The organism is Mesorhizobium sp. WSM4808 (genome assembly GCF_055811675.1).
Window position 1 is genome coordinate 91,696 of sequence record NZ_JBVVQX010000006.1, and the last position, 47,500, is coordinate 139,195.

General features: G+C 63.2%; 42 protein-coding genes and 1 tRNA gene. 25 read left to right on the forward strand and 18 right to left on the reverse strand.

Translation table 11 applies throughout. The features are described from left to right. Positions 1 to 69: 69 nt before the first annotated feature. Both AC0L2U_RS12840 and gluQRS read right to left on the reverse strand, forming a co-directional pair. Positions 70 to 966 (reverse strand): DMT family transporter, encoded by an 897-nt coding sequence (locus tag AC0L2U_RS12840; RefSeq protein WP_473601995.1) that lies wholly within the window; start codon positions 964 to 966, stop codon positions 70 to 72. 148 nt (positions 967 to 1,114) lie between these two features. Then, positions 1,115 to 1,990: a tRNA glutamyl-Q(34) synthetase GluQRS gene (gene gluQRS, locus AC0L2U_RS12845; RefSeq protein WP_473601997.1), complete on the reverse strand. Its 876-nt coding sequence runs from the start codon at positions 1,988 to 1,990 to the stop codon at positions 1,115 to 1,117. A gap of 73 nt (positions 1,991 to 2,063) precedes the next feature. Between gluQRS and AC0L2U_RS12850 the strand changes: the two genes are divergently transcribed. Together AC0L2U_RS12850 and AC0L2U_RS12855 are read left to right on the forward strand one after the other, a co-directional pair. Continuing rightward, entirely contained in the window at positions 2,064 to 2,705 is a 642-nt protein-coding gene (locus tag AC0L2U_RS12850) for a DNA-3-methyladenine glycosylase family protein (RefSeq protein ID WP_127268792.1), read from the forward strand. 128 nt (positions 2,706 to 2,833) lie between these two features. After that, entirely contained in the window at positions 2,834 to 3,391 is a 558-nt protein-coding gene (locus tag AC0L2U_RS12855) for an HNH endonuclease (RefSeq protein ID WP_006328497.1), read from the forward strand. A gap of 388 nt (positions 3,392 to 3,779) precedes the next feature. Here AC0L2U_RS12855 and AC0L2U_RS12860 read toward each other — a convergent pair whose 3' ends face one another. Then, positions 3,780 to 4,298 (reverse strand): disulfide bond formation protein B, encoded by a 519-nt coding sequence (locus tag AC0L2U_RS12860; RefSeq protein ID WP_127320840.1) that lies wholly within the window; start codon positions 4,296 to 4,298, stop codon positions 3,780 to 3,782. A 34-nt stretch (positions 4,299 to 4,332) separates the two neighbouring features. Next, positions 4,333 to 4,920, reverse strand: coding sequence for a YqaA family protein (locus AC0L2U_RS12865; protein WP_023811139.1), 588 nt, complete (start codon positions 4,918 to 4,920; stop codon positions 4,333 to 4,335). A gap of 275 nt (positions 4,921 to 5,195) precedes the next feature. On the opposite strand from AC0L2U_RS12865, the gene AC0L2U_RS12870 reads away from it, so the two are divergent. Further along, positions 5,196 to 5,280 (forward strand) — tRNA-Leu (locus tag AC0L2U_RS12870). A 169-nt stretch (positions 5,281 to 5,449) separates the two neighbouring features. On the opposite strand, the gene AC0L2U_RS12875 is transcribed toward AC0L2U_RS12870, so the two are convergent. From AC0L2U_RS12875 to secA, 7 genes are all read right to left on the reverse strand, one after another. Then, a complete protein-coding gene (locus AC0L2U_RS12875) occupies positions 5,450 to 6,655 on the reverse strand; it encodes a glycosyltransferase family 9 protein (RefSeq protein WP_128289059.1) in 1,206 nt (401 codons plus the stop codon). Positions 6,656 to 6,925: 270 nt separating this feature from the next. Then, a complete protein-coding gene (locus AC0L2U_RS12880; RefSeq protein ID WP_128289060.1) occupies positions 6,926 to 8,233 on the reverse strand; it encodes a coiled-coil domain-containing protein in 1,308 nt (435 codons plus the stop codon). Positions 8,234 to 8,462: 229 nt separating this feature from the next. Beyond that, on the reverse strand, positions 8,463 to 9,743 hold the full coding sequence (locus tag AC0L2U_RS12885) for a GNAT family N-acetyltransferase (RefSeq protein WP_128289061.1): 1,281 nt from the start codon (positions 9,741 to 9,743) through the stop codon (positions 8,463 to 8,465). Then, positions 9,743 to 11,143, reverse strand: coding sequence for a lipopolysaccharide biosynthesis protein (locus AC0L2U_RS12890; RefSeq protein ID WP_128289062.1), 1,401 nt, complete (start codon positions 11,141 to 11,143; stop codon positions 9,743 to 9,745). The genes AC0L2U_RS12885 and AC0L2U_RS12890 overlap by 1 nt, the downstream gene beginning before the upstream one ends. A 306-nt stretch (positions 11,144 to 11,449) precedes the next feature. Next, positions 11,450 to 11,818, reverse strand: coding sequence for a DUF5615 family PIN-like protein (locus AC0L2U_RS12895; RefSeq protein WP_128289063.1), 369 nt, complete (start codon positions 11,816 to 11,818; stop codon positions 11,450 to 11,452). Continuing rightward, positions 11,815 to 12,456 carry a DUF433 domain-containing protein gene (locus tag AC0L2U_RS12900; RefSeq protein ID WP_128289064.1) on the reverse strand — a complete coding sequence of 214 codons (642 nt, stop codon included), beginning with the start codon at positions 12,454 to 12,456 and terminating at the stop codon, positions 11,815 to 11,817. Before AC0L2U_RS12900 ends, AC0L2U_RS12895 begins: the two co-directional genes overlap by 4 nt. A gap of 411 nt (positions 12,457 to 12,867) precedes the next feature. Further along, positions 12,868 to 15,600: a preprotein translocase subunit SecA gene (secA, locus tag AC0L2U_RS12905; protein WP_128289065.1), complete on the reverse strand. Its 2,733-nt coding sequence runs from the start codon at positions 15,598 to 15,600 to the stop codon at positions 12,868 to 12,870. Between the two features lie 269 nt (positions 15,601 to 15,869). Here secA and AC0L2U_RS12910 point away from each other — a divergent pair, with 269 nt between their 5' ends. Continuing rightward, positions 15,870 to 16,787 carry a peptidylprolyl isomerase gene (locus AC0L2U_RS12910; RefSeq protein ID WP_127809224.1) on the forward strand — a complete coding sequence of 306 codons (918 nt, stop codon included), beginning with the start codon at positions 15,870 to 15,872 and terminating at the stop codon, positions 16,785 to 16,787. A gap of 67 nt (positions 16,788 to 16,854) precedes the next feature. Here AC0L2U_RS12910 and AC0L2U_RS12915 read toward each other — a convergent pair whose 3' ends face one another. Both AC0L2U_RS12915 and AC0L2U_RS12920 read right to left on the reverse strand, forming a co-directional pair. After that, entirely contained in the window at positions 16,855 to 17,454 is a 600-nt protein-coding gene (locus AC0L2U_RS12915; RefSeq protein ID WP_127809225.1) for a TetR/AcrR family transcriptional regulator, read from the reverse strand. Positions 17,455 to 17,754: 300 nt separating this feature from the next. Then, positions 17,755 to 18,984: a caspase family protein gene (locus AC0L2U_RS12920; RefSeq protein ID WP_127809226.1), complete on the reverse strand. Its 1,230-nt coding sequence runs from the start codon at positions 18,982 to 18,984 to the stop codon at positions 17,755 to 17,757. Positions 18,985 to 19,154: 170 nt separating this feature from the next. Between AC0L2U_RS12920 and argJ the strand changes: the two genes are divergently transcribed. The 5 genes from argJ to AC0L2U_RS12945 all read left to right on the forward strand — a co-directional run bounded on the left by argJ (position 19,155) and on the right by AC0L2U_RS12945 (position 22,330). Beyond that, on the forward strand, positions 19,155 to 20,396 hold the full coding sequence (gene argJ / locus AC0L2U_RS12925) for a bifunctional glutamate N-acetyltransferase/amino-acid acetyltransferase ArgJ (protein WP_292695169.1): 1,242 nt from the start codon (positions 19,155 to 19,157) through the stop codon (positions 20,394 to 20,396). A 29-nt stretch (positions 20,397 to 20,425) separates the two neighbouring features. After that, a complete protein-coding gene (locus AC0L2U_RS12930; protein WP_127269617.1) occupies positions 20,426 to 21,178 on the forward strand; it encodes a GNAT family N-acetyltransferase in 753 nt (250 codons plus the stop codon). After that, complete coding sequence (gene mutT / locus AC0L2U_RS12935) at positions 21,171 to 21,593, forward strand: 8-oxo-dGTP diphosphatase MutT (protein WP_127322229.1); 423 nt, start codon at positions 21,171 to 21,173, stop codon at positions 21,591 to 21,593. The genes AC0L2U_RS12930 and mutT overlap by 8 nt, the downstream gene beginning before the upstream one ends. 127 nt (positions 21,594 to 21,720) lie before the next feature. Next, the gene (locus AC0L2U_RS12940; protein WP_013529445.1) at positions 21,721 to 22,035 is read left to right on the forward strand and encodes a hypothetical protein; all 315 of its coding nucleotides are present in this window, start codon (positions 21,721 to 21,723) and stop codon (positions 22,033 to 22,035) included. Positions 22,036 to 22,144: 109 nt separating this feature from the next. Beyond that, the gene (locus AC0L2U_RS12945) at positions 22,145 to 22,330 is read left to right on the forward strand and encodes a Flp family type IVb pilin (protein WP_013529446.1); all 186 of its coding nucleotides are present in this window, start codon (positions 22,145 to 22,147) and stop codon (positions 22,328 to 22,330) included. 27 nt (positions 22,331 to 22,357) lie between these two features. Here the strand turns inward: AC0L2U_RS12945 and AC0L2U_RS12950 are convergent, their stop codons facing one another. Further along, positions 22,358 to 23,233, reverse strand: coding sequence for a class I SAM-dependent methyltransferase (locus AC0L2U_RS12950; RefSeq protein WP_127809228.1), 876 nt, complete (start codon positions 23,231 to 23,233; stop codon positions 22,358 to 22,360). 65 nt (positions 23,234 to 23,298) lie between these two features. Here AC0L2U_RS12950 and AC0L2U_RS12955 point away from each other — a divergent pair, with 65 nt between their 5' ends. The 5 genes from AC0L2U_RS12955 to AC0L2U_RS12975 are packed head-to-tail and all read left to right on the forward strand — an operon-like array spanning position 23,299 to position 26,372. After that, positions 23,299 to 24,099 (forward strand): ComF family protein, encoded by an 801-nt coding sequence (locus AC0L2U_RS12955; RefSeq protein ID WP_127809229.1) that lies wholly within the window; start codon positions 23,299 to 23,301, stop codon positions 24,097 to 24,099. Between the two features lie 27 nt (positions 24,100 to 24,126). Next, on the forward strand, positions 24,127 to 24,396 hold the full coding sequence (gene grxC, locus AC0L2U_RS12960) for a glutaredoxin 3 (RefSeq protein ID WP_127397866.1): 270 nt from the start codon (positions 24,127 to 24,129) through the stop codon (positions 24,394 to 24,396). A gap of 10 nt (positions 24,397 to 24,406) precedes the next feature. Beyond that, positions 24,407 to 25,273 (forward strand): carbon-nitrogen hydrolase family protein, encoded by an 867-nt coding sequence (locus AC0L2U_RS12965; RefSeq protein WP_127397868.1) that lies wholly within the window; start codon positions 24,407 to 24,409, stop codon positions 25,271 to 25,273. Further along, a complete protein-coding gene (locus AC0L2U_RS12970) occupies positions 25,270 to 25,695 on the forward strand; it encodes a DUF1178 family protein (protein ID WP_023811158.1) in 426 nt (141 codons plus the stop codon). Before AC0L2U_RS12965 ends, AC0L2U_RS12970 begins: the two co-directional genes overlap by 4 nt. Positions 25,696 to 25,709: 14 nt before the next feature. Then, positions 25,710 to 26,372, forward strand: a complete 663-nt coding sequence (locus AC0L2U_RS12975; RefSeq protein ID WP_127322210.1) for a hypothetical protein — start codon at positions 25,710 to 25,712, stop codon at positions 26,370 to 26,372. Between the two features lie 96 nt (positions 26,373 to 26,468). On the opposite strand, the gene AC0L2U_RS12980 is transcribed toward AC0L2U_RS12975, so the two are convergent. Next, positions 26,469 to 26,954 (reverse strand): MarR family winged helix-turn-helix transcriptional regulator, encoded by a 486-nt coding sequence (locus AC0L2U_RS12980; protein ID WP_127397870.1) that lies wholly within the window; start codon positions 26,952 to 26,954, stop codon positions 26,469 to 26,471. 96 nt (positions 26,955 to 27,050) lie between these two features. Here AC0L2U_RS12980 and AC0L2U_RS12985 point away from each other — a divergent pair, with 96 nt between their 5' ends. Together AC0L2U_RS12985 and AC0L2U_RS12990 are read left to right on the forward strand one after the other, a co-directional pair. After that, complete coding sequence (locus AC0L2U_RS12985; protein WP_127809231.1) at positions 27,051 to 27,941, forward strand: DMT family transporter; 891 nt, start codon at positions 27,051 to 27,053, stop codon at positions 27,939 to 27,941. 142 nt (positions 27,942 to 28,083) lie between these two features. After that, positions 28,084 to 28,602: a flavin reductase family protein gene (locus tag AC0L2U_RS12990; protein WP_127399347.1), complete on the forward strand. Its 519-nt coding sequence runs from the start codon at positions 28,084 to 28,086 to the stop codon at positions 28,600 to 28,602. 20 nt (positions 28,603 to 28,622) lie between these two features. On the opposite strand, the gene ubiG is transcribed toward AC0L2U_RS12990, so the two are convergent. Then, positions 28,623 to 29,372: a bifunctional 2-polyprenyl-6-hydroxyphenol methylase/3-demethylubiquinol 3-O-methyltransferase UbiG gene (gene ubiG / locus AC0L2U_RS12995; protein WP_127809232.1), complete on the reverse strand. Its 750-nt coding sequence runs from the start codon at positions 29,370 to 29,372 to the stop codon at positions 28,623 to 28,625. Positions 29,373 to 29,570: 198 nt separating this feature from the next. Then, positions 29,571 to 31,412, reverse strand: a complete 1,842-nt coding sequence (locus AC0L2U_RS13000; RefSeq protein ID WP_127809233.1) for a CHASE3 domain-containing protein — start codon at positions 31,410 to 31,412, stop codon at positions 29,571 to 29,573. Between the two features lie 258 nt (positions 31,413 to 31,670). On the opposite strand from AC0L2U_RS13000, the gene AC0L2U_RS13005 reads away from it, so the two are divergent. The 9 genes from AC0L2U_RS13005 to AC0L2U_RS13045 all read left to right on the forward strand — a co-directional run bounded on the left by AC0L2U_RS13005 (position 31,671) and on the right by AC0L2U_RS13045 (position 45,233). Next, on the forward strand, positions 31,671 to 32,924 hold the full coding sequence (locus AC0L2U_RS13005; protein ID WP_013529459.1) for an aspartate kinase: 1,254 nt from the start codon (positions 31,671 to 31,673) through the stop codon (positions 32,922 to 32,924). Positions 32,925 to 33,007: 83 nt separating this feature from the next. Continuing rightward, positions 33,008 to 35,278 carry a phosphoenolpyruvate--protein phosphotransferase gene (gene ptsP / locus AC0L2U_RS13010; protein WP_027038177.1) on the forward strand — a complete coding sequence of 757 codons (2,271 nt, stop codon included), beginning with the start codon at positions 33,008 to 33,010 and terminating at the stop codon, positions 35,276 to 35,278. A gap of 10 nt (positions 35,279 to 35,288) precedes the next feature. Then, complete coding sequence (gene prfA, locus AC0L2U_RS13015) at positions 35,289 to 36,368, forward strand: peptide chain release factor 1 (protein ID WP_127266723.1); 1,080 nt, start codon at positions 35,289 to 35,291, stop codon at positions 36,366 to 36,368. Beyond that, positions 36,361 to 37,233: a peptide chain release factor N(5)-glutamine methyltransferase gene (gene prmC / locus AC0L2U_RS13020; RefSeq protein WP_292699817.1), complete on the forward strand. Its 873-nt coding sequence runs from the start codon at positions 36,361 to 36,363 to the stop codon at positions 37,231 to 37,233. Before prfA ends, prmC begins: the two co-directional genes overlap by 8 nt. Positions 37,234 to 37,536: 303 nt before the next feature. Then, a complete protein-coding gene (locus tag AC0L2U_RS13025) occupies positions 37,537 to 38,490 on the forward strand; it encodes a DUF4167 domain-containing protein (RefSeq protein WP_473601998.1) in 954 nt (317 codons plus the stop codon). Between the two features lie 219 nt (positions 38,491 to 38,709). Then, a complete protein-coding gene (gene clpB, locus AC0L2U_RS13030; protein ID WP_128307976.1) occupies positions 38,710 to 41,316 on the forward strand; it encodes an ATP-dependent chaperone ClpB in 2,607 nt (868 codons plus the stop codon). A 116-nt stretch (positions 41,317 to 41,432) separates the two neighbouring features. Continuing rightward, the gene (locus AC0L2U_RS13035; protein ID WP_127322773.1) at positions 41,433 to 41,798 is read left to right on the forward strand and encodes an MmcQ/YjbR family DNA-binding protein; all 366 of its coding nucleotides are present in this window, start codon (positions 41,433 to 41,435) and stop codon (positions 41,796 to 41,798) included. Between the two features lie 148 nt (positions 41,799 to 41,946). After that, positions 41,947 to 43,452, forward strand: coding sequence for a L,D-transpeptidase family protein (locus AC0L2U_RS13040; RefSeq protein WP_473602068.1), 1,506 nt, complete (start codon positions 41,947 to 41,949; stop codon positions 43,450 to 43,452). Between the two features lie 221 nt (positions 43,453 to 43,673). Continuing rightward, positions 43,674 to 45,233: an MFS transporter gene (locus AC0L2U_RS13045; protein ID WP_473601999.1), complete on the forward strand. Its 1,560-nt coding sequence runs from the start codon at positions 43,674 to 43,676 to the stop codon at positions 45,231 to 45,233. 6 nt (positions 45,234 to 45,239) lie between these two features. Here the strand turns inward: AC0L2U_RS13045 and AC0L2U_RS13050 are convergent, their stop codons facing one another. Continuing rightward, on the reverse strand, positions 45,240 to 47,207 hold the full coding sequence (locus AC0L2U_RS13050) for a M23 family metallopeptidase (RefSeq protein WP_473602000.1): 1,968 nt from the start codon (positions 47,205 to 47,207) through the stop codon (positions 45,240 to 45,242). Positions 47,208 to 47,500: the final 293 nt, after the last annotated feature.

Sequence of the window (47,500 nt, forward strand, 5' to 3'; positions counted from 1 at the left end):
ATTCCTCAATTCCTCAATTCCTCAATTCCTCAATTCCTCAATTCCTCAATTCCTCAATTCCTCAATTCCTCAATTCCTCAATTCCACAGTTCTTCCCTTCGTCTGCCGCGCCGTTGCCAGGCCAACGCCGAATGTGGTGATCGCCATGCCCACGATCTGCAGGGCGTTGAGCTGCTCGTCGAACAGGGCCCATGCGATGACCGCCGTCACCGCCGGTACCAGGTAGAACAGCGAGGCCACTTTCGACATCTCGCCGTCGCGGATCATGACCATCAGCAGGAAGATGGCGCCGAGCGACAGCACCAGCACCAGCCAGGCCATGGCGAAGATCAGTTCGCCATTGATGATGACCGTGTGGGTTTCGAAGGCGAGCGAGGCGAGGAGCATCAGCGAACCACCGCCGACATATTGCCACATGGTCGCCGCGACGAGGTCGCCGCCGGAGGCGAAGCGCTTCTGCCAGATGGTGCCGGCGCTCATGCCGAGCACCGAGACCAGCGAGGCGGTCAATGTCGCTGCCGTCACGCCGCCGCCGAGCGCGCCGAGCTTCGGCCACAGCACGATGACGATGCCGATGAGGCCGATGCCGAGGCCAAGCCAGTGGCGCGGCAGGATCGCCTCGCCGAGAAACTTACCGGCAAGCACCGCTGTGATCAGTGGCTGCAGGCCGACGATCAGGGCCGAAAATCCGGCCGGCATGCCCCTGTGGATGGCCCAGAAGACGGCACCGAGATAGACGCCATGCATCAGGATGCCGGCGCCGGTGGCATGCAGCGCCTCCTGGCGGGTGGCTCTTTTCGAGCCAAGCACAAGCATCAGGACGGCCAGCAGGATGGCAGCGAGGACGAAACGCGCGGCGAGGAAGGTGAACGGTTCCACCCACGGCATGGCGTAGCGCGCACCGATGAAGCCGGTGGCCCACAGGACGACGAAGGTGGCGGGAATGAACCGCTTGATGCTGTGCATGTTCCGCAGACGCCGCACTGGAGGGAGTTGACCGTGGCGCTGCTCTACTGCGCTTCAACCCGGCGTGCAAAACGAAACCATTGATCCATGCATCACCGGAATTCAACGGGCGTCAAGTTCGACATGCGTTACCTTGGCCGCGCCGCGCTCAAAGCCCGACCATCCCCCTGATATCGCCAGGCGACGCGCCGGCATTGCACAAGGCGGCAAGGCCGGTATCGCCCAGGCTCTTCGACAGCTTTCGTCCGTCGGGCCCGAGGATGAGACGATGATGGAAATAGGCCGGTTGCGGCAGCCCCAGGAGTTGCTGCAGCAGGCGCTGCACGCCGGTGGCGGAAAACAGGTCCTGGCCGCGCACGACGTGGCTGACGCCTTGCAGCGCATCGTCCATGACGACGGCGAGGTGGTAGCTGGTCGGGATGTCGCGGCGCGCCAAGATCACGTCGCCCCAGTCCTGCGGGCGGGCTTCGACGGAGCGCGTCGCGGAAAGCGTTTCGTCGGAATACTCTGTCCAAGACAGGTCCTTGCCGACACGCGCCATGGCGGCCTCGACATCCAGCCGCCAGGCGAAGGGCGCATTCTCGACTATCCGCCGCTGGCGTTCCTTCAGCGGCAGCGCCTTGTCCACGGCGGGGTAGAGCGGCACGCCATCGGGATCGCGCGGCCAGTCGCGCCCACGCTTTTCGCTGTCGGTGATGAAGGCGCGGATCTCGCCACGGCTCATGAAGGCGGGGTAGACGAGTTCCTCCGCGATCAACCGCTCGAGCACCGCCTGGTATTCGGCGAAATGCTCGGACTGGCGGCGCACCGGCTCTTCCCAGCCAAGCCCCAGCCATTTCAGGTCGGCAAGCACGCCGGCCTCGAATTGCGGCGTGCAGCGCGTCGTGTCGATATCCTCGATGCGCAGCAGCAGGCGGCCGTGCGCCCGTGCCGCCAGCTTCTGGTTGAGCAGCGCCGAATAGGCGTGGCCGAGATGCAGGTCGCCGTTGGGGCTGGGCGCGAAGCGGAATGTCAGGAGTGTCATCTCTCAGGCGGCAATCATGTTTTGCGGCGCTTCGCCAATTGCTACCCTGTCGACGGTCGAGGAACAAGAAAGCATGCGCCGTATCGTGACATCAGACGACATTGCCCGGGGGCTCGATGCGCTTTGCGTGATCGACCCGCGCCTGGAAAAGGTGCGCGGCATGGCCGGCGAGGTGCCGCTGCGGCTGTCCGAGCCGGGGTTTCGAAGCCTGGCGTCGATCGTCGTCTCGCAGCAAGTGTCCCGCGCCAGTGCCGATGCCATCTTCGGCCGGCTGACCAAGCTCGTCGATCCGCTGACGCCGCAGGCGATCCTGGCCGCCGGCGAGGACATGTTTCGCGAAGCCGGCCTGTCGCGGCCCAAACAGCGCGGCCTGATCGCTGTTGCCCAGGCCGTGGTCGACGGCCTCGACCTTCATCACCTCTGTTCGCTCGATGCCGAGGAGGCGATCACGACGATGACGGCGGTGTCCGGCATCGGTCCGTGGACGGCGGAAGTGTATCTCTTATTCGCCGCCGGGCATCCCGACATCTTCCCCGCGCGCGACGTCGCGCTGCAGAGCGCGGTCGGCCACGCGCTCGGCATCGAGCCGCGTCCGCCGGAGAAAACCCTGATCGCATTGGCCGAATCATGGAGCCCGTGGCGAGGTGTCGCATCACGGCTTTTCTGGTCCTATTATCGCGAAACCAGAGGGCGGGACGCCGCGCCGCCGGCCTGAATCCGCAAAAAATCATAAAAATCATGCATTTTTGGCGCTTAGGCGACGCGACAATCCGCTTCACATCCCTGTCATGTCGGGCTTACAGTATCCGCGCCGTTCGGGTCTAGAACCAAGGAGGTGAACACGTGACGGTTGCCGTATCTCCGGATGGGCTTCCAGCACTGGTGCTGAATGCGGATTACCGTCCGCTCAGCTATTACCCCTTGTCGCTCTGGTCGTGGCAGGATGCTATCAAGGCGGTGTTCCTCGACCGGGTGAACATCGTCGCCGAATACGAGCACGCCGTCTCCTCGCCGACCTTCTCGATGAAGCTGCCGAGCGTGGTCAGCCTGAAGGCCTATGTGAAGCCCTCCAGGCACCCGGCCTTCACCCGCTTCAACGTCTTCCTGCGCGATCGCTTCCAGTGCCAGTATTGCGGCACGCCGGAGGATCTGACCTTCGATCACGTCATCCCCCGCCATCGCGGCGGCGCGACGACATGGGAGAATGTCGTTGCCGCCTGTTCGCCCTGCAACCTCAGGAAGGGCGGCATGATGCCGGCGCATGCCAAGATGTGGCCGCTGCAGAAGCCTTTCCAGCCGACGGTGCACGATCTGCACAACAATGGCCGCCTGTTCCCGCCCAACCATCTGCATGAGAGCTGGATGGATTATCTGTACTGGGATGTCGAACTCGAACCCTGAGATCGTTCGAGAATTCGGGAGGCTGGCCGTCTGGAGCGATTGTCTGCGCTTCCGCCTACCAGACCATGATATCCGACACTCCCCGGTATCGGACCAGTTTGGTCGTGCTCACTTATCAGCGGCTTCGCGCTTAAGGACCGGCTTCCCCCACTCCGTCGCTGCTTCGCAGCGCCACCTCTCCCCCCTCCGGAGGGAGAGGAAGGGAGCCTCTCTCGGAGGAGCGCTGGCTACAACAGGCTCGCGCCCTTCCTCTACCCCGTCGATCGGGGGAGAGGTGGCTCGGCGAAGCCGAGACGGAGTGGGGGTCGACCTGGCTCGGACGTCGAAAGCCGCGCCATCCGACTCAGCCCGGCGAATTTTTGCTCGAACTCTGCGTCGCGCTGCTCAATCAGTCGCGGGTGAGGGCGCCGCGGAAGGCGACGGCGGCAAGGATCAGGCTGGCGATGGCGTTCCAGCCGGCCAGGGACAGGCCAAGGATGCGCAAGGCGGCTTTGTCGCAGGACGGCGGCACGAATTTGTCGAGCGCGTCGAGCACGCCCTTGCCGCCGGTGTCGACCGGCCCGGCGCCTGCGGTACAATCGGTCGGGCCGGCCCACCACTGCCATTCGACGCCGGAGTGGTAGACGCCGAGATAGAGGCCGTAGAGCATCAGGATGCCGCCGACGGCCAGCAGGCCGCGCGTCAGCCAGCTGGGTGCGTGCAGCATCGATGCAATCACCGCCAGCACCATCAGCGGCACGCCGATATAATAGGGCGTGCGCTGTTCGAGGCAGAGGTGGCAGGGGATGTAGCCGCCGAGATACTGGAAGGCGAGCGCCGAGCCGACGGTGGCGGCCATGGCGACGGCGAGGAACAAGGCGGTCAGCGTGCGCTGGCGTCCGGTGTCGGCATTCATGGTCGCTGTCATTTCAATCGGTCCGTCCGGCTCGCGATGGTTCTGTTCAGAACGCGTATTTGACCAGGATATAGAGCAAAATCAGGGCAGCCGCGCCGGCGCCGGCGATGAGGCCGAGGCGCTTTTCGATGAATTCGCGGATCGGTTCGCCATAATGGCGCAGCAGCCAGGCGAGCAGCAGGAAACGGCCACCGCGGGCCACGATCGCCAGCACCACGAACAACAGCAAATTGACGCCGATGACGCCGGACAGGATCGTCACCACCTTGATCGGCGGCAGGTGGGCAGCGCCCGACGTGATCAGCATCAGGACGATGAAGCCGACGCCTGCCCCTGCGCGCAGCGCTTCGAACTCGTCGTACTTGCCGTAGAATTCGAGGATCGGCCTCGCCACCGCGTCATAGGCGTAGTGGCCGATGAACCAGCCGGCGATGCCGCCCAGCACCGAGGCGACGGTGGCGATCAGCGCATAGCGGTAGGCGCGATCCGGCCGCGACAGCGCCATCGGCAGATAGAGCACGTCGGCCGGCACCAGGAACACCGAGCTTTCGACGAAGGCGATGAAGGCCAGCCACCATTCGGCGGATTTGCGGGCCGCCAGCGACAAGGTCCAGTCGTAAAGTCCGCGAAGCATCGGCACTCCTAATGCGTGTCGTTCCATTGCGCAGGCAGGTTGGGGTTAACGGCATGCACAGAACAAAGACCCAGAGCACGCCATCCGTCCCCGCAGACGTGCCGCGCTTTGATGCGCCGCCTGTCTAGAAAGATTTTCCGCGCTGCACAATGGCAGCCCCCTCACGAAATCGAAAGGCGCAGTTTGGTCGCATCTTGAGGGCGCCGGAGAATTGGCCAGTTGACGAACAGCCCTCCAACCGTATAGTCCCGCGCCATCCAGGCCGCCCGGCCTGAGCCCCTATGGCGGAATTGGTAGACGCGCTCGACTCAAAATCGAGTTCCGCAAGGAGTGCTGGTTCGATTCCGGCTAGGGGCACCATCCTACACTCTTCGAGCTTCGGGTGGGACAATTTAGCCTGTGTTTGTTTTGGGATCCGCTTGTGCGCGGCAGCGCCGGCGTTGCGTTCCCGGTTGGCCTTTTGGTGTATCGTGGTCTGCTGTTTCCCATGCTAACGCTTGCCGGCCCTTGTTCGCCTGCAAGTGCCCCTTCAGGCTGATCGGCGCTTTTCGCTCAACAAAACTCGCAGATGCGGTAACGCCGCATGCGCCACCGCCTTGGGTGGTTGCGTGAACATGCAAGGCGGTTCCGCAGCGCCTAGAAGGCAGGTCTTTTGCCAATCCAATGTAAGGGACCAACAACCGCCGCAGACACGCGGGGCAATATTGATATTGTTCGGGTAGGCGTAATAGCCGATCGGCGTTGGACCGAAAACGACACAACACGGCGTCCCTACACAGCTTGCGATATGAACAAGCCCTCCCTCCATGTCGAAATGCATGGACGAGTTCGCAAGAACGGAGGTGATTTGCGGCTGTGTTGTCTTGGAAGAAAGGTTGTAGTCGGCCGAACTGAGGGTGCCTCCTACCACGCCGACTTGGACAACAGGAAGATCCGGCAACTGCGCCTTCACCTCTTTCACGACATCATCCAAGAACGGATAATCTCGCGTAGCTCGAGGGCGACCCGACTCCTCGCTGAAGGAATTATGGACAGTAATGTAGGGTTTATGGTCCAGTCCCAAGCTTTGAACCAAGGACGCATCCTCAGGTAACGGATACTGATGGCCGCCAAAGGGCACACCGCTGACATGGTTCAGAAAGGTGTCTCGCCTCACGTTCTGAAATTGGGCTACAAGTGCTGGATGGAAGTCCAAATGAGGATGCGCATCGATCGCATGCGAAAACATCTTCCGATACGGTGCGATGCTTTGCAGCATTGCCGAAAGCGCCGGCCACCGTTCGGCAGCGGCAGAACTCATGTGCACAAGATCTACGGTGTGTGTGAGCTGCAGGACAAGAAGATATCGATGCGTGACCCACGTAAATACGCGTTTCGGAGCTTCAATGAAAGTTACATCCGGGAGAGGCTCGTAAAGCCACCCCATTCCGCCCGTTACGGAATAGACGTCGATCTTTGCGCGGCCAAAGTGGCTCAGCAGATCGCGAATAAACCGGACGGCCACGATATGGTCGCCCATGCCGCCTGTTACACGAATGGCAATGCTGTCTCGTCGTTCTACGTTGATCGCTAGATGAAGTGCTAACGCCGCATTCTTGAAGCCGTTGCGCGTCCTGCGTGAGAAGCGCGTAAGGCCTCGATCTTGCCTGCTCATGGCGATTCCTAAGCTTTGACGTTGAACATTCTTCCAAACGGTATCTACGCCGCCGCCGCTCCAGATGCTATCCAAGGGCATGGAGCGCTCGGCGATGCAATGATCGAGCCGGGACTGATGGCGAGGAGACCTGCGGCAGCCATTTCATTTTTCATGGCTCGGAATCCTCGCTCTGGCAGGGATCAAGACGCTTGCTGAGGGCATCCACAGACACGGAAACCGTTGGAATGCACTCGACGTTTCGACGGCCTCGAGTTCGGTGTGCCAGAAGGGCGGCGACGTCATGCCGATCACCAACACGTCCGTCGGCTCGACGTGGCCACCTGCGTACCGATATGCCTCAGCAGGCGGTCAAGACGCTTTGCGCGTCCCGCCGGTGGGGCCGCCGTCATTGGCCGCGCCGATCTCGCCAGCCGCCAGCAATTCGTCGAACGTCCGTTCGAGATCGGCATTGTCATCGGCTGCCGGTCCGCTGGGGGGATCCTGGCGTGTCAGCGTTTCCAGCCTTTGGTGAAGCTGGCGGTTCTCATCGCGGCAACGGGCATGCGCGAGTTCGTCGGTCTTGCCGCGCAAGCGGAGATCGGCGAGTTGAACCTTCACCGCGCCATAGTCTCGGCGCGCCGCGTCGCGCTCCTGGCGCAACGTCGCAATCTCGGTTTCCGAGGTTTGGCGCCGATGCTCGGCCACGTCCTCGGCGCGCTGCCCGACGCCCGGCGTTGCGCGGACCACGCTTTGATCGGCGGCGCTGCGCTGGAGCGAGCGCAACCTCTTTTCAAGTTCGACGGCCCGCTCCTGCGCGGCGGCGGCGCAATCACCGAGAACGCCGCGCTGATGCTCGAGCGTGGACAGCCGCACCTGCAGGTCCTGCTGCACCAGCATCTGCGCCGAAAGTTTGCCGGTCAGTCTTTCGTTGTGGATCTGGTCATCCGCGACCTTGGAACGAAGCAGCATGGTGGCCTGTTGCAAGCTTGCGAGCCGCCATGCAACGTCCTCACGCGCCTGCTCGGCGGCTTGCCTGGCGATGATCTCGTCGCGAAGTTGCCCCGACACGCGCGCCAGGTTACGGCCCAGACGCTCGACCTCTACATTCGCTTCGAGGAACCGCGTTGCGCGCTGGCCGGCATGCCTGTCCGCTTGCGCAATGGTCTGCCGTGCCCTGTCGAGTTGGACCTCCAGGTCGGCGATGGTCTTGCTCGCGATCGATAGCTCGCGCGATTTTCGCCCAAGCTCTTTCGAGGTGCGATCCTGCAAGCGTTGCAGCTTCGCCACCTCTTCCTGCAATTCCCATTTGTCGGTATCGGGAGCGTCGGCATCGTGCGTTTGCGCATCAAGCCTGCCCACATCGTGGTCAACCAACGACCACGCCAAGTCGTCAACGGCACGTGGATCCAGCCTGTCGTTGGACAAGGGCGAGGAGCCGCGCATGGCGCGGGCCTGGCTCGAGCCCGTCCGGGCCGAAGTCGAGCCGAGGGAGGCGGCCAGCGTGTCTGACTGGGCCAATCCGGTCACGGGCTCCTCTTCGAAGAGAGGCAAAGCTTGATACGTTGCGGCTCGAATGCTTCGAATCAGTTCGTCGAAGTCTTCGTCGGCCCTTCGGACAACGGCGCTATCCTCCGCACTGATGTGCCGGGCGCCGTTGGCCTCATGATTCAGCGACATTTCTCTCTCATCGCTACCGAATCACTAGATTATCGTGAATTAAGAACAAGAATGCGAGTAGGTTTTATCGGCTTTCACTGGAAATTTCTGCGAGAAATCTCGTTTTTTTATAAGCAGAGATCTATATTCGCGTTTGCCTGCTGGCAACCGAAGTAAATTCCCGGTCACCCACCCGTCAAATATTTGCAGCGAAGATATGCCATTCTCCAGAACCGCACCCTGCCTTTTCTCAGCGCCGCCCCAACAGGCTCTTCATGCGGTTGCGCAGCAGGCGGGCCATGTTGCGGGTCTCGCGGTAGAGGTGCAGTTGCGAGGCGGCCTGGCGGGTGAGGCGGTCGGCGTCCGGCGCCAGGCCGATCACCAGCGTGCCCATCGGCTTGCGCTCCGCCCACAGCCGGCTCATCACCGGATGGTCGGGCACCGCGCAGGAATCGGTCATCATGATGTTGGGATCGTCGAGATGCTGCCTGGTCACCTCGATCATCAGCAGCGTGCCGGGCGAATAGCTGGCCAGCGTCTCGTCATAGGCGGTCTTCCAGGTGTAGGCGATGCCGGCTTCGACGAAGACGATCAGGCAGGCGATGGTGCGGCCGTCGAGCGTCAGCGAATGGATGCGGCACATGTCCTGTTCGGCCAGCCGGTGCACGGCTTCGCGGGCGAAGGCGGCGCGGAAGCGGTCGATCGCCATGGCGGTGCGTTCGCGGCCTTTCCAGCCGGCCGCTTCCAGCGACAGGAAGCCTTCGATGGCATGACGGATGTCTTCGGGGCCGCGCGCCACGACATGCTCAAGCTTGCCAAGGTCGCCAAGGCGCCGCTTCAGGCGGCGGAACTCGCGATAATGGTGCGCGCGCAGCGAGGCCTTCAGATAATCATCTCCATCGAGCTCGCTCTCCAGCGCCGGGCGCTGGATCTGGCCGGTGGTGACCAGCGTCAGGCCGCGCGCCTCGGCCACGGTGGCAAGCAGGCTCGCCACTGGGCCATCGAGCCGGACATCGGCCAGGACGAAGACTTTCGGCAGCTTGAGGTGCGGGCGCGACAGCATCGAGAAGAAGTCCTCGACGACGCCGACCGGATCGTCGCGGTCGACCAGCGGCGTGCCGAGCGGACCGAACGGGCTCGACCATGTGCGCATGACCGGCACGCCGAGCGGCACCACCGGCCGCTCAACCGAGAACGGCACCAGAAGGCGCAGCCGGTTGCGGTATTCGTCGCCGTCGCGGATGACCGCCAGCCGTACCTCGCGATCCTCCAGCCGCGGCATGGCGGGTGCAAGGAAACGCGGGTTGAAGAACACGTTGGGCTCGACCGTGCGGGCGCTGAGATAATCCAGTTCCTCGACCAGGTCGAAGCCTGCCGATGCCGGATAGATGGCGAGCTTGCGCTCGGGCCGGTTGTTGGCGAGGATCTCGATATGGGCGGGGTCGGCGTCGCGGGTCAGCCCGGCAAGGCCCGACACCATGGCGCCGGCGGTGCCGCCGCTGGTTTCCTCAAGCAACGGGATGGCAGCCATCACGCGGCTCCTTTCGGGGCTAAGAAGATGAGCATGGCGATGCCGAGCTTGCGCCACACCGTGAAGGAGAGCGCGCCGGCTTCGAAGATCATGGCAAAGGCGGTGGCCATTGCCGCGCCCCAGAGACCGAACATGGGGATCAGCACCACATTGAGGGCGATGTTGAAGGCCAGCGTCATGGCATAGACGGCAGCACAGATGTTCTGGTTGCCGCTCATCGTCAGCAGGCTTTCGCAGGGGCCGACGGCGGCCCGCGCCACGACGCCGAAGACAAGCAGGAACAGCAACGGATAGCCGCTGCTGAATTCAGGCCCGAACAGCATTAGCATCGGCTCGCCGAGCACCAGCACCAGCAACGCCATCAAGAGCGATGGCCAGAACGTCCACGACACCGTCTCGCGGGCAAAGGCGGCGAGCCTTTGCGGGTCGCCATGGGTGAACTGGGCGTAGCGCTGGGCAACGCCGGCCTTGACGGCGAAGTAGACGAAATGCACCAGCGCCAGCGTCTTCACGGTGGCGAAATAAACGGCGACGTCGTTGGGATCCATATAGGCGCCAACCATCAGCACATCGGCATTGGTCAGCAGGAAGAAGAAGCTCTCGACCAGGAAGATCGGCAGCGAGACGATGAACCATTGCGCGAAATGCACCTTCATCGGCCCTGCCGGGATCTGCCGTTCCATGCGCTGGGTGACGCCGACGAGTTGTCCCAGCGTGGTGATGTAGGTGGCGGCGATCGAGGCGAAGATGGCGGTCCTGGCATCGGGTGCGTAGCCCACGAACAGCATCAGCGCCATGAACAGCAGGATCAGCACGGGCCGCACCAGATAGGTCGGCGACAGGGCAAACAGCGCCCAGCTGTTGGCGCGTGCCAGGCCCGACAGAAGGTCGGACATGGCAATCATCGGCAGGCAGATGACGCCGAGGATGAACGGGATCACATAGTAGTTCTCGATCCAGGGTGCCGCCAGCCAGACGCCGAGCGCGCCGAGCCCGGCAATCAGCGTGGAGGCGATCAGCACGAACAGACGGCTGGCCAGTACGATGCCGCGCAGCTCATCCATCAAGCCGCGCTCGCGATATTCGGGAATGTAGCGGATGACGGAGGTGTGGAAGCCCAGGCAGGCGAGGTTGCCGACGATGACCATCGTCACCCAGACGAGGACGAAGATGCCGTACTCGAACGAGCCCATCCAGCGTGCCATCAGCACCTGGCTGACGAAGGCGATCACGGCGCTGACGATGCGAACCGAGAAGGCGATGACCGACATGCGGCCGGCCTCGCCGCGCTCGTCGGCGGTGAACAGCACGGCATCGATGCGGCCAAGCAACGGCCCCATGCGCAGCGCCCAACGCTGCGGCAAGAACCGCCCGGCAGTCGTGGCCGCGGAAAAGCGCACCCCGATTTCTCTCCGTTTTCCGCTTCTTTTCAGGGTTCTGTGTAGCGGAGACACATTAAGAAAACGTGGGTGGGGGAGCGACGCGGCACGCGCTTTCGTCATGTCGATTGCATGACGAAAGGCGACCGGACGCCGGAGTGGCCGGAGGCAACGGGCACGCGGCCGGCGAAAGGAGGCTTGCAATATCCAATATTGTAGCTCAGTCGGATAGAGCGCCGATTGCCAATCGAGATCGCGGGTTCAAGTCCCGTCCATCCCTTAGAAGCAGTCAGCGGTTGGTCTGAATGGCGTGGGGAAAGATATCTATCACATGCGACGTGCGGTTTTGACAGTCGCGTAGTCCCATTCCATTTCGATCAGCGGTAGCGCTTGCTCTAATCGCTTTGCGGCCAGAACCTCATTGCAGCACAAGCGAATGATGCTCAACTTGTCGAATTTGTCGCCTTTCGGGGTAATGCCATATCGTTTTGCAAGCTGCTTCATGTCGCCGTCTATCGCGATAAGAATTGCGTCGTTTTCCATGGCGGTTATGCATACCACATCGTCCGGCGTACGCTCCGGCAAGGCGTTCCTATGATAGATTACTGCGTGCCCGAATTCTTCGAGTTTTCTGCCAACAGAATCAGGAACACCGGCGTCCAGAAAGGTTCGAAGCGTGGGCTTCTTCTTGCTCAAGCAGCGGCATCGTATTTTATGGCCGCCGCGATATCCGCCTCCGTGAGAGTTGGATATTCGCGCTTAATATCCTCGACGGAATAGCCGGCATCATGGAATGCCTTTACGCTCCGGACGGGAATGCGAGTTCCGGCAATGACAATCTGGTTGTTAGCCACGCCGCGATGGCGGTCAAACTTACCAATGTCATCGCTGTCTCGCTTGTTCATCGCTTGGACCTGCTCACGCAGAGTGCCGACGACAATCCTTAGAGGAATTTGCAGAACGGCCTGACCGGATCCCGCTTCCTGAAGCGTGTCGTCGTCCCTTCTAATGACGACTCGCTTGCCTAGGACATACAGCGTGCTCTTAACCCACATATCATCGCCAAGGTGTGCGAGATCGCCCTTAACCTCTTTCAGATGCGAGAGCGTTATCCGCGTCTCATTCCGAAGCTGATTGAGAACCTTGAGCGAAAGCAGGTCGCGAAAGGAATACAGGCGGGAATAGGTCCGATGATCACCGCCATAGACGATGCTCGGAACAAAGAACTGATCACGATCCCATGTGCCAAGTTGGCGCTTGCTCACACCGGTCAGACGAGCGGTCTGATCGATAGTGAAAGCAGCAATGACCGTGTTTGAGTCTGGCGTGGCCATAATGCATCCTACGCGCGCTTTGAGGCCATAAAAAGAGGCGATTTGCCCACGAATGAAGCCCGCTTGTCACTTTCGGAAGCTTTAAGATCCGGGCGGCTGGAGGAATTATTGTTGAATAGGAAGCCGCTGGAATTGGTGCTCTCGGTGAGGTCGCCTTTCTAGAAGCGGTCCCAAAGTGATCAAACACGAGCGACAACCAGATCAAACACAGCGTTCTACATCATCACCCGATAGTTGGATCGGAAAGTGAATTCCGCAAGGTAGCAAGCGCGGCGCCCCCCTCTGGCCTGCCGGCCATCTCCCCCTCAGGTGGGGAGATTGGCCAATCGCGGAACCCAGCGCCGCCCCTCATCCGCCCTTCGGGCACCTTCTCCCCGTGAACGGGGAGAAGGGAAAAAAAGCGCCGCGCCCTTACGCGAACGCGCCGTGGCAGTGCTTATATTTCTTCCCCGAACCACACGGGCAGGCTTCGTTGCGGCCGACTTTGCCCCAGGTGGCCTGGTTGTTGGGGTCGCGGTCTTCGGGAGCGACGATGGCGGTTGTCTCCGGGCGGACCAGGAGGGCGGTTTCGCCGCCTTCGAAGTCGTTCTCGCCGGTGGTGCCGTCGATGTGGGTGCCGAACATGTCGGGGGCTTCCGGCGGCGGCGCTTCGGCGGCCTGGCGGACCAGTTCGACGCGCATCAGCTGCGCGGTGACGGCCTGGCGCAGATTGCCCAGCATGGCCTGGAACAGCTCGAACGCTTCGCCCTTGTACTCCTGCAGCGGATCGCGCTGGGCGTAGCCGCGGAAGCCGACGACCGAACGCAGATGGTCGAGATTGACGATGTGCTCGCGCCACAGATGATCGAGCGTCTGCAGCACAACCGAGCGCTCGACATAGTTCATCACCTCGGGGCCAAAACGCTCGGCGCGCTCCTTGGCGGCGGCTTCGGCGGCCTGCCCGATGCGCTCGCGGATGTCGTCTTCGGCAATGCCCTCTTCCTTGGCCCAGTCCTCGACCGGCAGGTCGAGGTTCAGGAACTCGGCGATCTCGGCCTTCAGCCCGGCAACGTTCCACTGCTCGGCATAGGCGTTTTCGGGAATGGCCTTGGCGACGATCTCGTCGATGACGCCTTCGCGCATCTCGGCGATCGTTTCGGACAGGCCTTCGCCGTCCATCAGTTCGATGCGCTGCTCGAAAACCACCTTGCGTTGGTCGTTGGAGACGTCGTCATATTTCAAAAGGTTCTTGCGGATGTCGAAGTTGCGCGCCTCGACCTTCTTCTGCGCCTTTTCCAGCGCCTTGTTGATCCACGGATGGATGATCGCCTCGTCTTCCTTGAGGCCGAGCTTCTGCAGCATGCCGTCCATGCGCTCGGAGCCGAAGATGCGCATCAGGTCGTCCTGCAGCGACAGGAAGAATTTCGAGCGGCCAGGGTCGCCCTGACGCCCGGAACGGCCGCGCAACTGGTTGTCGATGCGGCGCGATTCGTGGCGTTCGGTGGCCAGCACATAGAGGCCGCCGGCGGCCAGCGCCTTTTCCTTCAGCCGCTCGATGTCGGCAATGATTTCCTTTTCCCGCGCCTCGCGCTCGGGTCCGGCCGGCATGTCGCCGAGCTCTTCCTCGATGCGCATCTCGGCATTGCCGCCGAGCTTTATGTCGGTGCCGCGGCCGGCCATGTTGGTGGCGATGGTGATGGCGCCGGGCTTGCCGGCCTGGGCGACGATCGCCGCCTCGCGCTCGTGATGGCGGGCGTTCAGCACTTCGAAATCGGTAAAACCTTCCTTGCGCAGGCGCTCGGCCAGCTGCTCGGACTTTTCGATGGAAGTGGTGCCGACCAGCGTCGGCTGGCCCTTGGCGCTGGCTTCGCGGATCTCCCTGACGATCGCCTTGTATTTCTCCTCGACCGTCCGGTAGACCTCGTCGTCCTCGTCGATGCGCACGACCGGCAGATTGGTCGGGATCTCGGTGACTTCGAGACCGTAGATGTTGCCGAATTCCTCGGCCTCGGTCAGCGCCGTGCCGGTCATGCCGGAGAGCTTCTTGTAGAGGCGGAAATAATTCTGGAAGGTGACGGAGGCCAGCGTCTGGTTCTCCGGCTGGATCGCCACATGCTCCTTGGCTTCGAGCGCCTGGTGCAGGCCTTCCGAATAGCGGCGGCCCGGCATCATGCGGCCGGTGAACTCGTCGATGATGACGATCTCGCCGTTGCGGACGATGTAGTCCTTGTCCTTCTGGAACAGCCGGTGCGCCTTCAGCGCGTTGTTGACGTGATGGACGATGGCGACGTTCTCGACGTCGTAGAGCGACTCGCCCTTGAGCAGGCCGGCATCGCGCAAAAGGTTCTCGAGCTTCTCGGTGCCTTCCTCGGTGAAGATCGAGGTCTTCTGCTTCTCGTCGATCTCATAATCCTGCGGCTGCAGCTGGATGATGAAGGTGTCGATGGTGTTGTACATTTCCGAACGGTCCTCGAGCGGACCGGAAATGATCAGCGGCGTGCGCGCCTCGTCGACCAGGATGGAATCGACTTCGTCGACGATCGCGTAATTGTGACCGCGCTGCACCATCTGGGCGCGCTCGTATTTCATGTTGTCGCGCAGATAGTCGAAGCCAAGCTCGTTGTTGGTGGCGTAGGTGACATCGGCGGCGTAGGCGGCGCTGCGCTCCTCGTCGGACAGGCCGTGGACGATGACGCCGACCGAGAGGCCGAGGAACTTGTAGACGCGGCCCATCCATTCGGAGTCGCGGGTGGCCAGGTAATCGTTGACGGTGACGACGTGGACGCCCTTGCCGGCGAGCGCATTGAGGTAGACCGGCAGCGTCGCGACCAGGGTCTTGCCCTCGCCGGTGCGCATCTCGGCAATACCGCCATTGTGCAGCACCATGCCGCCGATCAGCTGGACATCGAAGGGGCGCATGCCGAGCACGCGGCGCGCTGCCTCGCGGGCGGTAGCGAAGGCCGGGATCAACAGGTCGTCGAGCGTGGCGCCATTGGCGATGTCCTGGCGGAATTTCGCGGTGCGGCCGACCAACTCCTCGTCGGAGAGCGCCCGCATCTCGTTTTCCATGGCGTTGATCGCCTCGACACGGGGCCGGGTCGATTTGACCCGACGGTCGTTGGAGGAACCGAAAACCTTACGGGCGAGACCGCCGAGACTGACCATCCAATGGTCCTTTCGATAGAATTCTCAATCTTGAGATGAGCGCCGGCCGGCCCCATCAATTCCACGTGAACACTGGCAAACACATTAGTGAACACTGGCAAACACAAAAAGCGCCCGGAAAACGGTTCTGGACGCAAAGTCGTTGGACAGATAAGAGGGGGCTCAACTGATGTCAACGCCGCGCTGGCCCTGCTGGCTGCGCCAAATTCCGCCACAATCTGGCCGATCTGGAAGCACCCCTCTTAACAATCCCCACCGGAGTCCACCCTATGTCCCTGTTGTTCTGCCGCGCGTCGCTCGCCAGCCTTGGCTTGGCCGTCGGCCTGTCGGCCCTTTCGCTCTCGCCGCTGATGGCGCAGCAAACCGCTCCCGCCCCGGCGGATGCAGCAGCGCCAGCCGCGGCACCGGTCGATCCGAATAAGGTTATCGCCACGGTCAACGGCCAGCCCCTGACCGAAGCCGATCTGGTGCTTGCCGAAGGGGAATTGTCGCAGCAGTTCGCGCAATTGCCGCCCGAGCAGCGCCGTGCCGCAGCGCTCTCGGCTGCCATCGAGATCCGTGTCATGGCCGCCCAGGCGGTCACGTCAGGGCTCGACAAGGATCCCGACTTCCAGCGCCGCATGGCTTTCCTGCAGCAGCGCGCGCTGCATGGCGAGATGGTCGAGAAGGGCGTCGTCGACAAGGTCACCGACGCCGAGGTCCGCGCCCGCTACGACCAGGAAATCGCCAACACGCCGCCCACCAACGAGTTGCATGCCCGTCACATCCTCGTGAAGACCAAGGAAGAGGCCGAGGCCATCATCAAGCAGCTCGACGGCGGCGCCGACTTCCAGAAGCTCGCCACCGAGCACACCAGCGATCCCTCGGGCAAGACCAGCGGCGGCGATCTCGGCTGGTTCGGACCTGGCCAGATGGTGCCGGAGTTCGACAAGGCGGCCTCCGCGCTCGAGGTCGGCAAGTACACCGAGCAGCCGGTGCAAACGCAGTTCGGCTGGCATGTCATCAAGCTCGAGGACAAGCGCACCAAGCAGCCGCCGGCCTTCGACGACGTCAAGGACCAGGCCAAGCAGGCGGTCATCCGCGACAAATATTTCGCGCTGGTCAAGTCGCTGCGCGCCGGCGCCAAGATCGAGATCCCCGACGCGAACCTGAAGAAGACGGTCGATACGCTGGAAAGCGCCAAGTAAGACCGACAGGTCTTCGAAAAGGGCGCGGCAGCCAGGGGTTGCCGCGCCCTTTTTCATTGCCGTATTTTTAGGGGGCGGGCGCCGCTATGCCTCGCATCACGTAGTTGACCGCCTTGCCGATGGTGGCTTCGTTCTCGTCGAGCCGGTTGGTCAACAGATGTCTCCAGGCGAAGGAGGCGATCAGGTCTGCGACAACGGCTGAATCGATTTCGGCCGGGATTTCGCCCCTTGCCTTGGCGCGTTCGATGATCTGGCCGGTATGGGAGCGTCGGCCCAGCGAGTAGTCGGCAAGGGCCGCGGCAGCGGTCTCGTCCGACTGCGCCTCGGCGATCAGCGACCGGAACACGCTTCCCGACGATGTCTCGCGCCAGTGGGTGAACAGGTTTTTCAGGAAGCCGACGAGATCCTCCTCCAGCCGCCCGGTATCGGGAACCTCGACGCGCTTCTGGCGCTGATAGACCTCAAGCAGCAATGCCGCCTTGCTCGGCCACCAGCGATAGATGGTGGGTTTGCCGGCGCGGGCCCGCCGCGCCACCGCCTCGATCGAGAAACCGGCATAACCGGCTTCGACCAGTACGGCCTCGGCGGCTTCGAGAATGGCATCGGCGCTGTCGGGGTTGCGCCGCGCACCGATCGATCTGCGCGCCGGATCGGCGTCCTCGGCCATCTCTGTCTCCTCGCCAACACTATCGCCGGCAATATAGGCGACCCGACGCTCAAACGAAACGGCGCGTTTTCAAGCTTCGGGAACGGATGGTAGCGGCAGGGGTTAAGTTTATTCTCTGGAGTCTACGGCGTGTCGGTTGGCGAAGCTCCAAACGCAAAAACCCGCCGGGCGGCGGGTCACTGGCGCAAATCAGCACCATGGGCAAAAATGTAGCATAGCTGCCCTCACCGAGTCAAGAAAAAATTCCTATCGCCATGAGCACTGCCAGCTTGAATTGCCCGGCTGGCCGTGGGATCACGCCTACTGCATCGCCTGCGATGTCTCGGATTCGATACGCCAGCCGCCGCCGGCCTTGACCACCCCAAGCGTGACGCGCGCCTTGCCGGTCAGGCGTGCCGCCGACCTGTCCTTTGGAAGATAGTCGTAGCGCATCGCAAAGACTGCCTCGGCGCGATCTTCGCCCTGTGGAGTGACCTCCAGGCTGCCGGCCTCCATGCTTAGCGACCAGGAGGCCCACTGCGCGAACCAGTCGGCCTTGATCTTGACGATGGCGTCGGCGTCGTAGCGGGTTCCGAAGATGAAGGCGGATGGGCCGTAGAGCCGCTTGACGGTCTCGCTTATCGCCCTGGTGTCCGGCGTCAGATAGTCCTGGCGCAGGAATTTCTCGATCGATCCCTTGTCGTCGCCGACAGAGCGTTCAAGTGCGGCGACTTCCGTTGAAGGCGCCGGCGCCGCGGGCGGCCTTTGTGGCTCTGCGGGTTGTCCGTCCGAGACGAATTCGAAGCGTTCGAGCAGCGATCCCTGCTCCCAGGGGCGCTGGGTCTCGCGAGTTTGCGAAACCACGTCGCGGCGCACCGCGATCATCATGTCGTTGATGCTCTGGCCGGGCTCGGCGATGTGGCGCAGCAGGGCGGCGGCGAAAGGCGAGTTGCGTCCGCTGCCGTCCATGGCGACAGCGCCAGGTGCCGTCGAGAAGGCGATGAACGAGCCGCGCGTCGAATCGAATCGCGCCAGCCCGGCCAGCGCCTTCGCCGAGCGTGTGGTGGCGGTGCGGCTGAGACTGCGGGCAAACGGATTGTTGCGGCAGGCATCGAGAAACACCAGGCTGACCTTGGTCTGCTGTTCCATGATGTCGAGGACTTCGTCGATCGGCACGGCCTCGAGCTGCAACTTGACCGGCACGTCCAGCCTGGCGTCGACCGGCACGATGTAGTTGCGCCCCTCGACCTGCAGGCCGTGGCCGGCATAGTAGAAAAGCCCGACGCCGGCGCCCTGGAGCGCATCGGAAAACGCGCCGATGCTGCGTTCGAGTTCACGCTTGCCGAGATCGTTGCCCTCAATGACCTCGAAGCCGATGGAGCGCAGCTTGTCGGCGATGTCGAGGGCGTCGTTGACCGGGTTGGCCAGCGTGCCGGCTTCGGCGTAAGTGCCGTTGCCGATGACAAGCGCCACGCGCCGTTGCGGCTGCGCATCCGCGCTCAGCAGCAAAAGTCCCAGAAATGCCCATGCAAGGATCGCAAGCCTGCCCATGGGGCAGATCATAACGCCATCGGCCCCGGTGACGCCACCGGATTTGAAATGCAGGCCTAACCACGAGCGGGTTCGAGCTCCCGGGCAAGAGCGACGAAAACGCCCTTGCGCCCGCGCGGTCTATCGGGCAAACCGGCCTTCCCCTGCGATTTTTCCCGCCCGAGGCCTCCATGTCCACGACGATTTCGCCGCTCGCGCCGAAGAAATACCCCAAAATGCCGGAGATCGAAGGGGTGCGCATCGCCACCGCCGAGGCAGGGATAAAGTACAAGAGCCGCACCGATCTTTTGACCATGGTCTTCGATGAAGGCACCGCGGTCGCCGGCGTGTTCACGAAATCGAAATGCCCTTCGGCGCCGGTCGATTTCTGCCGGCAGAATCTCGGTGCAGGCAAGGCCCGGGTGCTGGTCGTCAATTCCGGGAACGCCAACGCCTTCACCGGCAGGAAAGGCCGCGAGTCGACCGCGCTGACCGGCGAGGCGGCGGCGAAGGCGGCCGGCTGCACGGCAGCGGAGGTTTTCCTGGCCTCGACGGGCGTCATCGGCGAGCCGCTCGACACCAGCAAATTCAGCCACCTGCTGGCCGGGCTGGTCAGCAACGGCAAGCCCGGGCTGTGGACCGAGGCGGCAAAGGCGATCATGACCACGGATACCTATCCGAAACTGGCGACTGCGACCGTCAAGCTCGGCGATACCGAAGTCACCATCAACGGCATTTCCAAGGGCGCCGGCATGATTGCGCCCGACATGGCGACGATGCTCTCCTTCATCGCCACCGATGCGCCGATCGCCGCCCCCGTCCTGCAGGATCTGTTGTCGCGCGGCACGGCCAAGACCTTCAACGCGGTCACCGTCGACAGCGACACGTCGACCAGCGACACGCTGCTGATCTTCGCCACCGGCAAGGCCGCCAAGCGCGGCGCGCCTGACATAACCGATCCCAAGGATGCCCGTCTCGGCGCGTTCCGCCGGGCGCTCGGCAAGGTGCTGAAATCGCTGGCGCTGCAAGTGGTGCGCGACGGCGAGGGCGCCCGCAAGCAGGTCGAAGTCACCGTCACCGGCGCCAAATCGGCGCGCTCGGCCAAGCGCATCGCGCTGTCCATCGCCAATTCGCCGCTGGTCAAGACGGCGGTCGCCGGCGAGGACGCCAATTGGGGCCGCGTCGTCATGGCCGTCGGCAAGGCCGGCGAACCCGCCGATCGCGACCGGCTGTCGATCTGGTTCGGCGACAACAGGCTGGCGCATGAAGGCGAGCGCGACCCCGGCTACTCCGAGGCCGCGACGTCGGCCTACATGAAGCGCGACGACATCCGCATCCGTGCCGATATCGGCATCGGCCGCGGCAAGGCGACGGTGTGGACCTGCGATCTCACCAAGGAATATGTCGCCATCAATGGCGATTATCGGAGCTGACGGTTTTGAGCTCCAGGCATCCGGCAAGCATGCTCGCGATCGTACGCCGCTACGAGGCGGCCGGCTTTCGCGCCTGGCCGGCAGCCGCCGTCCACTATGACGGCACCTGGGTGGTGCGGCTGACCGCCGGCCATCCGGCCAAGCGGCTGAACTCGGTCAATCCGCTCGATCCCGGCGATATCATGCACATGGCCGACCGTATCGGACGGGCCAGCCGCCGTTTCGATGCCTATGGAAGGCCGCTGACGTTCCGCATGTCGCCGCTGTCGGGTCCCGATCTCGCCAGCCATCTCGACCGCGAGGGCTGGAGCCGGTTCGACGAGTCGCTGGTCATGCGGCTGCCGCTGGCCGGCGCGCAGCTCGACGCCGCCATGGACCAGATTCCGCTCAAGGACATCAGCCGCTTCATCGGCGCGTTGCTCAAGGTCAGCGGTTCGGATGTTTCGCTGCGCCCCGGCCTGTCAGAGATCATCGGCGCCATCCAGCCCGAAGCCGGGCTGTTCGCGCTCGAAGATGGAGCCGAGGCACTGGCAACGCTTATCTGCGTGCATGACGGCGATCTCGCCGGCCTGTTCGAGGTCGCCACCGACAGATCGGCGCGCAACAAGGGCCATGGCCGCAACCTGATCCTGTCGGCGCTCAAATGGGCGCGGCTGCGGGGCGCGCGGGAAGCCTGGCTGCAGGTCGAGGCCAACAACGTGCCGGCGCTGGCGCTCTACCATTCGCTCGGCTTCGAGGAAGTCTATCGCTACCACTACCGCCGGCCGCCGGGTCATGAATGATGTCGTGACCGCCGGCAAACGCCTGCTCCTGGTCGCCGCCTGCGCGCTGGTCGATGCCGACGGCCGGGTGCTTCTGGCGCAGCGGCCTCAGGGCAAGCAACTTGCCGGATTGTGGGAATTTCCCGGCGGCAAGGTCGAGCCCGGCGAGACGCCGGAACAATGCATCATTCGCGAACTGCATGAGGAAATCGGCATCGAAACCGACATCCCATGCCTGGCGCCGCTTACTTTCGCCAGTCATTCCTACGACGATTTCCACCTGCTGATGCCGCTGTTCATTTGCCGCCGCTTTCGCGGCATAGCCCAGCCCAGGGAAGGGCAGACGCTGAAATGGGTGCGGCCGAAGCAGATGCGCGACTATCCGATGCCGCCGGCCGATGCGCCGCTGATCCCGTTCCTCATCGATCTGCTCTGAGGTTCGCGTCCGGTCGCTTCCTGCCGAGGCGTGTATCAGCCAGCGTTAATGGAAGATTTATCTCGTCGTGAAAAATTGAAGCATGGCCGTTCGCGGCCGAGCCGTCGATTTGCCGGGGAGCGATAGCATGAGCCTAGACAGGGATTGGGACTCGATCCGGCCCGAGCGCGGTTTTCGCGCCGCCGATGCGGGCATGGGCATATTGCGCATCACGCTGCTGTTCGGTTCGGCCGCGGTGGCGCTGGCGCTGATTGCAACCCCTTTCCTCGACAGCCAGACACGCTCGCTGTCGGCCCGTGATGGTTTCGGCGGGCTTGACATGGCGGCGACAGGCTCGATCGGCCATCGCGAAACCTACACGCTGCGCCGCAGCGTGCTGCAGCCGCAACCGAGCTCGGTCTGCATCATCAGGTCCAATGGCAGGAGCAGCGGCGACTGCTGACATGGTTAAGAGATTTCGGAAAGGCGGCGGTTTCATCGCCTGTTAAGCCTTTGCCGTTAACCTTTCTTAACAGGTCGGCGGTAAGGTCCCGGACAGAGGGGTTGAGGCCATGAAAGCAGTGCTGCTGGGTTTTCTGAACGACGAGACCGGCGCCACGGCCGTCGAATATGGCGTCATCATCGCCGTGCTGTCGCTGGCCATCGTCGGCGGTATCGGTGAGGTCCGCGACGGGATCATCTGGCTGTTCAGCGACAACAACAGCAAGCTTGCGAACGCTTTCGCACCCACGCCCTGATCCGGCTTTCCGCGCCTGCGGGCAGGATCATTGCCCGCCGGGCGCCTCCAGGATTGTTCTCAGCGAGACCTTGGCCGACCCTGGCTTAAGCGGTTTTTGCTGCGATGCGTCGGGCGCCCAGCCGGACATCCAGACAATCGAGAAACTTGCCCTCACGCGGCCGTCGGGGTCGGAAAACCGCTCGGCGTAGATTTCCGCCGCGCGGGCAAACAGCTTGCGCGAGCCCGGCCGCCGGCTGCGATCGGTGAGCGCAGAGGTTTCGCCCATGGCCCGCAGATCCGCCATCAGGTTGAACAGGCTGGCATAGCGCACCGTCACCGTCTCTACGTCGGCGACCGGCAGAGCGAGACCGGCGCGCTGCAGCAGCGCACCGGCATCGCGCACGTCGGTAAACGGGGCGACACGCGGACTGGCGCCGCCGTAAAGCTCGGTCTCGGCCGAAAGCAGGCTTTCGCGCAACTCGAAAAGCGTACCGGCGCCGGCAAAGGCGCCGAGGAAAAGCCCATCCGGCCGCAACGCACGGCGGATCTGGATCAGCATGCCGGGGATGTCGTTCATGGCCTGCAGCGACAGAAGCGACACCGCCAGATCGAGGCTTTCCGCTTCGAACGGCACGGTTTCGAGCGGTGCGATCAAGCCGGCGCCGCCACCGCTCAGGAAGGCCGTGTCCGCCTCGACGCGGACGATGTCGGCGACCTTGCCGCTTTCGGCGAGCGTTTCGGCTGCTGCCGGCGTCTGGCAAAACAGCACAGCCGCCTTGCCGAACCTGCGCTCGACGGCACCCAGCCGGTCGGCAAGGTCCTCGGCCGTGCGGCGCATGAGGAAGTCCGCACCGTCGACCGGATGAGCAAGGGCGCGCCGCTTGTGCGCCAGCCACAGAGAGGTATCCATTATCGGCTGCAACGGGCAGATCCTTTGTTTGTCCACGCTCCGGGATCGTTGATATAGTGGCGCGCAGGAGCAACCACGTGGCCGATCCGATGCCCAAGATCAAGTCCATCGCGATCACGAACCTGGCGCGGTCGGTTGTCGGCTGGCCGGCGCGTATGCTGTTTCCGCCGGTCTGCGCCGGTTGCCGCCGGCATGTCTCGCAGCCAGGCGTGCTGTGCGGCGCCTGCTGGCCGAAGCTCAGGCTGCTGGAGCGGCCATGGTGCCCGGTCATGGGCACGCCGTTCACCCATCATATGGGCGAAGGCTTTCTGTCGGCCGAGGCGATTGCCGATCCGCCGCCTTTCGAGCGGGCGCGGGCGGCGGTCGCCTATTCCGGCGTTGCCCGCCAGATGGTGCAAGGGTTGAAATACCAGGATCGCACGGATCTGGCACCATGGATGGCGCGCTGGATGGTGCGTGCGGGTGCCGATCTCATCGCCGAGGCGGATGTGGTGGTGCCGGTGCCGCTGCACTGGCGGCGCTTTTTCAGGCGGCGCTTCAACCAATCGGCGGAACTGGCGCGGGCGGTCTCGGTGCTCAGCGAACTGCCCTTCGCCCCCTCGGCGGTGCGGCGCGTGAAACTCACCCGCCAGCAGGTCGGGCTGGAGCGCAGCGAGCGCGAGGAGAATGTGCGGGCGGCCTTTCGGGTACCCGCCGAGGCGGAAATCGAGATCGCCGGCCGCAGGGTGCTTTTGATCGACGATGTCTACACCACCGGCGCCACGGTGCGTTCCGCCACCAAGGCGCTGAAAAGGGGAGGTGCGGCCGCCGTCGACGTGCTGACCTTTGCCCGTGTGTTGCCGGGGGACTTTCGGGCGGACGAGTCCGCGACTATATAAGTCGGCAACGAACAGCGGAAATTCGTCATGGCCGATGTCACGATCTACACCCGTATGATGTGCGGCTATTGCACGGCAGCCAAGCGGCTGCTCGAGCGCAAGGGCGTCGTCTTTACCGAGCACGATGCCTCCTTCTCGCCGGAACTGCGCCAGGAGATGATCTCACGGGCGCATGGCCGCACGACCTTTCCGCAGATTTTCATCGGCGATACGCATATCGGCGGCTGTGACGACCTCCACGAGCTGGAGGCCGAAGGCCGGCTGGACAAACTGCTCGCCAACGGCGCGACGAATTAAGGGAATGACGATGGGTGTTTTCAAAGCCGCTGCGATCCAGATGCGTTCAGGCGAGAGTCCCGAGCGCAACGCGGTCGATCTCGAACGGCTGGTGCGTGAAGCGGCAAGCCAGGGCGCGACCTACATCCAGACGCCGGAAATGACCGGTGCGCTGATCCGCGACAAGGAAGCTCGCGCCGCCTCGTTTACGTCCGAAGACAAGGACATCGTCGTTTCGACCGCGCGCAGATTGGCCAAGGAACTCGGCGTCTTCCTGCATATCGGCTCGACCGCCATCCTGCGGGCCGACGGCAAGCTCGCCAACCGGGCGCTGCTGTTTGGCCCGGATGGTGCTGCGCTCGCCACCTACGACAAGATCCACATGTTCGATGTCGACCTCGACAATGGTGAGAGCTGGCGTGAATCCGCTGCCTACGAACCGGGCACCGAGGCCGTCGTCACCGAGATCGAGGGTGCAAAGCTCGGCTTTGCCGTTTGCTACGATTTGCGCTTTCCGCAATTGTTCCGCGCCGAGGCACTGGCCGGCGCCGATCTGCTTTCCGTACCTGCCGCCTTCACCCGTCAGACCGGCGAGGCGCACTGGCACGTGCTGCTCAGGGCCCGCGCCATCGAGAATGGCGCCTATGTCATCGCCGCCGCGCAGGGCGGCCTGCATGAGGATGGCCGCGAGACCTACGGTCATTCGCTGATCGTCGATCCGTGGGGCCGTATCATCGCGGAAGCCGCGCATGACGAGCCTGATGTGATCGTCGCCGAGATCGACCCGGCGCAGTCGCTTGCCGCGCGCAAGAAGATCCCCAATCTCAGGAATGCGCGGGATTTCGCCGTCAATGCCGGCTTGGGCGAGGCGCCGCGGCTCAGGGGTGCAGCCTCTTGATCCGCTTTGCCCTGATCTGCGAGCACGAGCACGAATTCGAAGGCTGGTTCCGCAGCAACGACGATTTCGACACCCAGAAGAAGCGCGGCTTTGTCGATTGCCCCACCTGCGGCTCGCACAAGGTGCAGAAGGCGCTGATGGCGCCGGCTGTCTCCACGGCGCGCAAGCAGGAAACCATAGCGCTCGCCATGGGCGAGGCGCAGAAGCAGGCTTTGGCACAGCTCAAGGCGATGGCCGAGAAGGTGCGCGAGAATGCCGACTATGTCGGCGACAAGTTCGCCGAGGAAGCGCGAAAGATCCATTTCGGCGAGAGCGACCCGCGCGGCATCTATGGCGAGGCGACGCTGGATGAAGCCAAGAGCCTGGCCGAGGACGGCGTCGAGTTCATGCCCATCCCGGTGTTCCCGGACGATCGCAACTGAATTCCGAGGGAGCTTTGCGCGACCCAGAAGCGATTGAGCCGGAACGCAGCATAAGAGCCGTCGTTGGCCGGTTGGCCCGCTGGGCCGCCGTGAAGCTTAGCGGTACCCGAACGGTCGACGGATTGCTCATCATCAGCGACAAGGGCACCGACAAGATCGTCGAGGCGCTTCAGCTTATTCGTGATTTTGATCCAGTGCGCTACAGACGGCTGCTTGGTGACGTAAGACAGGTATTCGTCACAACCCTTCCTGCTTCAGTCGCGCAATGGGCGAACTCCTCCAAGGCGTGCGAATTGGACGAGCGCCATATCATCAGCGAAGAGACGACGCCGGAATTGGTCGCTTCGATTATCGTCCATGAGGCCACCCACGCGCGGCTTATGCGATGCGGTATCGGCTACGAAGAGGCGTTGCGGGATCGCGTCGAGCAGGTCTGTCTGCGTCGAGAAATAGCCTTTGCGGCCAGATTGCCGACAGGAAAGGGCCGGGGCCAGCAAGCTGAAGCGACACTTGAGGCCATGCCGGACTTTTCCGACAAGGCGATGAGTGAGCGAAATCTCAGTGGTTTGCGAGATGCTCTGCTCTACCTCAACATGCCGACCCGGCTTGTCCACCTCACCGTATCATACCAGCGCTGGAAACACCGGCGCCGGTTCTCGCGGCAGCCTATGAACTGACCGGCTAGAGCATTTCACCGTTTCGCGGAAACGGCGAGCTGCTCTAACTATTTGTTTTGAAGCAATTCTAGGCGGAAAACTTTTCCTAGAATTGCTCTAGCCCATACTCCCGATCAATTTCTCAAGCAGCCGAGAGAGCGTCTCCTGTTCCGCCGGCGTCAAGCCCGAGAGAACCTCGTGTTCGTTGGCCACGTGGGCGGTAACGGCTTCATCGATCAAGGCCAGGCCCTTGTCGGTCAGCCGCACGACAATGCCGCGCCTATCGTTGGGATGCGGCCCGCGCAGGATCAATCCGGACGTTTCGAGCCGGTCTAGCCTGTTGGTCATGGCGCCGGACGTCACCATCGTCGCCTCGTAGAGAGCGGTCGGCGTCAGCGCGTAGGGAGAGCCTGAACGGCGCAGCGTTGCCAGCACGTCAAATTCCCCGGACTGCAATCCATAACGGGCAAACAACGGCGCCAGGCGCTCGCGGGCGATCAGCGAGGAGGCCTCGTTCAGCCGCCCGAGCACACCCATTGGCGAGACATCCAGATCGGGCCGCTCCCGCTTCCATTGCTCGATCGCTCTTGCTGCCCTGTCCAATTGTCTCACCATCATATATCTTGACGTTAAGAATCTTTCCATTATCTTATCATAACATGCAATGCCGGCCAAGGGCCGCGCTACAGGATTCGGTCAATGAAACTTCTCTGGGATTCGGCGCTCGGCCTGCTGGTCGTCACCGGCGGCCTGCTCGGCCTGACGCTGCCGTTCGGCAAGCTCGCCACGGCTGCCGACGTGCCGGCCATGGTCTGGGCCTTCGTCATCTCGCTCGGCGCCGGCGGGGTCTTGCTGTGCGTGCTCCTGGCTCGCGGCAAGCGGGTCCGGCTCACCGCGCACAAATTGCGCTATTTCTTCGTGACTGCCGCGGTGTCCTATGCTGTCCCCAACCTCCTGATGTTCTCGGCCATCCCGCATCTGGGCGCCGGCTACACCGGCATCATGTTCACCCTGTCGCCTGTCATCACACTGGTGTTCTCGATCCTGTTGCGTGTCCGGCGCCCCAACATGCTGGGCATTGTCGGCATCGCCGTCGGCTTCGTCGGCGCCGTCATGGTCGCGGTGACGCGCGGCGAGGCCGGCCAGCCGGCCGATTTGTTCTGGGTAGTGATGGGTTTGCTCATCCCGGTCAGCCTTGCCGTCGGCAACATCTATCGTACGGTCGACTGGCCGGACGGCACCGGCCCGATCGAGCTTGCCGTCGGCAGCCATCTGGCGTCGGCGGCGATGCTGCTTGCCGGCATTCTCCTCCTGTTCGGCGGCGAGGCTTTCGCGCCACTCGGCGGCGTGCCACTGGTGGTCATCGCGCAGGTCGCGTCGGCGTCGGCTATGTTCGCCTTCTTCTTCAGGCTGCAAGCGGTTGGCGGCCCGGTCTATCTCAGCCAGATCGGTTATGTCGCGGCGGCCGTCGGCCTGTTTGCCGGAACCATCTTCCTCGGCGAGCACTATCAGCTGCTGACCTGGGCAGGCGCGCTCATCATCACCGCCGGCGTGTTCATCACCACCAGGGCACAAAGCCAGAAGGCGTGAGCGGTCGCAAGGGATCCGAATCACCTTCGCGCCTGGAGCCGATTTCACCTGAATTTGTATCCAGATCTGCTTTATCTTCCTGTTTGAGCGTGATCTTTTCCGAGGACCGTTCCCTTTTTGGAATCGTGCTCTGGAGCAAGCCATGAACGAACCGAAGACATCAGAGGCGACTGCTGTCGATGTAGCTGATTTTCGCGCCGCGATGCGGCTGATCGTCGGCAATGTCAGCGTCATCACCGCCGGCACCGGCGAGGATCGCTCCGGCCTGGTGGTCATTTCGGTCGTCTCGCTGTCGGCCGAGCCGCCCAAGGTGATCGCCTGCGTCAACAGGTCGTCGTCGACCTGGCCGGTGATCGAACGCTACCGGCATTTCGGCGTCAATTCGCTTGGGCCCAAGCATCAGCGCGTGGCCGAGCGGTTCTCCGGCTTTGGCGGCATCAAGGGCAAGGACCGCTATGAGGGCGCCGAATGGACGACGCTCAAGACCGGAGCTTTACTGCTTTCGGACGCGGTGGCCGCCTTCGACTGCAGCCTCGACGAGATGATCGATCGCGGCACGCATTCCATCGTCATCGGCTCGGTCGAGGCCGTGCGCACCCACGATGCCGGCCAGGCGCTGATCTACTGGCGCGGCGGCTACAGGCCGCTGAATTCTGAATAAGGCCAGAATTCAGAATAAGGTCAGACTGAGCCTTTTTCCGCCAGGACCATGTAGTTGACGTCCATGTCCTTCGAGCGTGCCCAGCGGTCGGCCAGCGGGTTGTAGGTGACGCCGGTGCGGTCGATGATGGTCAGGCCGGCGCCGCCAAGCGCCTTTTCGAGTTCTTCCGGGCGCACCAGCTTGCCGAACTGGTGGGTGCCGCGCGGTAGCCAGCGCAGCACATATTCGGCGCCGATGATGGCTAAGCCCAGCGCCTTCAGCGTGCGGTTGATAGTGGCCACGAACATGACGCCGCCGGGCCGCACCATCTCGCCGCATTTGGCGACGAACAGGTCGATGTCGGCGACATGCTCGACCACTTCCATGTTGAGGATGACGTCGAACTTTTCGCCGGCGTCGGCAAGGTCCTCAGCCGTCGTGGCGCGATAGTCGATGCTGACATTGCCCTCGGCGGCGTGCAGCTTGGCCACTTCGATATTGGTTTCGGAGGCATCCGCACCCACGACTTCGGCGCCAAGCCGCGCCATCGGCTCGCACAGAAGTCCGCCGCCGCAGCCGATGTCGAGGATGCGCAGGCCCTCGAAAGGCCTTGCAGCGCGCGGGTCACGGCCGAAGCGCGTTGCTATCTGGTCGCGGATATAGGCCAGCCGGACCGGATTGAATTTGTGCAGGGGACGGAACTTGCCGTTCGGGTTCCACCATTCGGCGGCAAGGGCGGAAAAGCGCTCCACCTCTCCGGCATCGATCGTCGATCGTCGGGGCTCTGGCATGGGTTGGTCTCCTCGACACTACAGCGCCGCGCGTCCTCTTGGACGCGCAAAGGACGCTGTAGCACTTTAGATTCTGCGCATGATCCTTTCCGAAATCGACTTCGATTTCGGGGTCATGCGCTAGGAAGTCGGGCGTGAGGCCGCGAATGTCAAGGCAACAATTTTCGATGCTGCCAAGGGGCTGACAGAGTGGCCGACCTACTTCGTGCCGAGCACGTCACGCAGTTTCGCCGCCAGTTGCTCGATGGTGAAGGGCTTGGCGAGGAAATGCACGTCGTGGTCGAGCACGCCGTTGTGGACCACCGCGTTCCTGGTGAAGCCGGTGGTGAAGATCACCTTCAGCAGCGGCATGCGGGCAACGGCCTCTTCCGCCAGCTTGCGGCCGTTCATGACGGGCATGACGATGTCGGTGAACAGCAGGGCGACGTTCGGGTTCTCCGCCAGTTTCTGCAACGCTTCCTCGCCGCTCGCTGCATGAATGACGGTGTATCCGAGTTCTCGTATGGCCTCAGTCGTGGAGACCCGCACGCGGGCATCATCCTCGACGACAAGGATCGTTTCGGTGACCGGTGCGGCGGTGTTGTCGCCTCGCCGCGTGGTCACGGCCGGCTCTTCGGCGCCGAAATACCGCGGCAAGTAGATCTTGATCGTCGTGCCTTCGCCGGGTTCGGAATAGATGTTGACATGGCCACCCGACTGCTTGACGAAGCCGAACACCTGGCTCAACCCTAGGCCGGTGCCCTTGTTGACCGCCTTGGTGGTGAAGAAGGGTTCGAAGGCCTTGGCGATGACATCGGGGGTCATGCCCGAACCGGTATCGCTGACGGCGATCATCACATACTGGCCGGCCGCGACTTCGGCATGGGCGGCGGCGTAGCTGTCGTCGAGATGGCTGTTGGCGGTCTCGATGGTCAGCTTGCCATCATCGCCCATGGCGTCGCGGGCGTTGACGGCCAGGTTGAGAACGGCGTTCTCGATCTGGCTCGGGTCGGCATGGGTTTTCCACAAGCCTCCCGCCAGCACCGTTTCGATACGGATGGTTTCGCCGAGTGCCCGCCGGATCAGGTCGGACATCCCGGTCAGCAGACGGTTGGCGTCCACGATCTGCGGCGCCAGCGGCTGCTGGCGCGAGAAGGCGAGCAGCCGGGCCGTCAGATTGGCGGCACGGGTCGCGGCATCGATCGCCGCGTCGATGAATTGTGCGATGTCGTGCTCGCCGCGCGCCAGCTTGCGCTGGGCGAGGTTCATGGCGCTGATGATCACCGCCAGCATGTTGTTGAAGTCGTGGGCGATGCCGCCTGTAAGCTGGCCGACCGCCTCCATCTTGTGCATCTGGCGGATCTGGGATTCGGCCTTTTCGCGAGTCTCGATCTCCTTACCGAGGGCGACGTTCTTGCGCACCAACTCATCCTGGGCGACGGCCACCTCACGGAAGCGGCGGCGCGATTCCCTGATCGCGTAGCCGGCAAGCAGGAAGATCGCCAGCAGCGCCGCCAGCGAACCGATGCGTAGCCAGGCCTCGACCTGGTCGGTATGCGCGTCGCGCGCGGCGACGGCTGCGGCGCTGATGCGTCGGACCGTATCCATGCTGGTCCGGATTTCGTCCATCACGGCCTTGCCCTGGCCGCTGCGAATCAGATCCAGCGCTTTCGTCGCATTGCCCTGGTCGTACAGGGCAATCGTCTCGGCCAGTTCAGCCTGCTTTTGCGAAAGCGCGTCCTTGATATGGTTGATCGGCTGGACGAGCTGGTCGTCGGGGGCGGTCAAGCTGTCGATGTGGGCAAGTTGGCCCGGAATGGCGCCGACAGCGCTCCGATAGGGTTCGAGATAGGATTTCTCGCCGGTCAGCAGGTAGCCCCGCTGGCCGCTCTCGGCTTCCTGCGCCAGAGAAAGCAGACCCGAAAGCAATTGCTGATATTCGATTGCCTCGCGCGCGGCGGCGCGGTTGGCCCGCTGTTCCTCGACCAGCATGGCGCGGCTGCCGACAATCAGCGCCAGCACGGCGAAGCCGGCGACAAGCGGGAGCGATTGCCATCGCATGGCACGTCGAAGACGAGCAATCATCATCTGTTATGCCGAACCAAAAGAATTCCCCGCAGGCTGCATTTCGTAGGCGGCGGCGGGGCGGAAGGCAATATGCCGGCTTCTGGCGCCGGCAATCGGCCGCCAGCCTTGCGAAACCTTCATCATTTGGCTAAGGAGGCCGCGCATTCAGCGGCCGGCGTCAGCCGGCCTTCCGCTTTTCGGGATTCCGGCTTTTGGCCGGGATCCGGCTTCAGGCAAAGGCATTTCGCTCCCATGGCGCGCATCGTGATGAAATTCGGCGGAACCTCGGTCGCCGACATCGCCCGCATCCGCAACGTGGCGCGTCACGTCAAACGCGAGGTCGACGCCGGCCATGAGGTGGCGGTGGTCGTTTCGGCGATGGCCGGGAAAACCAATGAACTGGTCGGGTGGACGCGTGAGGCCTCGCCGATGCATGACGCACGCGAATATGACGCGGTCGTCGCTTCCGGCGAGCAGGTCACGGCCGGCCTTCTGGCCATCACCTTGCAGAACATGGGCGTGCATGCCCGCTCCTGGCAGGGCTGGCAGATCCCGATCAAGACCGACAATGCGCATGGAGCGGCGCGCATCCTCGACATCGACGGCGCGTTCCTGATCAAGCGCTTCGGCGAGGGCCAGGTGGCGGTGATCGCCGGGTTCCAGGGCATCGGCCCGGACAATCGTATCGCCACGCTCGGCCGCGGCGGCTCCGATACCAGTGCTGTCGCCATAGCCGCGGCGGTCAAGGCTGATCGCTGCGACATCTATACCGACGTCGACGGGGTCTACACCACCGATCCGCGCATCGAGCCCAAGGCGCGGCGGCTGGCCAAGATATCGTTCGAGGAAATGCTTGAAATGGCCTCGCTCGGCGCCAAGGTTCTGCAGGTGCGTTCGGTCGAGCTTGCCATGGTGCACAGGGTGCGTACCTTCGTGCGGTCGTCCTTCGACGATCCCGACGCGCCCGGAATGGGGGATTTGCTCAATCCGCCCGGAACGCTCATTTGCGACGAGGAAGAGATCGTGGAACAGCAGGTCGTCACCGGAATTGCCTACGCCAAGGATGAAGCGCAGATTTCGCTGCGCCGGGTCGGCGACCGGCCGGGCGTTGCCGCCGGCATCTTCGGGCCGCTGGCCGAGGCCAACATCAATGTCGACATGATCGTCCAGAACATTTCCGAGGACGGCAAGTTCACCGACATGACCTTCACCGTGCCGTCGGGCGATGTCGACAAGGCGCTGGCCGTGCTTGAACGCCTCAAGGCTTCGATCGGCTACGATGTCGTGCAGTCGGAAGCCGGCATGTCGAAGGTTTCGGTCATCGGCATCGGCATGAGGAGCCATGCCGGCGTCGCCGCCACCGCTTTCAAGGCGCTGGCCGACAAATCGATCAACATCCGCGCCATCACGACCTCCGAGATCAAGATTTCGATCCTGATCGACGGTCCGTATACGGAACTTGCGGTTCGTACTTTGCATTCCGTCTACGGTCTGGATAAGCAGTAGCGAGAACGATTTGAGTTGTTGCGTGTGCGCCGGTCGCGGTGGAAACTGCGGCGGGCAGAATGCCCATTGGAGAAGAAGCCGCGATGCGTGATCAGGCCAGTGGCCCGCGCGTTTTGCTCAAACGGCTCCGCGAGCTCATGCAGGAGCCGCTGGAGCCGCAGGAGCGGCTTGACCGGATTGTGCGCGACATCGCCTCCAACATGGTCGCGGAAGTCTGCTCGCTCTATGTGCTGCGCGCCGATTCGGTGCTCGAACTCTACGCCACCGAAGGTCTGAACCCGAACGCCGTCCATTTGGCGCAGTTGCGGCTGGGCCAAGGCCTGGTCGGCACGATCGCCGCCAGCGCGCGGCCGCTCAACCTCTCCAATGCGCAGGAACACCCTGCCTTCGCCTATCTGCCGGAGACCGGGGAAGAGATCTACAACTCGTTCCTCGGCGTGCCGGTGCTGCGGGCAGGGCGCACGCTGGGCGTGCTTGTGGTGCAGAACAAGACCATGCGCCATTACCGCGACGACGAGGTCGAAGCGCTGGAAACCACGGCAATGGTGATCGCCGAGATGATCGCCACCGGCGATCTGGCGCGGCTGACCCGGCCCGGCCTTGAACTCGATCTGCGCCGTCCTGTCAGCTTCACCGGCCTGTCCTTCAATGAAGGCGTCGGGCTCGGCCACGTCGTGCTGCACGAGCCGCGCATCGTCGTCACCAATCTGTTCAACGAAGACAGCGAGGAAGAGGTCCGCCGGCTCGAAACCTCACTCAGCTCGCTCAGGCTGTCCATCGACGACATGCTGGAACGCCGCGACGTCGCCTTCGAAGGCGAGCATCGCCAGGTGTTGGAAGCCTATCGCATGTTCGCCAACGATCGCGGCTGGGTGCGGCGGCTGGAAGAGGCCATCCGCAACGGCCTGACGGCCGAAGCGGCGGTGGAAAAGGTGCAGAGCGACATGCGCGCCCGCATGCTGCACATGACCGATCCCTATCTGCGCGAGCGGATGAGCGATTTCGACGACCTCGCCAACCGCCTGCTGCGCCAGCTGATGGGGCGCGGGCCGGAAGATGTCGCCGCATCGCTGCCGAAGGATGCCATCATCGTTGCCCGTTCGATGGGGGCCGCCGAGCTGCTCGATTATCCCCGCGACAAGATGCGCGGGCTGGTGCTCGAGGATGGTGCCGCGACCAGTCACGTCGTCATAGTCGCGCGTGCCATGGGCATTCCCGTCGCCGGGCAGATGAAGGGCGCCGTTTCCATGGCGGAAAACGGCGATGCCATCATCGTCGACGGCGAAGAGGGCGTGATCCATTTGCGGCCGCAGCCCGATCTCGAGGCCGCCTACGCCGAAAAGGTGCGCTTCAGGGCGCGCCGGCAAGAGGTCTACCGCGAGCTGCGCAAGAAGCCGTCGACGACCAGGGACGGTGTCCAGGTCGACCTGTTGATGAATGCCGGTCTCGCCGTCGACCTGCCGCAGCTTGCCGAAGCGGGCGCGGCCGGTATCGGCCTGTTCCGCACCGAACTTCAATTCATGGTCGCCTCGACATTTCCCCGGGCCGAAGCCCAGGAAAAGCTGTACCGCGACGTGCTCGAAGCGGCGCGCGGCAAGCCGGTCACTTTCCGCACCATCGACATTGGCGGCGACAAGGTGCTGCCCTATTTCAAGGGTGCGATCCAGGAAGAGAACCCGGCGCTTGGCTGGCGGGCGATCCGGCTGACGCTTGACCGGCCGGGGTTGTTGCGCACCCAGATCCGCGCTTTGCTCAAGGCCAGCGGCGGCCGCGAATTGAAGCTGATGCTGCCGATGGTGACCGAGCTGGGCGAGATCGCCCAGGCACGCGAGATCATCGACCGCGAGGTGCGGCATCTCTCGCGCTTTGCCCATCATTTGCCGACCAGCCTGAAGCTGGGGGCGATGTTGGAAGTTCCGTCGCTATTGTTCCAGCTCGATGAATTGATGAAGGCGGTCGATTTCGTCTCGGTCGGTTCGAACGACCTGTTCCAGTTCGTCATGGCCGTCGACCGTGGCAACACGCAATTGGCAAACCGCTTCGACACGCTGTCGGCGCCGTTCCTGCGTGTGCTCAAGCAGATCGCCGATGCCGGCGTCCGCAACAATACGCCGGTGACGCTGTGCGGCGAACTCGCCGGCAAGCCGATCTCGGCGATGGCGCTGATCGGCCTCGGTTTCCGTTCGATCTCGATGTCGCCGGCCTCGATCGGTCCGGTCAAGGCGATGCTGACGGAACTGCCGCTGGACGAGTTGAAGGCGTTTTTCGACGACAATCTGATGGCTCCGGCACAGGGCTTGCCGATGCGGGCGCTGCTGCAGGCCTTTGCCGACGACCGTTCGATCCCATTGTAGCAGCCTCATCATGGTCAATTTGCCCCGCGATCGTATGGATCAAGTCGTCAAGCGTTTCGAGATGCTCGAAGCGCAGATGTCGGCTGGTCCGGCGCCGGATGCCTATGTGCGCATGGCGTCCGAATATGCCGAAATCCAGGATATGGTCGCCAAGGTCAGGGCATTGCGCCTGGCCGAGCGTGAACAGGCCGATCTGGAAGCCATGCTTGCCGACAAGGGCACCGATGCCGAGATGCGGGCGCTCGCCGAGGCCGAGCTGCCGGAGATCGAGGAGCGCATCGAGGCGTTGCAGAAGGATATCCAGATCCTGCTGTTGCCCAGGGATGCCGCCGACGACAAGAACGCCATTCTCGAAATCCGCGCCGGCACCGGCGGTGACGAGGCCGCGCTGTTCGCCGGCGACCTGTTTCGCATGTATGAGCGCTACGCCGCCGAACGCGGCTGGCGTTTCGAAACCGCCTCGGCCAGCGATGGCGACGCCGGCGGCTTCAAGGAAATCATCGCCACGGTGTCGGGCAAGGGCGTCTTTGCGCATCTGAAATTCGAATCCGGCGTGCACCGCGTGCAGCGTGTGCCGGCAACGGAGGCCAGCGGGCGCATTCACACCTCGGCCGCAACCGTCGCGGTGCTGCCCGAAGCCGAAGAGGTCGACATCGACATCAGGGCCGAAGACATCCGCATCGACACGATGCGCGCCTCGGGTTCGGGCGGCCAGCACGTCAACACCACCGATTCGGCCGTCCGCATCACTCATCTGCCGACTGGCATCATGGTCGTGCAGGCGGAGAAATCGCAGCATCAGAACCGCGCCAAGGCCATGCAGATCCTGCGTGCCCGGCTCTATGATCTGGAGCGCGGCAAGGCCGACGAGGAGCGTTCCGAATCGCGCAAGTCGCAGGTCGGTTCCGGTGACCGCTCGGAGCGCATCCGCACCTATAATTTCCCGCAAGGCCGCGTCACCGACCATCGCATCAATTTGACGCTCTACAAGCTCGACCGGGTGATGATGGGCGAACTCGACGAGATCATCAACGCGCTGATTGCCGATCACCAGTCGAAATTGCTCGCCGACATCGGCATCGATGACTGACCTGCCCGACGCACTCGGCCCGCTGCTGCGGGAAGCGCGGGCCCGGCTTGGCACCACTGTCGACGACCCGGCGCTCGATGCGCGGCTGATCGTCGAGCATTTTTCGGGCACGACGCGCACGCAAGCCATTGCGGACCCTGAACGCAGGCTCGGCGCCGGCATTGTTGCCGAAATCGATGCCGCCCTGAGACGCCGCGCTGGCGGCGAACCGGTGCATCGCATCCTCGGCTATCGTGAATTCTACGGTTTGCGCCTGTCGCTGTCGCCGGAAACGCTGGAGCCGCGGCCGGATACCGAAACGCTGGTCGAGGCGATATTGCCCTTCGTCAAGGCAGTTGCGGCGCGGGAAGGCGGGTGCCGCATCCTCGATCTTGGCACCGGCACCGGCGCCATTGCGCTGGCGCTGCTCAGCGTCGTACCGACGGCTAGCGCAACCGGCGTCGATCTGTCCGCAGGTGCGCTGGCGACGGCGGCCAGTAATGCCGGGAAACTGGGTCTTGCAGACCGGTTCACGGCGCTGCAGTCGGACTGGTTCGAAAAAGTTTTCGGCCGGTACCATGTAATCGCCGCAAACCCTCCCTATATAACCACGGAAGACATTGGAAATCTGCAGGACGAAGTCCGCAATTTCGACCCGCGCCTGGCCCTGGATGGCGGCGCGGACGGTCTGAACCCCTACAGAACCATCGCTGCGCAAGCGGCAAGGTTTTTGGAAGCTGAAGGCAGGATTGCGGTCGAGATCGGCCATACGCAAAGCGATGAGGTCTGCGAGATATTCGCTGCAGCTGGCTACATGCCGGGCGGTGTTTTTCGCGACCTCGGCCGAAACGACAGGGTTATTGTCTTTGAAAGGATAAAGCCTTGACGCAGTGCAAAAAAGCGCTTGGCAATGCCGGGGAATGCGGCTAGGGTCGCCTTAACCGGATGAGACGAAGCAGGCAGTGCTCTTAGCGATTCGGTTTTCCTTGGAAATAGCTGCCTTCTTGCGCAAACGATGCCCAAGCTTCGTGCGGGAATCGTCCGGCAAGTGATGTAACCGGAACAGGATGACACGTGGCGCCAACGCAATCGATGCGGGCGAACGCCGGTGAAGAGACGAAACGGCTGGCTGCATGAGCGCCTCCGTTCGTGAAGAGTTTTTCGAAAATTTCAAAATGAAGAGAGTTTGATGAGGCCACAACAGCAGAACAGGCGCATGCGCGGTCGCAACAATAATGGCGGCGGCGGTGGTAACAATAACAACAATAACAACAACAACCGCAAGGGGCCTAATCCCCTGACGCGCAACTACGAGAGCAATGGCCCGGATGTGAAGATCCGCGGTTCGGCTCAGCAGATCGCCGAAAAGTACGCCACCCTTGCCCGCGATTCTCACAGCTCCGGCGACCGGGTCATGGCGGAGAACTATCTCCAGCACGCCGAGCACTACAATCGCATCATCGCGGCCGCACAGGCGCAGATGCCGATCCAGAACGCGCAGCAGAATCGCGATGATTTCGACGATGACGGCGACGAGGACCGCGACGATTTCGACAACGGCAGCAACAACAGCAACAACAGCAACACTGTTTCCGATGCCCAGATCCCGGTGATCAACCATGGCGCCGGCCCGCAGCCGGTCATCGAAGGGACGCCGGCCGAGGTTGCGCTCAACCGGGAAGGTGGCCGCGAGGCCCGTGATAATAATGGCGGGCGCAACAATGGTGGCCGCGACAACAATGGCGGGCGCCATCGCGATCGTCGCCCCAATGGCGGTTATGGCCAGAACGGCCAGCGCGACTTTGGTTCGTCTGTGGAGCAAGGTGGTCAACCGCAGGGCAACGAGCCCCCGGTTCAGGGCGAAGCCGTTTCGCCGACTGAATCTGTAGTGCCGGCCGAACCGGCTCCGTCGTTCGAGAATCTTTCGCCGGCAGGCCTTGCGGCCCAGGCCGAACTCAACGAGGCGGCCGCCGAAAGCGGTGCTGCCCGTCGTCCGAGGCGGCCGCGCCGCCCGCGCGTCAACGCCGATCAGGTTGATGGCGGTAGTGACAATGCCAATTCCGTGGCCAACGCCGGCGAGGCGGCTGCGGCCCCGGTCGACAGCGGCAACGCCCAACCGGTCAATGTCGATATCGACAACTGATCGAACGGCATTTCAAGGCATTGAACGGCGGAGAGAAATCTCCGCCGTTTTCGTTTGGGCGGCCGTGCAATATTATGAAGTTGCCGATAGCGAGACGTCTTGAGGGTTCGGAGCTTGTGCACCATATCAGCCTCAACTGGACCCGGCTCGAATGGGCGGGTCCGTCACCGCAATCGGATCCGGTGCCGCAAAGCGGGCCGGTGATGGAAGGAGACAGATATGAACCTTGAGAAATACTCAGAGCGCGTGCGCGGTTTTATCCAGTCCGCGCAGACTATGGCGCTTTCCCGCAACCATCAGCAATTCACCCCTGAGCATATCCTGAAAGTGCTCGTCGACGACGATGAGGGCCTGGCCGCGTCGCTGATCGAACGCGCCGGCGGCAACGTTCGCGACGTCAAGCTTGGCGTCGAGACGGCGCTCGAAGCGATGCCCAAGGTCGAGGGCGGCAATGGCCAGCTCTATCTGGCCCAGCCGCTGGCAAAAGCGTTTTCGACCGCCGAGGAACTGGCCAAGAAAGCCGGCGACAGCTTTGTCACGGTGGAGCGGCTCTTGCAGGCGCTGGCCATGGAGAAGTCGGCCAAGACCGCCGACATACTGGCCAAGGCCGGCGTCACCGCGCAGGCGCTCAACCAGGTCATCAATGACGTCCGCAAGGGCCGCACCGCCGATTCGGCGAGTGCCGAACAGGGCTACGACGCGCTGAAGAAATACGCGCGCGACCTGACCGCGGATGCCCGTGCCGGCAAGCTGGACCCCGTGATCGGCCGTGACGACGAGATCCGCCGCACCATTCAGGTGCTGTCGCGCCGCACCAAGAACAATCCGGTGCTGATCGGCGAACCGGGCGTCGGCAAGACGGCGATCGCCGAAGGCCTGGCGCTGCGCATCGTCAATGGCGACGTGCCGGAATCGCTGAAGGATAAGCAATTGATGGCGCTCGACATGGGCGCGCTGATTGCCGGCGCCAAATATCGCGGCGAGTTCGAGGAGCGGCTGAAGGCCGTGCTCTCCGAAGTCACCTCGGCCAGCGGCAACATCATCCTGTTCATCGATGAGATGCACACCCTGGTCGGTGCCGGCAAGGCGGATGGCGCCATGGATGCGTCGAACCTTCTGAAGCCGGCGCTGGCGCGCGGCGAGCTGCACTGCGTCGGCGCCACCACGCTCGATGAGTATCGCAAGCATGTCGAGAAGGATGCAGCGCTTGCCCGCCGCTTCCAGCCGGTGTTCGTCGACGAGCCGACGGTGGAAGACACCGTCTCGATCCTGCGCGGCCTGAAGGAGAAGTACGAGCAGCACCACAAGGTGCGCATTTCGGATTCGGCGCTGGTGGCGGCGGCGACGCTGTCCAACCGCTACATCGCCGATCGCTTCCTGCCGGACAAGGCGATCGATCTGGTCGACGAAGCCGCATCGCGGCTGCGCATGCAGGTCGATTCCAAGCCCGAGGCGCTGGACGAGATCGATCGCCGCATCATGCAGCTCAAGATCGAACGCGAGGCGCTGAAGGTCGAGACGGACGACGCCTCGAAGGATCGGCTTGCCCGCCTGGAAAAGGAACTCGTCGGCCTCGAGGAGGAATCGACCGAGATCACTGCCAAATGGCAGGCGGAGAAGCAGAAGCTCGGGCTGGCCGCCGATCTGAAGAAGCAGCTTGACGAGGCGCGCAACGAGCTCGCCATTGCGCAGCGCAAGGGTGAATTCCAGCGCGCCGGCGAGCTTGCCTATGGCAAGATCCCGGAACTGGAAAAGAAGCTGAAAGAGGCCGAAACCCAGGACGGCAAGGCCGGCATGGTCGAAGAGGTGGTCACGCCGGATCACGTGGCCCATATCGTCTCGCGCTGGACCGGCATTCCGGTCGACAAGATGCTGCAGGGCGAGCGCGACAAGCTGCTGCGCATGGAAGACGAGATCGGCAAGCGTGTCGTCGGCCAGGGCGAGGCGGTGCAGGCTGTTTCCAAAGCGGTGCGGCGCGCTCGCGCGGGCCTGCAGGACCCGAACCGGCCGATCGGCTCGTTCATGTTCCTCGGGCCGACGGGCGTCGGCAAGACCGAACTGACCAAGGCGCTGGCAAGCTTCCTGTTCGACGACGAGGGCGCGATGGTGCGCATCGATATGTCGGAGTTCATGGAAAAGCACTCGGTCGCCCGGCTGATCGGCGCACCTCCCGGCTATGTCGGCTATGAGGAAGGCGGCGCGTTGACCGAAGCGGTGCGGCGCCGGCCTTATCAGGTCGTGCTGTTCGACGAGATCGAGAAGGCGCATCCCGATGTGTTCAACGTGCTGTTGCAGGTGCTCGATGACGGCCGCCTGACCGACGGGCAGGGCCGCACGGTCGACTTCCGCAACACGCTGATCATCATGACGTCGAACCTGGGCGCCGAATATCTCGTCAATCTCACCGAGGATCAGGACGTCGATCTGGTTCGCGACGAGGTGATGGGTGTCGTCAGGGCGTCGTTCCGGCCGGAGTTCCTCAACCGCGTCGACGAGGTGATCCTGTTCCACCGGCTGCGCCGGCAGGATATGGGCCGCATCGTCGAGATCCAGCTCAAGCGGCTGGAGAGCCTGCTTGTCGACCGCAAGATCACGCTGTCGCTGGACCAGGAGGCGGTCGACTGGCTGGCGGCCAAGGGCTACGATCCGGCCTATGGCGCGCGGCCGCTGAAGCGGGTGATGCAGAAGGAATTGCAGGACCCGCTGGCGGAGAAGATCCTGCTCGGCGACATCCTCGACGGCTCGACCGTCAAGGTGACAGCCGGTTCCGACCGGCTGAACTTCCGCTCGAAGCCGGCGATCGTCGCGGCGGAAGTGGCAGCCTGATCCTACGCCGCGCGTCCTTCCCGGACGCGCGGCGTTTTAGGTCTTTGTCATATGCATGTCGTTTTCCCAAAACCGGGGCCACTTTTGGGCGACGTGCGCAAAAAAAAGGGGGCGGGATGACGCTGGACGACTACAACGGCTTCTGCGCCTCGCTGCCCGCGACGAGTCACGTTGTCCAATGGGGCGGCGCCCATGTCTGGAAGGTCGGAAACAAGGTCTTCGCGGTTGGCGGCTGGGACCAGGGCCAGCAGCTCTTCGTCACCTTCAAATGTTCCGATATCGCCTATGATGTGCTCAAGGAGCAGCCGGGCCTGCGGCCCGCGCCCTATCTTGCCTCGCGCGGCATGACATGGATCCAGCGTCGGACAAGCCAGAGCATGGATGATGCCGCGCTGAAGGACTATCTGCGCGAGAGCCATCGCCTTGTAGCCCTGAAACTGACCAGGCAGGCGCGCAAGGAATTGGGACTTGCCGCAAGCTAGTCTATATTCCTCGAGGCGCTGGAAAACCGCCATCTTCATGCCCGGTTCATGTTGGAACCATATGGTGGGTAACTGGTTTGCTGACGAGGGGCTTCGCCAGAGAACAATGCCGGGCGGCGGCAATTACGGACCGGAGAGTTTCGCCACTATGCTGCGTACGATCTTCACCCTTTCGGTACTTGCCGGCGGGCTTTTGTCTGCCAATGCAATCGCAGCCCCGACGCAGGACAGCGCACCACCGATTGTCCGTGCCGCCGATACCGGTGGCATCCTTGTCGCCCAGGACGGCAATCTCGACATCTACTACGACGCCAGGGGCAACCGCGTGATCGTCGATGCCGATACCGGCAAGGTCATCGCCATCCAGCCGCCGCAGACCCGGCTCGACCGCCGCGCCTTGCGCCGCGAGACACGACTGCGCGAACTGGGCCGCGCCCCCGACGGCGACGACCGCTACTATCTCGACGATCCGGAAGACATGGCGCGGTTCCGGCGCCAGCAGTTGGAAGAGGAAGGCCGCGTTATCCCGCCGCCGGCGGACGAGTACGATCCCTATGGGGACAATGCCGTCGAAGCCTATCCGCCGGCACCGCAGGACGATGGCAGCTACGATGACAATTATCCCGACGCGCCGCAGCCGGCAAAGCCGGGTACCATCAAGCGCCAGCCGCTGAACGAGGCCTCGATAGACCCTGCCCAGCCGGCGACGTCAGCCGATCAGGCAGCTCTGCCACCAGAGGCTGGCGGCAAGACCACTGTTGCCCCGGCACTGTCGCTGGGAGCGCGCCAGGATGTCGCCGCCCTTCAGGTGCTGCTCGACCGGGGTGGCGCTTCGCCTGGCGTCATCGACGGGCGTTTCGGTTCGAACGTCGACAAGGCGCTCGCTGCCTACAACCAGATCACCGGCGCCAATCTGCGATCGACCGACGCGGTCGCCATCCAGGCGGCACTTGCGCAATCCGGCGGCGATGCCTTCGCCAACTACACGATCACAGCGGAGGATGCGGCCGGTCCCTATGTCGCGTCGATCCCGGAAGACTACAGCCAGAAGGCGCAACTCGATCGCATGGGCTATACGTCGGTGACCGAGGCGCTCGCAGAGCGCTTCCACATGGATGAGAATTATCTCAAAGCGCTCAACCCGGACCTCGATTTCAATCGTCCCGGCACGACCATCAAGGTCGCCAATTTCGGCAAACTGGTTTCGACGCCGGTGGCCCGCATCGTCGCCGACAAGGACAAGAAAGAGGTTTTCGCCTATGATGCCGGCGGCAGGCTGGTCGCGGCCTATCCCGCAACCATCGGCTCTTCGGACACGCCGTCACCGTCCGGCATTCACACGGTGTCGCGCGTCGCGCTCGATCCGAACTACACCTACAATCCCAGCATCAATTTCAAGCAGGGCCAGAACGACAAAGTCCTGACCATTCCGCCTGGGCCGAACGGTCCCGTCGGCTCGGTCTGGATCGCCCTGGACAAGCCGACCTATGGCATCCACGGCACGCCGGATCCGTCGAAGATCGGCAAAACCGAAAGCCATGGCTGCGTACGCCTGACCAACTGGGATGCGCGGGAGTTGGCCAAGCTGGTTTCGCCGGGTGTCACGGTGGAGTTTGTCGGCGGACCTTCAGCCGATAACCTTGCGCAGCAGTGAACTGGGAAGTGCGGCGGCATAGACCAGCTGCATGATCAGGATGAAGCCGAGCTTTCAAGCGGCCGCCTCATCGAAATCCCCGCCGGCTGCACGTAACGGGGCTGGCATGACTGTGCCATTTGCACCCTGTCAGGGTGCAACCCTGGCCAAACGGCTGGTTTCAATGACTGCAAGCCACTGGCCGGTTGTTGCCGATGCGCTAGGGGTTTAAGCAAGGTTTCATGCATTCACCGAGCAAAGCTGCCGCGGTCCCGCTGACCAGCCCGGTCACGCATGGAACGTTTTGTCCGCAGTCGCAGCGGCGATTTGTGCTGATCGCGGCAATTCTGGCCTCGGCGCTTGGCTTCATAGACGGCTCGATCCTGGCCATCGCCACACCGGCGATTCGCGTCAACCTCGGCGCCAGCCTTGCCGAGGCGCAGTGGATTTCCAATGCCTATGCATTGACGCTGTCGGCGCTGATCCTGGCCGGGGGTGCCGCCGGCGACCGATTCGGTCTGCGCCGCGCCTTCGTGTCCGGCATTGCGCTGTTCATCGTCGCTTCGCTGGCCTGTGCGCTGGCGCCGAATGCCATTGTGCTGATCGCATTTCGCGCGTTGCAGGGCATCGGTGCGGCAATCATGGTGCCCGGCAGCCTCGCCATCATCGCCAAGGCCTACCCGAAGAAAGAACGCGGCCGCGCGATTGGGATCTGGGCGGCGGCTTCAGCGCTGACCACGGCACTTGGCCCGGTGTTCGGCGGTTTCGTGCTGTCGGCCTTCGGCGACGGCATCTGGCGGGCGATCTTCGCCATCAACCTGCCGCTGGGCTTGATCTCGATCTGGCTTCTGCTGGCCAAGGTTCCTGCCGATACGCCGACGGAGAAACGCAGCCTGGATCTCGGTGGTGCAGCGCTCGCGACATTGGCCTTCGGCGCGCTTGCCTATGGGCTGACCTCGATGAGCGCCAGCGGCGAGGGCCTCATGGCAGGGCCGAGCATTGCCGCAGGCGTTGTACTGCTGGCTGTCTTCATCGTCTTCGAGCTTCGGCAGCGCGAGCCGATGATCGACCTCAGCCTGTTTCGCGTCGGTGCTTTCGCCGGCGCCAATGTGGCGACATTCTTCCTCTATTTTGCGCTATCGGCCAACCTTTTCTATCTGCCGATGCTGCTGATCGCCGGCTGGGATCTGAGCACGGCCGAGGTCGGCTTCATCTTCCTGCCCTTGTCGGCATTGATCGCGCTTTTGTCGGGACCGGTCGGCAAGCTGTCGGACCGGATCGGACCCCGTTTTCCGATCGCCTGCGGCAGCTTGGTCGTGGCTTTCGCGTTTGCCGGGCTGGCCTTGCTCACCTACGCCGGTATCCACAATTTCTGGATCGGAATATTCCCGCTGATGGGGCTGATGGGGCTCGGCATGGCTCTGGTCGTGTCGCCTTTGTCGACCGCGATCATGACGGCGGTGGAAGACAAGGACACGGGGGCCGCCTCCGGCATCAACAATGCCGTCTCACGCATCGGCGGTCTGATCGCGGTGGCGGCGATGGGCTCGCTTGCCGCATGGGTTTACGCGAATGCGCTGGACGCGAGCGCAACGTCCGCCATCCCAGGATTTGGTGAACCGGCGCCAGCCGGGCTTGCGCGGGCCATCGATGCGGCGAGGCTCGCCGCCAGCGATGCCGCTTTTGCCGCGGTTTCTTCGGTGACCGCGCTGCTTTGCCTGATTGCGGCTGTCATCGCCTGGACGACCATTCCCGGTGAGCGATTGCCATGGCCGCGACAGGCCGAAGATCGGCAAGGCTGAAGCGGGTCAACCGTCGATCTTGGCGCTCGCAACCTTCAGCGAATCGCTGTCTTCCTGCTTCAGCAGTTCGTCGATGCGCTCGCGCTCGCGCTTGAAGGCGACGAGGTCATCGCCCTTCAGCACCTTGCCGACCGGCAGGCGGACACGCATCGGATCAACCTTGGTGCCGTTGACGATCAGCTCGTAGTGAAGATGCGGGCCGGTGGCGAGGCCGGTCTGGCCGAGGAAGCCGATGGTCTGGCCCTGGCGGACGTGCACGCCCGGTTCGATGCCTTTGGCAAAGGCGCTCTGGTGATTGTATGATGTCTCATAGCCATTGGCATGGCGGATGATGATCTGCTTGCCGTAGCCGCCGGCCCAGCCGACCTTCTCGACCGTGCCGTTGCCGGCGGCGATGATCGGCGTGCCGATCGGCGCGGACCAATCGACGCCGGTGTGCATGCGGACATAGCCGAGGATCGGATGCCTGCGGGCGCCGAAACCGGAGCGGAATTTCCCGGCGGGCAGGGGATTGCGCAACAGGAACTGCTCGGCGCTCGAGCCGTCCTCATCGAAATAGTCGGTGCCGCCGTCCTGCATCTGGAAGCGGTAGAAGTTGCGGGTCTGGCCGCCGAACGTCGCCGAGACGTAAAGAAGCTCGGAGCTGTCCGAGGTCTGGTCGTCACCGTCGGGCTGCGAGAACAGGACTTCGATGCGGTCGGCGGGGCTGAGGCGGGATTGGAAGTCGACGTCGGACGCCAGCAACTTGATCAACCGCTGGGTCATCACCTTGGACATGCCGTAGGAATAGGCGGCGCGGTAGATGCCGTCATAGACGTTGGGCAGGTTGCCGCGCACCACCACGGGCGCCGACGAATCATCGAAGGCCGTCAGCAATTCGGGGTTCGGATCCGGTTCCTGCGCCGGCACATACTGGCCGCGATCGTTGAGCGCGATGGTGACGATGTGCTGGGTCCGGTCATAGACGCTGGTGCGCACGACCTTGGCGGCATCGCCGTGAACCTCGAGGCCGACACGCAGCACGGTTCCAGCTTTGAGCGCTGTTGCGTTGAGCAACTTGGCGATAGCTTCGGCCATTCCGGTGGCATCTTCACCCGTGTAGCCTGAATTGGCAAAAGCCTCGGTGACGTCGAGATCCTTGGTGAAGGGGATGATTTCCTCGGCGAAAGCCGGCGCCTGGTCGTCAACAGTGGCACGGGGCGCCACCGACACATTTTCCGGCACGATCTTGACGTCGTAGGAGCCCGCCATGCTCTCGGCAAAAGCTTCGCCGAATCGCTGCGGGTCGACATAGTGAAGTGAAGCGACCTGCACGGCGCCGTCGCTGAGGTCGGTGCCGGCTTCGCGCACCACTTTTTCCACCTCGTCGGCGGAGAGGTCGCTCTTTTCGTCGAAGGAAGCTGTTTCGATCGGAAAATCGACGGTCTTCAGGCTCATCTCGCTTTCGACCTTGGCGCCGTAGATCTGGCCGGAAGCGGCAGAGGCCGTCGCCGGCTGGGCATTGTCGTCGCTGTCGTCGCCGAACACCTGCATCGGGTCGAAGGGTGGGTAGGCGCGGCTGGTGGTGTGGCCGGCGGCAAGGGCCATCTTGATCTGGACGAAAGGCATGGTGTGGATGACGTCGCGGTCGCCGACCTTGGTGACCATCGACACTTCCATGCGGCGGCGGTCCTTGGCCTTTGCGATCTGACGCGGCGCCACCAGCCTGGTGGTCTTGGCGACTTCGCCGGAATCCCCGTTGCCGGCAAGGCTGATCAACTCGGCGATCTCGGGTGGGGTGGCCAGTTGCTGGCGGCCGTCAAGGGCGGCGAACAGCGCCACGCCCATCAGCACGCTTGAGGTGACGCCAGTGAGAAATGTTCCCGACAGCCAGCGTGCAGAAACCTCGCGCCGGTCGGGCGGGCCGCTGCGGCCATCCGCGATAAGCGGCGGCTCGTTGCCGAGTTCGGCTATGACATCTTCCGTGTCTGGCATCCAGAAAGGCTGCTTCTTCCCCGGGCGGAACGGCTTGTCGCTTTTGTTGTGGCCGTGACATTTGCCTGTCATGGCAGGTGAAGTCAACGAAGCGCCAAGCTCCGAACGAATTGCCCCCAAGCACTTCTCTTATAGAGCGCTCTACCAGGCGGGGCGGTGTACCTTCTCTGCAAGGCCCATCGCACACTCCTATATAGAGGGCTCGTAAGACAGGCGCTGCTCCGTCGGCGGCGCCCACTTTCGTTGGCTTTGGTGTCGAACGGCAATGCGGCGGCAATAGGGCTCCTTCCCTG

Coding starts and splice junctions, on each gene's coding strand:
- AC0L2U_RS12840 (WP_473601995.1), bottom strand. CDS start 966: ATGCACAGCATCAAGCGGTTCATTCCCGCCACCTTCGTCGTCCTGTGG.
- gluQRS (WP_473601997.1), bottom strand. CDS start 1,990: ATGACACTCCTGACATTCCGCTTCGCGCCCAGCCCCAACGGCGACCTG.
- AC0L2U_RS12850 (WP_127268792.1), top strand. CDS start 2,064: ATGCGCCGTATCGTGACATCAGACGACATTGCCCGGGGGCTCGATGCG.
- AC0L2U_RS12860 (WP_127320840.1), bottom strand. CDS start 4,298: ATGACAGCGACCATGAATGCCGACACCGGACGCCAGCGCACGCTGACC.
- AC0L2U_RS12865 (WP_023811139.1), bottom strand. CDS start 4,920: ATGCTTCGCGGACTTTACGACTGGACCTTGTCGCTGGCGGCCCGCAAA.
- AC0L2U_RS12875 (WP_128289059.1), bottom strand. CDS start 6,655: ATGCCCTTGGATAGCATCTGGAGCGGCGGCGGCGTAGATACCGTTTGG.
- AC0L2U_RS12880 (WP_128289060.1), bottom strand. CDS start 8,233: ATGTCGCTGAATCATGAGGCCAACGGCGCCCGGCACATCAGTGCGGAG.
- AC0L2U_RS12885 (WP_128289061.1), bottom strand. CDS start 9,743: ATGGCTGCCATCCCGTTGCTTGAGGAAACCAGCGGCGGCACCGCCGGC.
- AC0L2U_RS12900 (WP_128289064.1), bottom strand. CDS start 12,456: ATGGCCACGCCAGACTCAAACACGGTCATTGCTGCTTTCACTATCGAT.
- secA (WP_128289065.1), bottom strand. CDS start 15,600: ATGGTCAGTCTCGGCGGTCTCGCCCGTAAGGTTTTCGGTTCCTCCAAC.
- AC0L2U_RS12910 (WP_127809224.1), top strand. CDS start 15,870: ATGTCCCTGTTGTTCTGCCGCGCGTCGCTCGCCAGCCTTGGCTTGGCC.
- AC0L2U_RS12915 (WP_127809225.1), bottom strand. CDS start 17,454: ATGGCCGAGGACGCCGATCCGGCGCGCAGATCGATCGGTGCGCGGCGC.
- AC0L2U_RS12920 (WP_127809226.1), bottom strand. CDS start 18,984: ATGGGCAGGCTTGCGATCCTTGCATGGGCATTTCTGGGACTTTTGCTG.
- argJ (WP_292695169.1), top strand. CDS start 19,155: ATGTCCACGACGATTTCGCCGCTCGCGCCGAAGAAATACCCCAAAATG.
- AC0L2U_RS12930 (WP_127269617.1), top strand. CDS start 20,426: ATGCTCGCGATCGTACGCCGCTACGAGGCGGCCGGCTTTCGCGCCTGG.
- mutT (WP_127322229.1), top strand. CDS start 21,171: ATGAATGATGTCGTGACCGCCGGCAAACGCCTGCTCCTGGTCGCCGCC.
- AC0L2U_RS12940 (WP_013529445.1), top strand. CDS start 21,721: ATGAGCCTAGACAGGGATTGGGACTCGATCCGGCCCGAGCGCGGTTTT.
- AC0L2U_RS12945 (WP_013529446.1), top strand. CDS start 22,145: ATGAAAGCAGTGCTGCTGGGTTTTCTGAACGACGAGACCGGCGCCACG.
- grxC (WP_127397866.1), top strand. CDS start 24,127: ATGGCCGATGTCACGATCTACACCCGTATGATGTGCGGCTATTGCACG.
- AC0L2U_RS12965 (WP_127397868.1), top strand. CDS start 24,407: ATGGGTGTTTTCAAAGCCGCTGCGATCCAGATGCGTTCAGGCGAGAGT.
- AC0L2U_RS12985 (WP_127809231.1), top strand. CDS start 27,051: ATGAAACTTCTCTGGGATTCGGCGCTCGGCCTGCTGGTCGTCACCGGC.
- AC0L2U_RS12990 (WP_127399347.1), top strand. CDS start 28,084: ATGAACGAACCGAAGACATCAGAGGCGACTGCTGTCGATGTAGCTGAT.
- ubiG (WP_127809232.1), bottom strand. CDS start 29,372: ATGCCAGAGCCCCGACGATCGACGATCGATGCCGGAGAGGTGGAGCGC.
- AC0L2U_RS13000 (WP_127809233.1), bottom strand. CDS start 31,412: ATGCGATGGCAATCGCTCCCGCTTGTCGCCGGCTTCGCCGTGCTGGCG.
- AC0L2U_RS13005 (WP_013529459.1), top strand. CDS start 31,671: ATGGCGCGCATCGTGATGAAATTCGGCGGAACCTCGGTCGCCGACATC.
- ptsP (WP_027038177.1), top strand. CDS start 33,008: ATGCGTGATCAGGCCAGTGGCCCGCGCGTTTTGCTCAAACGGCTCCGC.
- prfA (WP_127266723.1), top strand. CDS start 35,289: ATGGTCAATTTGCCCCGCGATCGTATGGATCAAGTCGTCAAGCGTTTC.
- prmC (WP_292699817.1), top strand. CDS start 36,361: ATGACTGACCTGCCCGACGCACTCGGCCCGCTGCTGCGGGAAGCGCGG.
- AC0L2U_RS13025 (WP_473601998.1), top strand. CDS start 37,537: ATGAGGCCACAACAGCAGAACAGGCGCATGCGCGGTCGCAACAATAAT.
- clpB (WP_128307976.1), top strand. CDS start 38,710: ATGAACCTTGAGAAATACTCAGAGCGCGTGCGCGGTTTTATCCAGTCC.
- AC0L2U_RS13035 (WP_127322773.1), top strand. CDS start 41,433: ATGACGCTGGACGACTACAACGGCTTCTGCGCCTCGCTGCCCGCGACG.
- AC0L2U_RS13040 (WP_473602068.1), top strand. CDS start 41,947: ATGCTGCGTACGATCTTCACCCTTTCGGTACTTGCCGGCGGGCTTTTG.
- AC0L2U_RS13045 (WP_473601999.1), top strand. CDS start 43,674: ATGCATTCACCGAGCAAAGCTGCCGCGGTCCCGCTGACCAGCCCGGTC.
- AC0L2U_RS13050 (WP_473602000.1), bottom strand. CDS start 47,207: ATGCCAGACACGGAAGATGTCATAGCCGAACTCGGCAACGAGCCGCCG.